Origin of the sequence: Rhizobium sp. Pop5 (assembly GCF_024721175.1) — a bacterium.
Taxonomy (GTDB): domain Bacteria; phylum Pseudomonadota; class Alphaproteobacteria; order Rhizobiales; family Rhizobiaceae; genus Rhizobium.
Map to the genome: position 1 here is coordinate 1 of NZ_CP099398.1, position 57,671 is coordinate 57,671.

At 58.2% G+C, this 57,671-nt stretch carries 38 protein-coding genes and 11 pseudogenes (1 of these 49 running past the window's edge); 24 read left to right on the forward strand and 25 right to left on the reverse strand.

Translation table 11 applies throughout. The annotated features are described in order from the left end of the window. From repA to repC, 3 genes are all read left to right on the forward strand, one after another. Positions 1 to 1,215 (forward strand): plasmid partitioning protein RepA, encoded by a 1,215-nt coding sequence (gene repA, locus NE852_RS00005; protein WP_008534005.1) that lies wholly within the window; start codon positions 1 to 3, stop codon positions 1,213 to 1,215. Further along, positions 1,212 to 2,237, forward strand: coding sequence for a plasmid partitioning protein RepB (repB, locus tag NE852_RS00010; protein ID WP_004672729.1), 1,026 nt, complete (start codon positions 1,212 to 1,214; stop codon positions 2,235 to 2,237). The genes repA and repB overlap by 4 nt, the downstream gene beginning before the upstream one ends. Positions 2,238 to 2,392: 155 nt before the next feature. Further along, positions 2,393 to 3,601, forward strand: coding sequence for a plasmid replication protein RepC (repC, locus tag NE852_RS00015; protein WP_008534009.1), 1,209 nt, complete (start codon positions 2,393 to 2,395; stop codon positions 3,599 to 3,601). 85 nt (positions 3,602 to 3,686) lie between these two features. Here the strand turns inward: repC and NE852_RS00020 are convergent, their stop codons facing one another. Then, entirely contained in the window at positions 3,687 to 4,715 is a 1,029-nt protein-coding gene (locus NE852_RS00020; RefSeq protein ID WP_008534011.1) for an IS4 family transposase, read from the reverse strand. 15 nt (positions 4,716 to 4,730) lie between these two features. Between NE852_RS00020 and NE852_RS00025 the strand changes: the two are divergent. Next, positions 4,731 to 5,286, forward strand: a pseudogene (locus NE852_RS00025) (DDE-type integrase/transposase/recombinase); the annotation flags it as partial. 256 nt (positions 5,287 to 5,542) lie between these two features. On the opposite strand, the gene NE852_RS00030 reads toward NE852_RS00025, so the two are convergent. Further along, a complete protein-coding gene (locus NE852_RS00030; protein WP_037175911.1) occupies positions 5,543 to 6,571 on the reverse strand; it encodes an IS110 family transposase in 1,029 nt (342 codons plus the stop codon). Between the two features lie 70 nt (positions 6,572 to 6,641). Here NE852_RS00030 and NE852_RS00035 point away from each other — a divergent pair. Both NE852_RS00035 and NE852_RS00040 read left to right on the forward strand, forming a co-directional pair. Beyond that, a pseudogene (locus NE852_RS00035) lies at positions 6,642 to 6,875 on the forward strand (integrase core domain-containing protein); the annotation flags it as partial. An 84-nt stretch (positions 6,876 to 6,959) separates the two neighbouring features. Next, positions 6,960 to 7,928: an IS481-like element ISRel2 family transposase gene (locus NE852_RS00040; RefSeq protein ID WP_008534018.1), complete on the forward strand. Its 969-nt coding sequence runs from the start codon at positions 6,960 to 6,962 to the stop codon at positions 7,926 to 7,928. A 1,046-nt stretch (positions 7,929 to 8,974) separates the two neighbouring features. On the opposite strand, the gene NE852_RS00045 is transcribed toward NE852_RS00040, so the two are convergent. The 9 genes and pseudogenes from NE852_RS00045 to NE852_RS00085 all read right to left on the reverse strand — a co-directional run bounded on the left by NE852_RS00045 (position 8,975) and on the right by NE852_RS00085 (position 22,308). Further along, entirely contained in the window at positions 8,975 to 9,892 is a 918-nt protein-coding gene (locus tag NE852_RS00045) for a recombinase family protein (RefSeq protein ID WP_008534020.1), read from the reverse strand. Between the two features lie 992 nt (positions 9,893 to 10,884). After that, positions 10,885 to 11,272, reverse strand: a pseudogene (locus NE852_RS00050) (hypothetical protein); the annotation flags it as partial. A gap of 23 nt (positions 11,273 to 11,295) precedes the next feature. Continuing rightward, on the reverse strand, positions 11,296 to 12,450 hold the full coding sequence (locus tag NE852_RS00055; RefSeq protein ID WP_097603693.1) for a site-specific integrase: 1,155 nt from the start codon (positions 12,448 to 12,450) through the stop codon (positions 11,296 to 11,298). Between the two features lie 384 nt (positions 12,451 to 12,834). Then, positions 12,835 to 15,173, reverse strand: a pseudogene (locus tag NE852_RS00060) (hypothetical protein). Positions 15,174 to 15,306: 133 nt separating this feature from the next. Further along, positions 15,307 to 16,956, reverse strand: a complete 1,650-nt coding sequence (gene rmuC / locus NE852_RS00065) for a DNA recombination protein RmuC (protein WP_258155627.1) — start codon at positions 16,954 to 16,956, stop codon at positions 15,307 to 15,309. A 158-nt stretch (positions 16,957 to 17,114) separates the two neighbouring features. Further along, on the reverse strand, positions 17,115 to 17,513 hold the full coding sequence (locus tag NE852_RS00070; RefSeq protein WP_308821656.1) for a DUF6527 family protein: 399 nt from the start codon (positions 17,511 to 17,513) through the stop codon (positions 17,115 to 17,117). Next, positions 17,500 to 18,693, reverse strand: coding sequence for a ThiF family adenylyltransferase (locus NE852_RS00075; protein WP_008534064.1), 1,194 nt, complete (start codon positions 18,691 to 18,693; stop codon positions 17,500 to 17,502). The genes NE852_RS00070 and NE852_RS00075 overlap by 14 nt, the downstream gene beginning before the upstream one ends. After that, complete coding sequence (locus NE852_RS00080) at positions 18,668 to 18,925, reverse strand: multiubiquitin domain-containing protein (protein ID WP_008534066.1); 258 nt, start codon at positions 18,923 to 18,925, stop codon at positions 18,668 to 18,670. The genes NE852_RS00075 and NE852_RS00080 overlap by 26 nt, the downstream gene beginning before the upstream one ends. A gap of 50 nt (positions 18,926 to 18,975) precedes the next feature. Then, positions 18,976 to 22,308, reverse strand: coding sequence for a TM0106 family RecB-like putative nuclease (locus tag NE852_RS00085; protein ID WP_258155628.1), 3,333 nt, complete (start codon positions 22,306 to 22,308; stop codon positions 18,976 to 18,978). A gap of 61 nt (positions 22,309 to 22,369) precedes the next feature. Between NE852_RS00085 and NE852_RS00090 the strand changes: the two genes are divergently transcribed. Both NE852_RS00090 and dgt read left to right on the forward strand, forming a co-directional pair. Continuing rightward, positions 22,370 to 23,362 (forward strand): YafY family protein, encoded by a 993-nt coding sequence (locus NE852_RS00090; RefSeq protein WP_008534080.1) that lies wholly within the window; start codon positions 22,370 to 22,372, stop codon positions 23,360 to 23,362. Positions 23,363 to 23,541: 179 nt separating this feature from the next. Further along, positions 23,542 to 24,837 (forward strand): dGTP triphosphohydrolase, encoded by a 1,296-nt coding sequence (gene dgt / locus NE852_RS00095; protein WP_258155629.1) that lies wholly within the window; start codon positions 23,542 to 23,544, stop codon positions 24,835 to 24,837. Between the two features lie 350 nt (positions 24,838 to 25,187). Here the strand turns inward: dgt and NE852_RS32555 are convergent, their stop codons facing one another. From NE852_RS32555 to NE852_RS00140, 8 genes are all read right to left on the reverse strand, one after another. After that, positions 25,188 to 26,933, reverse strand: a complete 1,746-nt coding sequence (locus NE852_RS32555; protein ID WP_008534093.1) for a DNA methyltransferase — start codon at positions 26,931 to 26,933, stop codon at positions 25,188 to 25,190. Positions 26,934 to 27,487: 554 nt separating this feature from the next. Then, on the reverse strand, positions 27,488 to 28,687 hold the full coding sequence (locus tag NE852_RS00110; RefSeq protein WP_008536727.1) for an IS256 family transposase: 1,200 nt from the start codon (positions 28,685 to 28,687) through the stop codon (positions 27,488 to 27,490). Between the two features lie 195 nt (positions 28,688 to 28,882). Then, positions 28,883 to 30,190, reverse strand: coding sequence for a hypothetical protein (locus NE852_RS00115; protein WP_008534098.1), 1,308 nt, complete (start codon positions 30,188 to 30,190; stop codon positions 28,883 to 28,885). Further along, positions 30,187 to 30,729 carry a hypothetical protein gene (locus NE852_RS00120; RefSeq protein WP_258155630.1) on the reverse strand — a complete coding sequence of 181 codons (543 nt, stop codon included), beginning with the start codon at positions 30,727 to 30,729 and terminating at the stop codon, positions 30,187 to 30,189. Before NE852_RS00120 ends, NE852_RS00115 begins: the two co-directional genes overlap by 4 nt. Positions 30,730 to 31,210: 481 nt before the next feature. After that, positions 31,211 to 33,523 (reverse strand): ankyrin repeat domain-containing protein, encoded by a 2,313-nt coding sequence (locus NE852_RS00125; RefSeq protein WP_008534108.1) that lies wholly within the window; start codon positions 33,521 to 33,523, stop codon positions 31,211 to 31,213. Further along, on the reverse strand, positions 33,520 to 34,230 hold the full coding sequence (locus NE852_RS00130; protein WP_008534111.1) for a hypothetical protein: 711 nt from the start codon (positions 34,228 to 34,230) through the stop codon (positions 33,520 to 33,522). Before NE852_RS00130 ends, NE852_RS00125 begins: the two co-directional genes overlap by 4 nt. 1,575 nt (positions 34,231 to 35,805) lie before the next feature. Further along, entirely contained in the window at positions 35,806 to 36,717 is a 912-nt protein-coding gene (locus NE852_RS00135) for an SGNH/GDSL hydrolase family protein (RefSeq protein WP_008534114.1), read from the reverse strand. Positions 36,718 to 36,765: 48 nt separating this feature from the next. Further along, positions 36,766 to 37,989 carry a peptidase S8/S53 subtilisin kexin sedolisin gene (locus tag NE852_RS00140; protein ID WP_128623651.1) on the reverse strand — a complete coding sequence of 408 codons (1,224 nt, stop codon included), beginning with the start codon at positions 37,987 to 37,989 and terminating at the stop codon, positions 36,766 to 36,768. Positions 37,990 to 38,576: 587 nt separating this feature from the next. Here NE852_RS00140 and NE852_RS00145 point away from each other — a divergent pair. From NE852_RS00145 to NE852_RS00155, 3 genes are all read left to right on the forward strand, one after another. After that, the gene (locus NE852_RS00145; RefSeq protein WP_008534117.1) at positions 38,577 to 39,662 is read left to right on the forward strand and encodes a DUF2252 family protein; all 1,086 of its coding nucleotides are present in this window, start codon (positions 38,577 to 38,579) and stop codon (positions 39,660 to 39,662) included. A gap of 117 nt (positions 39,663 to 39,779) precedes the next feature. Then, positions 39,780 to 42,239, forward strand: a complete 2,460-nt coding sequence (locus NE852_RS00150; protein ID WP_258155631.1) for a phospholipase D-like domain-containing protein — start codon at positions 39,780 to 39,782, stop codon at positions 42,237 to 42,239. A 90-nt stretch (positions 42,240 to 42,329) separates the two neighbouring features. Then, positions 42,330 to 43,013: a hypothetical protein gene (locus NE852_RS00155; protein WP_008536756.1), complete on the forward strand. Its 684-nt coding sequence runs from the start codon at positions 42,330 to 42,332 to the stop codon at positions 43,011 to 43,013. 321 nt (positions 43,014 to 43,334) lie between these two features. Here NE852_RS00155 and NE852_RS00160 read toward each other — a convergent pair whose 3' ends face one another. Next, a complete protein-coding gene (locus tag NE852_RS00160; protein ID WP_037174841.1) occupies positions 43,335 to 43,790 on the reverse strand; it encodes a hypothetical protein in 456 nt (151 codons plus the stop codon). Between the two features lie 258 nt (positions 43,791 to 44,048). On the opposite strand from NE852_RS00160, the gene NE852_RS00165 reads away from it, so the two are divergent. The 5 genes and pseudogenes from NE852_RS00165 to NE852_RS32560 all read left to right on the forward strand — a co-directional run. After that, on the forward strand, positions 44,049 to 44,366 hold the full coding sequence (locus tag NE852_RS00165; protein ID WP_008534129.1) for a hypothetical protein: 318 nt from the start codon (positions 44,049 to 44,051) through the stop codon (positions 44,364 to 44,366). 465 nt (positions 44,367 to 44,831) lie between these two features. Beyond that, positions 44,832 to 45,506, forward strand: a complete 675-nt coding sequence (locus NE852_RS00170) for a transcriptional regulator (protein WP_008534132.1) — start codon at positions 44,832 to 44,834, stop codon at positions 45,504 to 45,506. Between the two features lie 127 nt (positions 45,507 to 45,633). Next, positions 45,634 to 46,187: pseudogene (locus NE852_RS00175) on the forward strand (hypothetical protein). A gap of 135 nt (positions 46,188 to 46,322) precedes the next feature. Further along, positions 46,323 to 47,417, forward strand: a complete 1,095-nt coding sequence (locus NE852_RS00180) for a GSU2403 family nucleotidyltransferase fold protein (RefSeq protein WP_012489416.1) — start codon at positions 46,323 to 46,325, stop codon at positions 47,415 to 47,417. Positions 47,418 to 47,584: 167 nt separating this feature from the next. Beyond that, positions 47,585 to 48,423 (forward strand): annotated as a pseudogene (locus NE852_RS32560) (HAD-IC family P-type ATPase); the annotation flags it as partial. A 77-nt stretch (positions 48,424 to 48,500) separates the two neighbouring features. On the opposite strand, the gene NE852_RS00195 reads toward NE852_RS32560, so the two are convergent. Then, the gene (locus NE852_RS00195) at positions 48,501 to 49,322 is read right to left on the reverse strand and encodes a universal stress protein (RefSeq protein ID WP_008534144.1); all 822 of its coding nucleotides are present in this window, start codon (positions 49,320 to 49,322) and stop codon (positions 48,501 to 48,503) included. Positions 49,323 to 49,451: 129 nt separating this feature from the next. On the opposite strand from NE852_RS00195, the pseudogene NE852_RS00200 reads away from it, so the two are divergent. Further along, positions 49,452 to 49,907 (forward strand): annotated as a pseudogene (locus tag NE852_RS00200) (pyridoxamine 5'-phosphate oxidase family protein). Between the two features lie 151 nt (positions 49,908 to 50,058). Here NE852_RS00200 and NE852_RS00205 read toward each other — a convergent pair. Then, positions 50,059 to 50,193, reverse strand: a pseudogene (locus NE852_RS00205) (alcohol dehydrogenase); the annotation flags it as partial. Positions 50,194 to 50,215: 22 nt separating this feature from the next. Between NE852_RS00205 and NE852_RS00210 the strand changes: the two are divergent. The 3 genes and pseudogenes from NE852_RS00210 to NE852_RS00220 form a co-directional block, all read left to right on the forward strand. Then, positions 50,216 to 50,458, forward strand: a pseudogene (locus NE852_RS00210) (alcohol dehydrogenase); the annotation flags it as partial. 108 nt (positions 50,459 to 50,566) lie between these two features. Then, on the forward strand, positions 50,567 to 51,922 hold the full coding sequence (locus tag NE852_RS00215; protein ID WP_258155632.1) for a trypsin-like peptidase domain-containing protein: 1,356 nt from the start codon (positions 50,567 to 50,569) through the stop codon (positions 51,920 to 51,922). Positions 51,923 to 52,045: 123 nt separating this feature from the next. Then, a complete protein-coding gene (locus NE852_RS00220) occupies positions 52,046 to 52,693 on the forward strand; it encodes a BON domain-containing protein (protein ID WP_008534151.1) in 648 nt (215 codons plus the stop codon). On the opposite strand, the gene NE852_RS00225 is transcribed toward NE852_RS00220, so the two are convergent. Then, complete coding sequence (locus NE852_RS00225) at positions 52,659 to 53,537, reverse strand: response regulator (RefSeq protein WP_016737392.1); 879 nt, start codon at positions 53,535 to 53,537, stop codon at positions 52,659 to 52,661. The genes NE852_RS00220 and NE852_RS00225 overlap by 35 nt on opposite strands. A 765-nt stretch (positions 53,538 to 54,302) precedes the next feature. On the opposite strand from NE852_RS00225, the pseudogene NE852_RS00230 reads away from it, so the two are divergent. Further along, positions 54,303 to 54,449, forward strand: a pseudogene (locus NE852_RS00230) (hypothetical protein); the annotation flags it as partial. Positions 54,450 to 54,669: 220 nt separating this feature from the next. Here the strand turns inward: NE852_RS00230 and NE852_RS00235 are convergent. Further along, positions 54,670 to 55,722 carry a type III polyketide synthase gene (locus NE852_RS00235; protein ID WP_008534153.1) on the reverse strand — a complete coding sequence of 351 codons (1,053 nt, stop codon included), beginning with the start codon at positions 55,720 to 55,722 and terminating at the stop codon, positions 54,670 to 54,672. A gap of 270 nt (positions 55,723 to 55,992) precedes the next feature. Between NE852_RS00235 and NE852_RS00240 the strand changes: the two genes are divergently transcribed. From NE852_RS00240 to NE852_RS00250, 3 genes are all read left to right on the forward strand, one after another. Next, the gene (locus NE852_RS00240; protein WP_008534154.1) at positions 55,993 to 56,202 is read left to right on the forward strand and encodes a CBS domain-containing protein; all 210 of its coding nucleotides are present in this window, start codon (positions 55,993 to 55,995) and stop codon (positions 56,200 to 56,202) included. A gap of 154 nt (positions 56,203 to 56,356) precedes the next feature. Further along, positions 56,357 to 56,614, forward strand: a complete 258-nt coding sequence (locus NE852_RS00245) for a BON domain-containing protein (protein WP_008534156.1) — start codon at positions 56,357 to 56,359, stop codon at positions 56,612 to 56,614. Positions 56,615 to 56,653: 39 nt separating this feature from the next. Next, complete coding sequence (locus NE852_RS00250; RefSeq protein ID WP_016737394.1) at positions 56,654 to 56,797, forward strand: hypothetical protein; 144 nt, start codon at positions 56,654 to 56,656, stop codon at positions 56,795 to 56,797. Between the two features lie 592 nt (positions 56,798 to 57,389). Here NE852_RS00250 and NE852_RS00255 read toward each other — a convergent pair. Beyond that, positions 57,390 to 57,671, reverse strand: a pseudogene (locus tag NE852_RS00255) (transposase); its annotated part runs 119 nt beyond the window's last position; the annotation flags it as partial.

Genomic DNA, 57,671 nt, shown 5'->3' on the forward strand with positions numbered 1-57,671 from the left:
ATGGCGAAAACCGCAGCAAAAACAGCGCCGGTCGTCGAAGGGTTGACCGCATTGATGGAGCGTCATGCTGACGCTCTCTCCAGCCAACTTCAAGCACATCATCTCAAGGTCTTCCCGCCGACGTCCGAAAAGGGCATTCGATCCTTTGCACCGTCAGAAGCCTCAAAATTGCTTGGCATCGGTGAGTCTTATCTTAGACAAACTGCTTCGGAAATGCCTGAACTGCACGTTAGTATGAGCCCTGGCGGTCGACGCACGTTCACGATCGAAGATATTCATTCAATCCGTAAGCACCTGGACCTGATTGGCCGCGGGAACCGGCGCTACCTGCCCCATCGTCGCACGGGGGAGCAGCTTCAAGTCGTCTCGGTGATGAATTTCAAAGGCGGCTCGGGCAAGACGACGACAGCCGCGCATCTGGCACAGTACCTGGCAATGCGTGGCTACCGGATTCTCGCGATTGATCTTGATCCCCAAGCAAGCCTTTCCGCACTCTTCGGCAGTCAGCCAGAAACTGACGTTGGTCCGAACGAAACACTCTATGGCGCCATCCGGTATGATGACGAGCAGGTCCCAATCGAGCAGGTTGTCCGAGGAACGTACATCCCGGATCTTCATCTAATTCCTGGCAATCTTGAACTGATGGAGTTTGAGCACGATACCCCGCGCGCGCTTATGAACCGGAAGGAAGGTGACACGCTTTTTTACGGTCGGATCAGTCAGGTCATCGAAGACATCGCGGACAACTACGATGTCGTCGTTATCGATTGCCCTCCCCAACTTGGCTATCTCACGCTTTCAGCTCTGACCGCCGCAACCTCGATCCTCGTCACCGTCCATCCCCAGATGTTGGATGTAATGTCGATGAACCAGTTTCTGGCGATGACCTCGAATCTCCTTCGGGAAATCGAGAACGCAGGCGCCCAGTTCAAGTTCAATTGGATGCGCTACCTCGTCACTCGTTTTGAACCGAGCGATGGCCCGCAGAACCAGATGGTGGGCTATCTGCGTTCGATCTTCGGCGAAAATGTCCTCAATTTTCCGATGCTCAAGACGACCGCCGTTTCGGACGCTGGCCTGACGAATCAAACCCTCTTTGAGGTTGAGCGCGGACAGTTCACGCGCTCGACCTATGATCGGGCCTTAGAGGCGATGAACGCCGTCAACGACGAGATCGAAACTCTAATCAAAAAAGCATGGGGTAGAACCACATGAGTCGGAAGCACCTCCTTGACGTCACCACGGACGCGCCCGACAGCTCATCAGCTGCTGAACACAGAGCGGCAAAGACTCGCTCCATGCCGCTTCTCGGCGTGACCAGAAAAGAACGAGATCCAGCGACGAAGCTGACTGCAAACATCGGTAACGCGTTGCGCGAGCAAAATGATCGTCTTGGTCGTGCCGAGGAGATCGAGCGGCGTCTCGCCGAAGGTCAGGCCGTGGTTGAACTGAACGCGTCGTCAATCGAGCCGTCCTTCGTTCAGGATCGCATGCAAGGTGATATCGAAGGACTTCTTGCATCCATCCGCGAGCAAGGACAGCAGGTCCCAATCCTTGTGAGACCTCATCCCGTTAAACCCGCGCACTACCAAGTTGCCTTTGGACACCGCCGGCTGCGCGCCGTTTCGGAGCTAGGACTGCCGGTCAAGGCGGTTGTTCGAGACTTGACGGACGAGCAGTTGGTTGTCGCACAGGGTCAGGAAAACAATGAGCGCGAAGACCTCACCTTCATCGAAAAGGCACGTTTCGCACACAAGCTAAACAAGCAGTTTCCACGAGAAATCGTCATCGCGGCTATGTCAATCGATAAAAGCAACTTGTCGAAGATGCTCCTGCTTGTTGACGCCCTCCCCTCTGAATTGATCGATGCCATCGGCGCCGCTCCAGGCGTTGGACGCCCAAGTTGGCAGCAATTGGCAGAGCTGGTTGAGAAAGCATCGCCTCCGGCAGGCGCTGCGAAATATGCTGCCTCGGAGGAGGTGCAGGCGCTGCCGTCGTCGGAACGGTTCAAGGCAGTGATCGACCATCTGAAACCGCGTCGGACTGCGCGCGGGTTGCCAGACGTCCTGTCGACCCCCGATGGCGACAGGCTTGCGCAGGTCACGCAGAGCAAGAGCAAGCTAGAAATTACCATTGACAGGAAAGCCACGCCGGATTTCGCGGCTTTCGTACTCGAGCATTTGCCGGCGCTTTACCAGGAGCATCGCGCAAAGCATCAACGGAAACAGGGAGTGTAACCCGCAAAAGAAAAGAGCTCCCTCAACGTCGCCGTCGTGGAAGCCCTTCTGTCTCTGTAGCAAGAACAGAATCGCATTTCCTCGAATCCTCGTCAAGAGTCTTTGGCGCCGTTTTGGTGAGCGAATTTCCTTTGCCTGCTGAAAGGTGAGAGACAATGCAGTCGGGGAATGTAGCGACGCCGTTCGGGCGGCGGCCAATGACGCTTGCGCTCGTGCGGCGCCAGGCGGCAATGGAAATCAAGCATGGAAAAGCTGCCGATAAGTGGAAAGTGTTGAGAGACGCTTCCGCCGCGATGGAACTGCTCAAGATCCAGTCGAACAGTCTGGCTGTTCTTGACGCACTTTTGAGTTTTTATCCTGACAATGAGTTGCGTCAGGATGCACAATTGATTGTCTTCCCCTCGAATGCCCAACTGGCGCTTCGGGCGCATGCAATGGCGGGCGCAACGTTGCGGCGGCATATTGCCATTCTGGTGGAGTCGGGGTTGATCGTCCGTAAGGATAGCGCCAATGGCAAGCGCTTCGCCCGCAAGGGCGACGATGGCCAGATCGAGAATGCTTTTGGCTTCGACCTGTCGCCCCTCCTGGCGCGATCGGAAGAGTTGGCGATGTTGGCGCAAAGAGTGGCGGCCGAGAGAGCCTCGCTCAGGAAAGCCAAAGAGAGCCTTACAATTTGCCGGCGGGATGTTCGCAAACTTATTACTGCTGCAATGGTCGAGGGCGCCGACGGCGATTGGAAGACGACCGAGGACATCTACATTGCGCTCGCGAGCAGAATTCCGCGCGTTCCGACCCTTGAAGGGGTCACTAGCGTTCTCAATGAAATGGAGATGCTCCGTGAGGAAGTGCTTAATCGTTTGGAAAACCTCGAGAATGCTGAAAAAATTAGCACCAATGCTGCTCATATCGAGCAGCACATACAGAATTCAAAACCCGAATCCGTAAATGAATCTGAACCACGCTCCGAAAAGGAGCAGGGGGCAAAGGCGAGCTTGAGCCATCAGCCGAAGAATGAATCGCAAAGGGCGTTCCCCTTGGGATTGGTGCTCAAGGCGTGCCCGATGATCAGCGACTATGCACCGCGCGGCGTGGGAAGCTGGCGAGATCTGATGTCTGCCGCTGTGGTGGTTCGATCTATGCTGGGGGTAAGCCCTTCCGCCTACCAGGATGCCTGCGAGGCGCTAGGACCGGAGAATGCTGCGGTGGCAATTGCGTGCATCCTGGAAAGGGCTAACTTCATCAACTCTCCTGGAGGCTATCTGCGGGATCTAACGCGCCGAAGTGAGCGCGGTGAATTCTCGCTTGGCCCGATGATAATGGCGTTGTTGAAGGCCAACGGGCAAGGCGGTTTGAGGGCTGGGTAAGTGCGGCTGATCGTTATTCCTGCCGTTGAGGATTTCGGTTGTGGTCAGCTGACCACCAAGCTAACCTCTTGGAAAACACCAACTTTCAAAGGCGGCTTGTCGCAGGCATTGTGCCGGTTACCGTCTGGCTCCCGAGCCAAATGACGCCTCTTAGGGGAACAGTAGACCGTGATCTCAATACGAACGCGCCCAAGGTCGCGCACGAACAAGACCAGGAGCGAAGTCTTCGCACGAAATGGCAGCCGCCTTTCATCAATTCATTGGCACCGGCGCGGCAAATCGCAAGGCGGCCGGCTGTGCCGGCTAATCGCGAGTGGGCGATGGCGCTATCTCGCAAGGCCCAGCCATCGGCACAGTATTTGAGTCCGTTGAAGAAGGTGATGGGTCCAGGCGGCTTGGAGGAGGCATAGCCGTTCCAGCCGCCGAGTTTGGCGATGATCCAAGCGGCCCAGGCGAGCGAAGCTTTGGGATGGGGATTGGATTGCAGCTTGGTCTTGCCCTTGAAGCGGCTTTCGAGGGCGGCGAGCGTGTTGATCTCGTGGGGACTGACTGCCAGGCTTGCCGGGTGAGGATCGCCGCCACTGCGGTCCTGCACGAGTTGGAGGACGATTGCCGCGGCCTTGGCGGCGATGGCGACGAGCTTTTCCAGCCGCGGCGCTAACTGCAATTGGCTGTCTTCGATCTTGAAGCCCTGCGTCTTCATCACCCGGAAGAACTGCTCGATCATCCAGCGCTGCTTGTACCAAGCGACGATCTGCCAGGCGTCAGTCGCACTGGAGAGCGCATGGGTGGTCAAGAGCAGCCAATGCAAGGGCTCGACACCGTCGGGTGCGTCCGGTTCGACGACCTCGACCCAACTGAGCCTAACCCCGTCGGGCAGCCCTTCTTCGCGCAGGTTTTGCGGTCGCCTGATCGTCGCCTGGCCGAAGCGCAGGCACAACGTTGCCTGCCGCGCCGGACGGTCGGCGCGCTCGCGCAGCTCGATCGTTTGGGTGTCGCAGAACCGAACTGTCTCTACGACATCACGCAGTTTAGAGCCGCCGATGAGTGCATGGTCATGCATGACGCGCGACAAAAGATCGAAGCGTTGGTCGGGCAGGCGCGCCCACATCATAAAGAAGTCGCCCTATTGCGCGACCTCGCCAATGAGCGATGGCGTTTCGGCGACCGGCGACCGGCGACCGGCGACCGGCGACCGGCGACCGGCGACCGGCGACCGGCGACCGGCGACCGGCGGCTTCGGCGGGGGGGAGCGCCGTTGGGGTCGACCGCATCTACGGGCTCTATCGCGAAGAAGGACTTTCCGTTCGCAAGCAGAAAAGCCGGGGCGGCACTGTCGGCACGCGTGGCCCGATCCTGGTCGAAGCGAAGGCCAATGCCCGAAGCTCGCTGAATCTCGTTCACGACCAGTTCGCTTGCGGAAGGCGGTTTCGCGTGCTCAACTTCGTCGAAGACGTGACCCGCGAATGCCTGGCGGCGATCCCGTGCACCTCGATCTTGCGTCGTCGCGTCGCTCGCGAACTGTCGGTCCTCATCGAACGGCGCGGCAAACCGGGGATGATCGTCTCCGACAACGGCACGGAATTCACCTCGAATGCCATCCTTGCCAGGTCGAAGGATCATAGTGTCGAGTCGCACGGCATCACGCCGGGAAGCCGATGCAAAACGCTAATGTCGAGAGCTTCATGTATAGACGGCCCCGCGGGCGCAAGAGGCTTTCTGCAAGTTTAGGTCATCATTCGGGTGCGTTCATGTATTCGGCCTTTGTCTGCGACCGAGACCATGGTCGCTGGCCCTGATGGAGTACGCGGATCGAGGCCTCATCAACGGGTCGCGCTTGAATGCGGCGCCTAAAGCTCTCCGGGTTTGCTCGATCCCCAGCTCCGCTGGATGACCATCTGTTGCTTCTGCACCTTACGCCGGTTCGCTGAGGTTTCCTGTCTATGCTGTCTTGACGCGTGCCTCCCTGAACATCTCTCCACTTGTCATCATCGCCCAGATGATCCGAGCAAGTTTGTTAGCCACGGCGACGGCCACGATCATAGGACGTCGTCGTTGTAGTAAAGCTTCGATCCAAGCTCCCCCGACCTTCGCTCGAGCTTTCGGATACCGAACTATATTCCTGGCGCCGATTACGAGCAGATGACGCAGGTAGGCATCTCCTTGTTTCGTAATCCCTCCCAATCGAGTGGTGCCGCCACTGGAGTTTTGACGCGGCGTCAGGCCCAGCCAAGCTGCAAACTCTCGACCGGAGCGGAACATCCTAGCGTCCGGAATGGTGGCGGCGATGGCCGTAGACGTGATTGGGCCGACCCCTGGGATCGACGAAAGCAGATTTGAGACCGGATCTGAACGACCGATTTCCGCTAGCTTCGTCTCAATCCCGTCGATCTGCTTGTTCAACTCGCCAACAGATCCGATCAAGCTGGTCAACGCATACCGAGCATGTTCTGGCAACGAGGCCGCAACTTCCTCTATCATCGGCATTATGGTCTCGATGCGTTGTCGACCTTGGCCGAAGATGATTCCGAATTCGGCGAGATGAGCGCGGATCGCACATACCGTCATGGTCCGTTGCCGTACCAGCAGACCTCTAGCTCGATGTAGCATCAGGAAGCTCTGGTTAGCCTCAGACTTTACCGGAACGAAGCGCATATCGGGTCGCCGAACAGCCTCACAGATGGCTGCAGCGTCCGCGGCGTCATTCTTCGCGCCGCGCCGTACAAACGGCTTCACATACGAAGGCGGTATCAACCTAACCTCGTGACCGAGCTTCATCAGCTCCCGAGCCCAGTAGTGCGCCGTGGCACAAGCTTCGACACCAACAACGCATGGCCTTGCACGCTGAAAGAACTTGATCATCTCGCTTCGCCGGAGCGCCGCGGTTTTGATCACTGAACCGTCGGCATCCACCGCATGGACGTGAAAGTTATGTTTGGCCAGATCAAGGCCTATCGTGCTGGCGATCATATCAGTGGCTCCTGTTTGAGTTGGCGCATCATCATACGACCAACCGGTTCGGAGCGGGGCCGTCTTCCCCATCAACGGCCGGATGCGGGACGAGATGGTCAACCAAAGCCTGTTCCTCGGCTGCGATTATGCCCGAAGCGCCATTGCTGGGCCGACGATTACAACCACTTCCGGCCGCACTCATCGCTCGGACCAGACCCGGGCACGTGATGCAGATACCATTGCCGCAACCGGCTCCAACGCTGCGCGAGATGAAAGCTTCGCGTTTCCGCCACTTGGCGTACTCGGAGCGCGCAGGCTCTAGTTGTGAGCTTTCGGGAGGTTGTCCATTCAAAGCGGATTTAGGAGACTGGAGCTATCACACCTCGAGTCGGAAGGATCGCCGCGAATGAACATTCATAAGAATGCCCGACTGACGCCGTTGCGCCGGGAACAAATGGCGCTTGCTGTTATCGAAGGGCATCTGACCCAGGCTCAGGCAGCACAGGCCTATGGCGTCGCGGCCAAGATCGTCGCCCGTTGGGTCGAGCGTTTCAAGGCCGGTGGTCGAGAGGCGATGCTCGATCGTTCCTCCCGACCTCATGCCATGCCCCGGCAGACCAGTCAGGCGCTGGCGGAGCGCATCATCACGCTTCGCCGCCAGCGCCTGACTGGCAAGCACATCGCGATCGAAACCGGTGTATCTGCAGCGACGGTGAGCCGGGTTCTCAAGCGCGCAGGCCTCTCCCGCCTCAAGGATATCGAGCCGGCCGAGCCTGTGCGTCGTCATGAACGCCAGGCTCCCGGCGAGATGATTCATATCGACATCAAGAAGCTCGGCCGGTTTCATGAGGTCGGCCACCGCATCACCGGCGATCGCACTCGCCAGAGTTCGCGCAGAGGCAAGAGTTGGGGCGCCGGTTGGGAATGCGTTCATGTGGCCATCGACGATGCCTCTCGCATCGCTTTCTCACAGATATCGCCGGACGAGACGAAAGAAAGCGCCGTGGCCTTCTTGAAGGCGGCATTGGCCTATTATGCCAGCCTCGGGATCGCGGTCGAGCGCGTCATGACCGACAATGGTCCCTGCTACACATCAAAGCCATTCGGCCAAGCTTGTCGCGACAACGGCCTCAAGCACGTTCGCACCAGACCATATACGCCTAAAACCAACGGAAAGGCCGAACGCTTCATCCAGACCGCCCTCAGAGAGTGGGCCTACGCCGTCGCCTATCCCAACTCGGACATGCCCGCCGCCGAACTGCCACGATGGCTTCATCGCTACAATTGGCACAGGCCTCACGGAAGTCTAAACTCAAAACCACCAATCACTAGGCTCGCTCTTACCCAGGACAACCTGTTGAGGCTCCACATCTAGTCGCTGCCGGAGAGGATTGAGTGCTAGGTCAGCGGGTCCACTGATCGAGGTTTTTCGCCAGACTCTGCTGTCGTGGGCCAGCAAGTCTTTTGGGGTGGGACGCACTGCCAACAGCTGCTTTTCCGGTGGTCAGCTGACCACAGCTACAACACTCTGAAAAGAAACGACATTTTCGGGCGCTACTATGGACGGCGCATGACCCGCTCCTCGCGCCACCTCTCACAAGATCGGTTGTGTAGAGATAGGTACCGTCCTGTCGCCGCCATGGGTCGCGGGGTCTTGGCGGTCATTTTTGATCGTACATGACGTTCTAAGGGCATTGGTCATGGTTGCCCGGGTAGAATGGCCGACAGCCCTTCTATGCGGCTGGTGTAGTAAGGTCAGTTGATGCACGGAGCCGATTGAGCGGCTTCGTGTTCGAACGAACAATCGCGGTGTTTGTCACGACTGAAAGGAGACATTGCTTTGTAATCTTAACGGCGGTCTCCGCAGGATGCTTCAGGACGAAGACCTCCCAGGCTTCGAGGACAGTCGAAATTTGCTGGTCGTAAAACGAATGTTTGCAGATCTTCGGCCGTAATCATTCTTGTAGGAAATATAGCTGGCGGCGCGGACAAATGGCTCAATCAAATTGTCGAGCATCCTTGAAAGAACGCCGAAACGCGGACGGATTGTAAAAGAAACAAATACTGTCTGACTGAGTTCCGGCTCGCGCCCGAATTCGTCGTGCAGCCGAGACGGCTTTTTGGTAGCGAGGGGAGCGGCTGTCCTCTGCTTTTACCCGCGCCGCCGAGGGTCATGGCCCGCGCGCCTCTGCGGATCATAATCACCGCGGCTGAAGCCTTCAGCACGTTCCGGGGGAGGGGGCGAGCAGGCGGAGGAAGCCGGCTCCGCGGCGAGGATGTAGGCGCTGAGCTGAAACCGCGGAGCGATAGCGACTAGCGGTCCTGGCGCTACAGATCCCCAAAGGCCGGACCTGACGGCTATGCAGTCGAATAGCGACAAGAAAAGACTCTCTGCCATCGGGCGTCGGATGAACCATGCCCTCAACGGCGAATGAGGCCAAATCGGTGGGCTTCGTCCAGCAGGACCCGCACCGAGGACGGTTGCCAGTTCTTGCCGCTGCGCACAGGCCGTTCTCCCATCTGGTCCAGTTGCGCGGCAATGTCGCGCAGCGACAGGTTGGGATCGGCAATGGCAATTGCCGCCACCAGCTTCATCAGATAGTCTTCGGGAGCCCGGCGAGGGGATCGAGCAAGGAGTTCCTTCTCCGCGAGCTTTTCGCGTACCATGCGATGAACAGCGCGACGAAGGCGTTCGACGGTCCAGTCGTGGCCACGGCGATTGAGAACCCGCACGACATTGTCCCAACTGTGCTGCGGCCGGAGTTGACGCACCATCGGCAGCCACGTCTGCGCCGATGCAATGAGTTCATCGAGATAGAGCTTCTCCCGTGCCTGCGAGATTGCCTTGATCGCCTCCGGCCGTCGTTCTCGCAGACCGGGATTTCCAGGAAGCTTGCCGCGTGCCTTCGCCGCCTTAATGCCGGCTTTGGTACGCTCAGCGATTAGCGCCCGCTCGAGCTGCGCGACGGCGCCGAGGACCTGAAGGGAAAACATGCCCTGCGGGGTCGACGTATCGATTGGATCGCGGATCGACCGGAAATGCACGCCGCGGGCCTCGAGGTCCTCGATCACCGACAAGAGATGACTGACGGATCGGGCCAGTCGATCGAGGCGCACGACAATGAGGACGTCGCCGGCGCTAAGTTCAGCGAGTAATCGCGTCAGCACCGGTCGAGCCCGCGATGCTCCGGAACCATGCTCCTGATGGATCCGATCGCAGCCGGCTGCACGCAGCTCGTCCAACTGGGCATCGTGGACCTGTTCATCCGTCGACACCCGGGCATAACCGATCAGCCGCTTGGGAGATTGTTGGTTGTCAAATGTTTGTGGCTTTGCCATCGCGCTTGTAACGGCCCTGTCTCGAAGTAGTTTGTACAGATAAGGCATGCGTTTGAAATCGAACAGTTGCAAGCGTGTTTTAAGTGTCAAATAGCGGCCCACCAGACTCAAATCGCCACCCGAGATAAGCAACGGAGCGTCCGCACTGACAAACCCGCGCCAGCGGGCTCCTGTGGCGGAAAGGCCGGAAAACAACGGTTTTGGAGATGTCGCGAGAGCAGGGGGCCGCAGGAGGACGCCGGCGCATCATGCGGCAAGAAGGGGTCGGGATCATGCGGGCCAACTGGGGCGGCCGAATTCTGTCTCGGGGAGTCCGGTCATCCAGGACGGCCGACCACTGATTTGCGCGCTGAAATCAATCGCTGCCGAGGTGGCTTTTACTTCCCGTTTTCAGTTGAAGCGCTAAGCTGAAAAACTGGCGCCGAACTTTGACCTAATGGCTTCACACGGAGCAGGGGAGGGGAGAGCGATGTTCGAAATCATTCGAGTTGGTGGAAGGGTGTTGGAAGAACGCGCTCACGGTTGTAAAAACCGGCTAACGATAACGATAGGAATTTCGGATGAGCTGGAAACTGAGGCGAGTTAAGCAGTGTGCCAAGTGCCCTTGGAAGGTGTCCACGAACCCTCATGATATTCCGAATGGCTATAGTCAAGAACTGCATCAGGCTCTTGTCCGCACCATCGCCGAGCCGGAATCGCTGAAAGGCACCGGCCAGGTGATGGCTTGCCATGAGCATGCGCCAGGGGAGGAAGCCCACTGTGTCGGCTGGCTCATGAACCAGATCGGGCCGGCAACAACATCCCTTTGCGTCTTCAAGTCATGTCTTGCGACAATATCGAGGCGGTCATCTTGGAAGGCCCGCAGCACGAACGGTTTGAAGATACGCTGCCGAAAGGCAACGACGTCGCAGTTGGGTAGGGGTCAACTTGCTGCGATCGCCAAAAGGCAGATCAGCGGCCGCTGCCCCTTGGCACAGCTCTGATTGTTGCCATTAAAGGCCCGATGCCTTGGTGAGTTTGATCCGGAAACGGTCACGGCGCAGGTGATACTTGCGGGTCATTTCCGCGCTGGTATGACCGAGCTGTTTTTGGACATACCGCAAGTCGACCTCAGCCGAGCAGGGTGACGAGCAGGCCCTTGGCAAGCGTCTCGACCCAGCCGCAGCCGCCTTCGGTCTGGTCGCGGCCGCAATCCAGCCCGACGATCTCGGAGCGGCGCAGGCCGCCGGCAAAGCCGATCAGCAGTATCGCCCGATCCCGCATGCCGCGCGGAGTTCCCCTATCGAGCGTTTCGAGTATGGCGATCATGTGCTCGGGGAGCACGGCTTCTTTTTGGCGAAGAGGGGCTACATGGGTGTTGCGGATGCCGGCCAGAACGGTGGTGGACGTTTAGCGGCATCTAATTATAGCATCCGAGAGGCCCGGCCGCTTCGACGGGTTGCACTATTGTAATAGCTTGATGCCTGCTGAACCGAACGATGACGTGACTGCTCCATGGCTTCGGGCAGGGGAATGCCGCGATTGGCGGCCTCAGTCAGATAGCCGGACCTCAACCCGTGCACCGAAAACTCCCCGGGCTCGAGCCCGGCCATTTTCACCCGCCGCTTGACGATATCATTGACCGCCTTCGGATCGAGCGCCCGGCGCGAAACATGGCCCCAGCGATCGATTGCCCGAAACACGCTGCCCTTGTTGATCCTCGCGGCCGCCAGCCAGGCATTCAGCGCCTCCACCGGCCGGCCGGTCAGATAGACGATCTCGTCCTGGCCGGCGCCGGAGTTCTTGGTACAGCCGAGATGGATCGACAGCGAGGGCAGGGGGCTTCCATCGTCGCCAGAGACCGGCGGCTCGACCGTCAGCTGCTCCTTGCGCAGGCCGGCCACTTCGCTGCGCCGGCGGCCGCCGGAGGCAAAGGCGACCATCAGGATGGCGCGGTCGCGCAGATCGCGCAGATTGTTGCCGCCGCAGGTCGCCAGCAGTTTGGCCAAAACATCTGATGTCACCGCCTTGGCGCTCTTGCGAAGACGTTGTCTTGGCGCGGCTCGGATCGCCAGCCGGATCGCGGATTTGAGGGCAGGGGAGGCGAAGGCGCCGTCGAGACCGCGCCATTTGGTCAGCGTCGACCAGTTGGCCAGCCGTCGTCCGACGGTCGCCGGCGCGTGCGGCCCGGTCGATCGAAGAAAGCCGCCGTCGCGCAACGCCTGGCCGACTGCGGCCGGCATGCCGTGCTCGGGATCGGTCTCGCGCCGGGCCGGATCCCACAGATGATGGGCGACGAATTTCAACAGCAGCGCCTCGGGCGCCGGCCATGGGAGGGGGCTACCGGTCGCGGCCATCGCCCAGGCCTCGAGGTAGCCGAGGTCGGAGGCGAGCGCCCGAAGCGTGTTGTCGCCCATGCCTTCGTTGACCAGGTGCCGCAGCGTCTCGACGTCCTGGTCGGACAGAATCTCGGCGAGCTTGTCGCGCCGGTCGATCGGCAGCACGGCGGCGATGGTGTCGAGGGTTTCGGCCCGGCGGGCGATGGCGTCGGGCGCTGATTTCGGGGCGATGATGTCCATGGGCCTCCTGAAGCGGCGAAATCCGGCTGCCGGAATGGCGCCGGCGGCCGTGCTTTGCCCCGTTTTCGCTGATTTGCGGGCTTCTGGCAATCACTTCCGATAAGCATTACTTATCGGAAGTGAGACGTCAGCACTCATTCGGTAATGAATGACGGAAGTGTATGCTGTATTCGCTTCCGTTTTGGAAAAGAACAGCGTTAATTCCGATAGTTAATGAGGTATGAAGATCTGTGGCTTCGGTGGAGTTATTGGTGGCGCACGCGGCGAAATGAGCCCATAGGCAAGTGAGGGAGGCCGAACCTGCCCGCGCCTCGGCGGCAAGCTCGGCCGAACCAATGAGCGGACGGGTTCGTGGGCGAAATTCCGCCAATCGCCCGTTCCCGCCTAGGCCGCTTCCCAGACCTGGTTCAGGATTTTTGCAGCGAGCGCCGCCTTGTCCTGTGGCAGGAAACGGCCGTAGTGCTGCTGCACCACATCCGGGGTATCCTGAATCGCGTAGCTCGCCTGCTCGTAGGATCCGGTCTGCTTGAGGATGTGGGTCGCCAGAATATCACGGACATTGTGTGGGCCATGCGGCAAAAGGCCTTTAATAGCGCCGCGACCGGTATAAGGGTTGTAGATCCCATATCTTTGAATGACGGTTCTCCAGGCCTCATAGAAGGTCGTCGAGTCGTATGCTGCGTCGATGCTGGTGGTCTTGACCGTCTTCACGAAGAGCGTGCCGGGATCCTTCGCACCGGCGAGCAGCACACCGCGATGCCGGTCGATATAGGCATCCAGGTATTTGGAAAGATCGAGCAGATCGGGAAGGATCAGCCGGAACGGTTTTTGCCCAAAGAAGGACGAGCCGGAATTCTTGAACGCGACGGACGGGATAAGCACTTCCCAGCCACGCTCGCGGTCGCTCCAGCGCAGCTCCCCACACTTCATGTCTTCTAGCCGGCGCTCCGCCGTCGGAAAATGACCGCGCGGGCACACGCGCAGCTGGCGAAGGTTTTTCTGCCGCAATCCCAGATGCAACCCAAGCCGAAGCATCAGGAAGGAGCGGATCGCTTCAGCCGCTGGCCGCGGATAGAGACGCTCGTCCGGCATCCGCTTCAGGATCTCGTCGGTGATTTTACGATACTCTGCCAAAGGGCTGTCCGCTTCGAGGATCACCATGATCGGCTCGAACGGATCGCGATGCACCCGCATGACCCGTTGAACCTCCTTGGAGCGATTGGCAGCATGCCGATGAAACGCATCGCAGGCGCCATGCCAGTCGCGCGAAGCAAATTCGATTTCCTCCGGGGCGATCAGGCCTTCGATCGGCCGGACATTTTTCAGAAGCTCCGGATGCTGCCGGATCCAGCCGACCTCGGCACGGGTGAGGGCCTGTGCGACCATCAGCATGTCTTCTTCCCACTTGGTGTAGAAGCCGCGCCGCTGCTCGCGCCATTGCAGATACCAGTCCCAGACGCCTGGGAAAATCAATAAGCCGAAGGTCAATTGGCTGAGCGGGACGCCGCAGCCCTTGACGACGCCGGCGGGTGAGGCGGCCAGCGCCCCGAACATCAGCCCGAGATGCTCGATCTTTTGCGATGCAGTTTCCTCGCCCCACACTCCATTGCGCTGGAAGCCGATCGCCGTCAGCGTCGCGGTCTTGAAGCGGATCAGGTCGGCCGTCTCCATCGCCAGCCGCGGCGGCGCATCGACCACGCCGGAACGAAGATCCGGATCCTCGAAGGATTCGTCCGCACTGTGACTGGCGCAGCTGGATAGCACCGGAGGCCGGGGAGACAGGGATCCTCCGCCATAGGTGATGCCGGGAAACCGGATGGCATAGCGTTGCTTGCTGGCCGCCGCCTGGTAGCGGCGATAATCGGCGGAGCCGGAGATGATGACACGCCGCACCCAGTCGATGATCTCCTCGCGCTTGGAGAACGGCAGGCTGCCAAAGTCATCCGGTAGATGCCACGCCAGTCGTCGCCGCTCGGCAGGGCTGATATCGCCGAGGTCGTGATCATTGAGCGAGCGAGCCTGATGCGGGAGCTTGGCCTTGAAATATCCCTCCGCCAGTCGGTAGCGTCGCTCGATGCGGGCGAGGATTTCGAAGCTGGCAATGGACCTCGGCGCGCGTTCGCCTTGGATCCATGACAACAGGGTCTTGTGGTCGAAATTCTCGCCGAGACGAATGATCGCGCGATAGAGTTGCCAGTAACTGTCACCGAAGCGGCGCATCTGGTAGATGAGGGCGTCCTGAAAGCTCTCGGATCCTCCGCCGCCTCGAACAGTGGTTCGGGAAATTCGTGGATCGGTTTCGGCTGCGGAACTCGCGGCGCAGAGGCGGATTGGGGCGGAGTGTGGGGCTTGCGGGTCGTGGATGCCGTTGGTGCTGGCGCGCGACGAACGGGTTTGGGCGATCTGGTTTTCGGGTTTGGTGGCCGAACCTCTTCCGCCGCGGGCGGCATGCGGAGCCAGCGGAGGATGGCGTCGAGGCCGGGGCGCAGGTGGTTTTTCAGCTCCGGCGTCAACTCGTCTTCGATCCCGCAGGCTTCACCGATCGCCGTCCAGTCGAGGCGGCCGTTTAGCAAAGGTGGTGACTTGCGGTAGACGATCAGGCTGATGAGGTAGGGCCGGATATTTTCCAGGACCCGTTTCGATGCGATCGGCGCAATGCGCAGCTCGCAGAAGTCTGAGATTTTTCGTTGAAAATGGCGTGAGGAAACGTCTTGTTTTGGCATGCTCGCATTCCATAGCTTTCGGCCCCAATGCCGAGGGCGAGCGGAAATAAAAGCTGTCCTTTAAAAAACCATGTATCCCCGGTCGGCCCTCCTCAAGCAGCGCAGCCGGATGCGCGTTGACAAGCGTCGAAATTCAGGCCGACAGTTTTCCGTCAGCCTCGGCATCACCATCGTCGAAACCAAGGTCCTCTTCCAGCGTCTCGATCAAGACCTGGGCATCGTTTGCAGGCAGGATTTCAACGTTGCGTAGCTTACGGTTGATGGCGCGGCCTCGCACCTCGACATTGTCGATCTGGTTGGACGCTTCCTGTAACTTCTTTTTAACCTTCTCCAGCACTGGGCCGAATTTACCAAACTCCTCCTTGACCGCGGAAAGAACCTGCCACACTTCGCTGGAACGTTCTTGGATTGCAAGTGTGCGGAAGCCCATCTGCAGACTGCTAAGGATGGCAGTGAGGGTTGTCGGTCCGGCCACTGTAACGCGATAGGATCGCTGGAGGTCGTCGCATAGTCCCGGACGGCGGATGATTTCGGCATAAAGGCCTTCCGTGGGCAGGAACAGAATCGCAAAATCCGTCGTCTTCGGTGGACGAATGTACTTACTTGAGATGTCCTTGGCCGAGTTTTTGATGCGTGTCTCCAAAGCCTTCGAGGCTTCCTCGACTGCGGCAATGTCCCCGATTTCGGAGGCCGCCTGCAGCCGTTCATAATCCTCAATCGGAAATTTCGCGTCGATCGGCAGCAGGCACTCCTCTGTCTCGCCCGCGCCGGGAAGCCGGATTGCGTATTCGACGCGTTCGTTGCCGAATTCGGACATGGTGGCATTCGCCACATATTGTGCAGGCGTCAATATTTGTTCCAGCAGAGCTCCAAGCTGGACCTCGCCCCACGACCCGCGCGACTTGACGTTCGTAAGCACGCGTTTCAAATCGCCGACGCCCGTCGCCAAGTTCTGCATTTCACCGAGGCCCTGATGAACTGCTTCGAGGCGTTCGCTGACGATCTTGAAGGAGTCTCCGAGCCGCTTGTCGAGCGTACCCTGCAGCTTCTCGTCGACGGTGACGCGCATCTGTTCGAGTTTCTCACCATTCTCCCTGCGCAACACGCCGAGCTGGTTTTCCACACTGAGCTTTAGTGCTTCGCCCGTCTGCGTGTTCTTCTCGCTCAACGCTTCCAGGCGCTTGCCAAAATCCTCGTGTTGGGCGCGCTGGATATCAAACATCTGCTGGTTCTGTTCGATCGAGTTCTTGGCAAAGCGGTCCAGGCTAGTTGTCACCGTTTCCGTCAGCGCCTTTGTCCGCTCGCCGGCATCGGCTTTCATTGCATCGAGATTCTGGATGACCTGATCACGAAGTTCGCGGAACGTGGTGAGGAGAGCTTCCTGGTTTTTGGAGAACTGGGCTGCGCTGTCGCTCGCCATCTGGCGAAGCGTCTGGGAAACCTGGTCCAGGTTTTCCTTCTGGTGTTTCGCCGCCTCGGCGGACTGCGTCCGCAAGGTTTCGGCGAGTGCCGCAATGCTCTTTGTGACCTCCTCACGCAAATCCTTACCGGATGCCGTGCCTTCCTCGCGAGCAGCCCGAAGATCGTCGCGTACATTGCGCTCAATGCGCTCCTGGGCCATTTCCAGGGCGCTCAGTTTTGCCGCTGCGGGATCGGCGTCAAGCTTTCCGGCCAACCTTGAAAGGCGGCTTGTGACTACGATGACAACAAGGAGCGATACGAAAGAGCTGAAGGCGGCGGCGCCCCACAGGCTCCATTGAATGTATTCCTGATCCACGAGCATGGTCCTGCCTGATCCTTAATTAATCCGGCGGCTATGAGAATCAGTAGCCGACATCTTTGGGAAGAAGGCACGTATTTTGGGCAAGCCTCAAGAAGTGGCGCGCGCAATGCTGTGCCTTGTGCATAAATGTTCCTCCAAACGTTCGACGCGATCCTATGTTAGCTGCTCATCATAGACTTGAGCCAACGCCAAACGCGTGCCCACCAGCGGTCAGGATAGAGTTCAGCGTAATAGTGTTCCCGCCGACGTTCCTCGGCGGCGCGGCCGGCGGCGATTTCCTCGGGAGTCCACTCAGTGGACCATTCGATCTTGCCCCGATCAATCCAATAATGCGACTTGCAAGGACGCTGCCAATTGCCGATCGACGGTCGAAGCGATGGTCCTTGGGGGTGATCCGTGAAACACCATTCGGTCGGCCCCAGAGGTGTCCGGACCTTTGAGCCGCAGCCGCATGCGCACAAGTGCGCGGCAGTCTCGAACTCCTCCGACACATAAAGAACGCCCGGCTCAAGCTGAGCCGGCATGGTGCGCACGCGTTCTAGCTTAATCCTTATCATAAGTATCCCCGGTGAGACTAAGGTCGTCGATTCCGAAGAGCACGTGTCGATACCCCTCGGTGTCTCGATAGAAGCCCCGCACTTGCTTGTAGCGGATCACCGCGAGGCAGGCATTGAGCGCGTTCAGTTCGCCGATCTGGATGTTTGAACGATAGATGTCGTCAGCCGCATCGGACAAGTCGGCGAGTTTCCGGTCGCGCATCGTTGCGCCCTCATCGAGGGGATAATAGGTGGCGCGAACCATGCCACCAATCGTGCCATGCTTGCGATTGAGACCCATGCCAACGTCGATGAAGGGGATGTTGCGCGAGATGAGCGCGTCGAAGATTCCTGCGCGCGACGAGCCTTTATCAACACAGATGAAGGCGAAGGTGACGCCGTCGAGGCGATCGGCAGTGTCTGGGTCGATGTAGGTGGCTTCTACTGTCAGCCCGTGCCGGAAATTGTCGTAGCGAGCGCCGTAGACGGTGGCTTTCGCCGTCCGCAGTTCCTCAGTGGCGAAGCGACCCGGGGAGCGAAACGCCGTATGGACATGGTAGGTGTCGCCAACGAACGCGCGGATACTCGGCACTGGCGTCTTGACTAGAAGATCGAGTAGATAGGCGCCGGTGCCGCCAAGCCCAATGATGGCCACCGTCTCGCCGGCAAACTCGGTGTTCAAGTCGCCGATCTGTGCGCGTGATGTGAGCGTGTCCTGAAGCTTGAATATTGGGTCGGGTTCAAAGGTCTCGACCACTCGGTAGGTGAAGGGTGTCGCTGCGGGATGCCGCTCGATCGCGGGTCCCGAGATAATTGATACGTAGCTTTCAATCTTGGCATAAAAATCAAGGAAACTACCTTGGGGTATCGGTTTGTTGGAGAACGAGCGCTGAACGACAACATCGGCGCACGCATTACTCAATTGAATCCTCGTTTCACCGCCGCCAAGGTTGAGGATCGGCGAGCCATCAAGCTGATGGGGATGGCCCCCTGCGAAGTAGATTTGATGATCGTCCTGCTGAACGTGCTCCTGGTCTATGAATACGAGCTTCGCAACGATCGCGCCGCTCTGCAGTGCGCCCTGGCGATCGAGATAGGGGATGTCACGCACGACGAGGCAATTGCTGTCGAACGCGACCGCATAGCCGCGCTCGACGAGCCGAGCGAGGTCGGGGTTACGACTGACCAGTTTCCGAAACACTGAAGATCATCCCTTCTTTGACTTTGACCGAGGCGCCCGGCGCGAGCGTACCTTCGGGCTTATTGCCCTGGCCGCGCTTATAGCGTACCGAGTAGGTGACCTCAGGGTGCTGGGCGTAATCCGGAACCTCAAGCGTCACCACCTCCGCATAGCTGATGTCGCCCTTGGGCCAATCGTGTTCGGTACCCTCGACGACGATAGTGACCGTCTTGTTGGGCTGTTCGTTAACCATCCGTGCGAATCTCCATATTCCGATTTAGGCAGTATCGCACTGGGTAGGTGTCAGAAACTGTCACCCCCGTATTCGCGCAGAATGCAAAGTGCATTCACCAACGACATTTCTTCGATCGTTCGGCAGGATGTTTCAAGCAGCAGCGGGCTGGCGAACACCATCGCTGCGGCCTGAGCGCGCGAGACAGCGACGTTGATTCGGTTCAGCGAGAATAGAAAAGAGATGTCGCGCGGTAGTTCCTCGCCGCTCGATGTCGTCATAGATACGAGACAGATTGGCGCCTCCTGACCTTGGAACCGGTCGACAGTGCCGACCCGCACCGCGCCCGGAAGTGCAGCACGGAGGGCGTTCACCTGCGCATTGTAAGGAGCAACGACAAGGATGTCGCCGTTTCCGATGATACGCTCGCGGCCTTCGCGATCACGATAAGTCGCGCCCTCGACCTCCGCTATCCGGGCCACAATCGCTTGGATTTCCTCGGGGCTCACCTGAGACCGACCGGCATGTGTGACGGCGCGCATGCTGGCACCCAGGAGATCGATACCAGCGCGCGAGACAAGCGTCTGACTGCGCGCCGCGTCGTCGCTGCGGAGCCGCCCCTCGTAGACGGCCGTCGAAATGAAACCGCAGACCTGCGGGTGCATTCGGCGGCTGACGGGAATGAAAATGCCGCGGTCAGGTGGTACTACTCGGTGCCCATCGATCAGATATTCGAGGCACGAACGTCCACTGTCGCCGGGATGGGTGCCCTGCAGAGGTTGGGGCAGTTGCATGGGATCGCCGACTAGCACGATGTTGCGGCTGGACCTTGCCATGGCGAGGATGTTGGCAAGGGAGACTTGGCCAGCCTCGTCGACTACCAAATAGTCAAATGCTGCGTCGCTGTATCGGGCGAAATGCCATGCAGTTGCGCCGACAACATGTGCGGATGCGATCTCAGGCGCGTCATTATCGCTCACAAAAACAATGCCAGGATAGGCCTCTTCGTCGCCGTCGTCAGACGTCTTCTGAACGAGTCGGCAGTTCATGCCCTCCACCCGTGCTCGGTCTGCCACCGCCTTCAGCAAATTGCTAATCGCCTTATGGCTGTTCGAGGACACGGCGACACGCTTGCCTGCCCGGACAAGGTCCACGATCGAGAGCGCACTAACATACGTTTTGCCGCTCCCCGGCGGTCCCTGGATTGCCAGCGTAGAATCGGCCATTGCAGCGATTGCACGGCTTGTTTCGACGGACAGGTCGTCCCCTGAAATCACACCAGGGGACCGCAAACCGTCCACGAACCGGGGCCGGGAGCGGGTGAGTATGTCCTCGATGGCAGGGACGCGCCCAGTATTGGCAATGATTTCCTCGGTTACTGCCGCGATCGCGTCCTTCAGGACGTTATTGCGCAGAGGCCTCGGCGGCAAGAGGTCAAGGCGATCGGGTAGAGGGCCTTTCGCCGTTGAGCGACGCAATACCAGCGTGTTCGTATCGTGGTCGATCGACCGCAGGTTAACGTCTTCTGGCATTGCTGCCGGCTTCAAGCACGGACTCTTGCCAGCACGCAGCTTCGTCTCCTGTTGTGGGAACCGATATGTCCGTTCGAAGGACTGCTTCGTGACCTGCACAGGCTCGCTTACGGCCTCCAGGCCCTGGATACATTCGAGGTCGTCGAGTAGTTCCTCGCTTTCCTGCGCGAGGCGGTCGAAGATCGCCCAATAAGCCGGCTTGTCCTCGCGCTTGTGGAATTGGCTGAGGTCAAGCAGCAAATCGGCCACTTGGTCGCCGAGACGCTCTCGCACTGGCTGCAGTTTGGCGCGTAGGACTCTGATCTCCTCATCCTCTGCCTCGATATTTGAGAGTGATCCGCCTTCGGGCACCTCGCCAAGGACTGGCCAAGCCATTCCCGTCGGGCGGACATCGCGGACAAGCCAATCGCGAAGCAATTGTGTCGAGATGCAGTCTGTACGATTGTAGTCGTGGATTTCGTCGAGCAGGCGCTGCTCGCCGGTGTGGCGCCACTCCTCGTAGAAGACGACACTGCTCCCGGCGGTCGCGACGTCACCCGCACGCTTCTTCATGTAGAAGGCCTCGAGATCTTTGATAGAGTAGCCCTTCTCCGATGCGATCATGCCGCCGGAAACGACCTTGAATAGATCGACAAAGCGACGCTCGCGCTGGAGTTGATCAACCGCGGCCTCGCAGGTGCGATGCTGCGCGGTCAGCCGCCGTAGTGCAGCAATCTCGTAGTTGGCATAGTGATATACGTGGGCGTTTGGGTGCCGCCGCATATGCTCGACGAGGAAAGTCAGCAGGTCGGCCACGGAGCGGCCTTCGTCCTCGCGGGTATGAGCCCAAAATGCCCGAAACGCCCACTCATTCTTTTCGCGGTACCAGACGCCATGTAGGTACTCAAGCCCGCCCGGGAAGTACGGATCGCCCTCGATATCGTAGAATACGTCTCCGTCATCAGGGGCCGGCAGCAGGCCGAACCCTTTTCCAGGCTCCGTATTTCGGAGCTCGAAGGCCGGCGGCCCACCAGCTCGGCGCGCCGACTGCAGCTGAGCCTGAGATACCAACTTGCGTTGAGTTTCGGCCGCCATTTTCGGCACGCGATCTTTGGATACAGCAAGAGCGGCCATCGTGGTAATGCCGACTGCCTCGAGCCTCTGACGCTGAGACCTGCTGATGCCTGCAACCAGCGCCAGACTGTCGTCGGCCTCCCACTGCTCGGCACAATGGCTACTCCAACGACAGAGGGTGCACGCCGACACGGGTTCGGACCGGGTCTCGGGACGCTCCATGAGAAACACCTCCAGCATCCGCCGAGCGTGGCGTGCATAGGCCGATACTTCCGAAAGCCGGACAGTGAAGCGGCTACCGTCGCCCAACTGGAGGTGGGCGGCCTCTGGCGCCACGCCCTGTACTTTTTCGATGAGATCACTGTACAAACAGAGTTGGAGGACATGCTTCGGATCAGGCTTCCGCTTCAGCTTGGTGTCGACAACCTCGTACGACCACGCGCCGAGGTCGGAGGGTCTTTCGACGCGTTCAAGGAAGTCGCTGTAACCGCCCCATGCGCCATCGAGCAACGCGCCCTGGTAAATGATGTCGGGGCCAGTCCTCATCGCCTCGAGCGTCAGGCGTACCGACTCTTCCAGTGAAATTTTGTCCTTCGGAATCTCGATGACACTATGGCCATCCGCCTTCAACCTATCCAGGAACGCAAGTTCGTGATCATCGCCCTGCTTCTGGAGTAGCTCGGCTTCAGGGCCGTCTTCATCGGGCTTAAGGTCGCCAACTTCGATCAAACGTAAATCCAAAGCCGTCGCATGGCGGCAGCCTTTGAACCGCATGAGATCCGACGCACTCAGTCGTAACAAGTCCCCAATCAATCGCATGCGCAATCTCCTTTCTTCCGCTATAGCTGAAAAGGGCGACAAAAGCTGTCATGGTGATTCTATGTCTTTCGCGAAGGCTCAGGACCTTCTCAAGCTAGCGATGATGGCGACCCGCCGAGGGGGCGTGTCACTTGAGGAAATCATCGAAGAGTTCGGTTGCGTGCATCGATCAGCGCAGCGCATGACGGTCGCATTGGAGACTGCATTTCCCCAGACGCAGTCTGATGATGGCGACGATCGCAAACGCCGTTGGCGAATCCCAGCACGGGCGATCGCACCACTCTTGACCCCCTCGGCTGAAGAGCTCGCGGCGTTAAGCGCGGCAATTGCGGAACTTGACACGGCTGGAATGAAGCCTGAAGCAGGTATGGTTCGCGAACTCGAGCGAAAAATACGGGCGCTTATTCCACCTGAGGCCGGGACGAGGCTCGCAGTCGATGAGGAAGCGCTGCTCGAAGCCTTAGGACACGCGGCGCGACCGGGGCCGCGCCCCGCTGTCAGCAGTGAGGTCGACGCGGCGATCTCTGAAGCGCTCAAGGGGCCGTTCCTGTTGCGGATATCTTACCGCAAGCGCAAACAGGATAAGCCGACCGAACGGGTGATTGCGCCGCACGGCCTGCTTCTTGGTGTGCGTCGCTACTTGGTCGCGAGGGACACGACAAAGAAGCCCGAAGCACCGTTGCAGCATTACCGCGTCGAGGAAATCTACTCGGCCGAGGTACTCGACGAGAGCTTCGATCTCGATCCCGGTTTCAACATCCGCAAGCACGCAGAGAAGGGCTTTGGGTCGTACGAAAGCGCCGCCGAGCACGGCGACGTCGTATGGCGGTTCTCGCCGGACGCCGCGCCCCATGCGCGCCGCTTCGTATTCCATCCGACCCAGACCGTCGAGGAGGAGCCTGACGGTTCGCTGCTTGTGCGCTTCAAGGCGTCCGGCCTCCTTGAGATGTGTTGGCATCTCTACTCTTGGGGAAACTCGGTAGAAGTGCTCCAGCCCGCACGACTGCGCGAGATGGTGAAGGGGCACCAGCGCACATTCGACGCGCTGCCGTGAGACGATACGAGAAAAAAGGAATTTGCACATCGCACTCGGTCCATCTGCTGACGAAGTGTGAAACGGAAGCGGCATGTGGAGGGCGCCCGTCTGCAGTATGAATTTGGATATAAGCTTGGCGGGCATTGCTGCAGAGGCTATTGATCGGTATCGGAAATCGATAGAATTGGGGCGTAAGAATGGATTGGGAGAAACTGCTCTGTAGTGAACGGCTTGGCGACAAGCACTATGAGCCCAGGCCGAACCGGTCGATCTTCATTCAGGATCATGACCGCATTGTATTCTCTGCGCCATTCCGGCGACTGGCCAACAAGACCCAGGTCCAACCTCTGTACGAGCATGATCACGTCCACCACCGCCTAATCCACTCTGTCGAGGTCAGTAGCGTCGGGCGATCGCTGGCCATGCGAATTGGGAATTGGCTTGAGGAAACACATAGGATCGCCAGCGGCGAGTCCAACAGTTTGGCAAATATTGTTCAGGCAGCTTGCGTCGCCCACGATATCGGCAATCCCCCCTTCGGCCATTCAGGCGAAGCGGCGATGGGCGACTGGTTCGCGGAGAAGTTCGATGATGCCAAAGGGATCATGGCGGAGGTCGAGGATCAACACCGCTCAGAATTCGTGAGGTTTGAAGGCAACGCACAGGGATTTCGAATTATTTCGCGGCTTGAGATGTACCGCAATGATGGTGGCATGCGCTTGTCCAAGGCAACTTTGGGGGCGTTCACGAAATATCCGACCACTTCTGCCGTCCGCGAAAGCATTGTCGGCAACGGAAATGTGGAATATGTCGGCCTCAAGAAGTTCGGCATCTTCAGTTCCGAAATAGAGCTGTTCAAGGAAGCGGCCAATTCGTTGGGGCTTCCTGAGGAAGTGGACCGCATTGGGAATTGGTGGCGTCGGCATCCGCTGGTGTTCATCGTCGAAGCCGCAGACGATATCTGCTACAACATCGTCGATCTTGAGGACGCCTTCACGACAGGTGAGCTACCATTTGATACGGTCAGAGGGCTGTTGCACGAGGCAGCGAACAACCCGAACCGCGATGTGAGTAGACTCAGCCCTGCCGAACATATCGCATTATTGCGGGCACTGAGCATTGGGGCCGCAGTCGAGAGTTGCGTCGAGGCCTTCAAGACCAACTACAATGCCATTATGGCCGGAACGTTCTCTAATTCTCTAGCTGATACAGGGCCAATGGCCTCTGTCTTCGCAAAAATGAAGACCCTGTCTCGGGACCAGGTCTTCACCGCCCGAAGAAAGACAGAATTGGAAGTGTCTGGGCGGCGTGTGATAGGCAATGTGATGTCAGGTGTACTTCCTGTCTTCGACGATCTTTTTAAGGTCAAGTGGGATCAGGATGGGCTTTCCGACCACACACGGCAGCTCGCTAGGGCGCTCGACTTGGACTTGCGGGACGTTACCGATGCCGAGCGTGCTTTGCACGCTCTTGCCGACTTCGGGTATGACTGATCGATACGCTGTGAGGATCGCGAGGATGCTCAGCGGTATCTAGTGAACGGCGCGCGCCGCATCTCGGCCATGGAGGTGATTTTACCCTTCGCCCGGAAGCAGACAAAGCGGCGACCAACTTCCCTAGAGTTCACAGTCGCGCCACAACCGGCAATTCCCGGAGGTCTGTATGCGTCACGCCACCGATCATGAGGCTTTTTGATGCGCCGACCTATCTCGCTGACGATACAGCCGGCGTCTCTGAGTGCGACTTCATGGCAGACTCGCGCCAGTACGTCCTAGAGGAAGTTGCGAGACGCTGCGTACTTTATTCTCGTGGGTTGCTTACTCGTAGCATGGGCGAGAACACACTAGGCGCCGCGGCGTTTGGGGCGATTTGGAGCATGCTCCTGCGGCGGTGTTAGGAGTGGTTCGTCAAGCGACAATGAGGCTTGGGACTTGGTTGATTTTCCACCTGAAATTGGAAGGCGAAGAGATGGGGATTCCCGTATTTCCGCTGGCGTAGGTTTTGCCGGGGGGCGCTTTCGCTGCAATACGCGCGCCTCCTGAGCGGCTCTTACCGTATTCAGCTCGGTCAGAATGCCAAGGTTTGGTCCCGCGATCAGATCCTTCACGGTTATGATTTGAATTCGCGCTCGTTCTCCGCCCGGGAGTGATATTCTCCCGCCTGTTGCTGCTTCGGTACGCATGTCTTGAGTAGGGTCGTTTAGGCAGATAAGGACTCCCATGTCGGCGGCTTCCCGTTGGACAACGCTTTTCAATACCCGAACCGCGTCTGGGCCGATGTGTTTTCCGCCTTTTACAGAAACTATCGCGTGACCATATTTACCCGGGCCGGTCACAAAGGCGATTTCACCATCAATGCCCTTGTCAGGTCCACGACCCTTAGCCTGACCACCAATTCGTCCGACTGCCCATTCCTGAAATGTATACGGCTCAGTGGCCGCAAGCTGACGCGCTCCGTATTCGTCCTTTGGAATTCCCTCAATTGAATAGGTGGCGAGAGGAAGCCAGGTCTTCATTCTATCCTGAATTACCTGGATCGCCAGATAGGTAATATCAATTCCAACCCATGCTCTTCCCAGCCGCTCCGCAGCATGCAGTGCCGTCCCGCAGCCACAGAAGGGATCCAGCACAACGTCGCCTGGCGCCGTTGAAGATAAGATGACACGCTCTAGCAGAGCGAGGGGTTTCTGTGTGGGGTAACCGATGCGCTCCTCAGCCTGCGAGTTGAGAGGAGGTATGTCGCCCCAAAAGCTGCCGATAGGGTTTCCCCGATCATCAGTCGGCCGGAGTTTACGGCGCGGCGCGCCTGATCTGCTCCACGACAGATTGCCCTCCGCGTCAATCTCACGGAGTTTCTCCAACTCTACGCGCCATCCGTATGGTGGCGGTGTGAAGCCCTTATATTCGTAGACGAGATTTGGGCGAACACCCATGCTCGCCGATCGAAGAATTGGGCCGTCTGCATAGGGGCCAAGTTCGTCCGACCTATCATATTTTTCCAGGAGTTCGGCCTGGGACAGAGGTACACGTATCGCGTCTTCATAAAAGGGCGCCGCGTCTGACTTCGCATAATAGAGAATAGTATCAGTGCTCGGGCTGAACTTCTTGCTTGCGTGTTGTGATCCCTTCGGATTTCGAGACCTGAGCCAGATAATTTCGTTCCGAAAGTTCGAGGCGCCAAATATCGAGTCCATGACGGTTTTCAGATAGTGGCTGGCCGTGGGATCGCAGTGAAGGAATATGCTGCCTGTTGGGTTCAAGACACGCTTCAAATGTATCAGGCGAACAGTCATCATGGCGAGGTAAGCCATAAGATCGCTCTGACCCAGAAAACCTTGGAGAGCTTGCAACATTCGGAAGATTGAGACATCGGATCGGCGCACCGATTCCATCGCAGCTTCCGCCCCGTCTTCCCAGCGCCAAGTGTCTTCGAACGCCATCCGCTGCGCATCAGCCCCGACAGGTGATTTATAAAGGATGTTGTACGACGCTTTGGAGTTGAATGGCGGATCTAAGTAAACCAGATCGACGGAGTTTGCCGCCATCTTCTCCAGCCAATCGAGATTGTCCCCGAAGTAGAGTTTGTTCACGCAATGTCCCCGATGAACGCGACAGATACTTTTTCATCTTCTACAATCTTGGTTGAATTTTCGTTTATACTAACGGAGCAGTTTCCGGCCTCAGTTCCAGTCCGGAAGGCACCGCCCAATCGGCACATAGGGAAGGCCTAGCTGTCGGAATCTTCTTCGGCGGCTGGCGCCGCGCCCGTCATCGCTGAAACACATCCACCCATCCTCCATACTTTCTGGCCGGCTTGCGAAAAGCCGCCAGTTCGCTCCCGGCCCAAATCAGCCACCGCGAGCAGGCCAACCACTGGGCTTGCCGAGCAATTCTATTTCAGAGGGAATTCGGAATAACGCGGTCGTCGGTTTCAATCCTTGCAACTGCAAAAAACTCATCGGGACGGCTTTCGGGCCAGGGCATCGCGCCCCTTGACCTAAAGCATGATTGAGGTTGCAAGTTCTGCTTCTTGCCTAGGAAAGGTCGGCCCCTGACGCTTCCAAAATAGGAAGTTGATCATGTCCCAGGGAGTGGTGTAGGTGGCGGCTTTGGTCGCCGCGTTCTCCGGCATGGGCCGGGACGATCAGCGCGCCACGGCTGGCAGGCTGATGAGCGGATCATCGCTCATCTGGCTGATGGTTTCCAGCGTCATGTATCTGGCGCGTTGGACAGCCCATTCGTCGTTTTGCTCGAGCAGGATCGCGCCGACGAGGCGGACGATGGCGTCGTCATTGGGGAAGATGCCGACGACCTCGGTCCTGCGCTTGATTTCGCCATTGAGGCGCTCGATCGGGTTGGTGCTGTGCAGCTTGGCGCGGTGCTCCTTCGGGAAGGTCATGTAGGCGAGAACGTCTTCTTCGGCATCATCCATGATGGCGGCGAGCTTCGGGACCTTCGGGCGGATTTGGTCGGCGACGGCGCGCCATTGGGTGCTTGCGGCTTCCGGCGTCTCCTGGGCGAAGGCGGTGGCGATAAAGGCGGAGACGACACGCCGACCGCTCTTGCCGGCGTGGGCGAGAACGTTGCGCATGAAGTGGACCCGGCAGCGCTGCCAGGTTGCGTTTAGCACCTTGGTGACGGCGGCCTTGAGGCCCTCGTGGGCGTCGGAGACGACCAGCTTGACGCCTCTGAGGCCACGGCGAGTCAGCTTGCGTAGGAACTCGGTCCAGATCGGCTCGGCTTCGGAGGTGCCGACCTCCATGCCCAGCACCTCGCGGCGACCGTCGTTGTTGACACCAACGGCGATGATCACGGCAACGGAGACGATGCGGCCGCCCCGGCGGACCTTTAGGTAGGTGGCATCGATCCACAGATATGGCCAGTCGCCCTCGATCGGCCGCTCGAGGAAGGCCTTGACCTTTCCGTCGATCTCCTCGCACAGCCGGCTGACCTGGCTCTTGGAGATGCCGCTCATACCCATGGCCTTGACCAGATCGTCGACCGAGCGGGTCGAGATTCCCTGCACATAGGCCTCTTGAATGACCGCCGTCAGCGCCTTCTCGGCCATGCGCCGCGGCTCCAGGAAGCCCGGAAAGTAAGAGCCCTTCCTGAGCTTTGGAATGCGCAGCTCGACGGTTCCGGCGCGCGTCTCCCAATCCCGCTCGCGGTAGCCGTTGCGCTGGGCCGTCCGCAGCGGGTTCTTCTCGCCATAGCCGGCACCGGTGGCAGCGCCCACCTCCAGCTCCATCAGCCGCTCGGCGGCAAAGCCGATCATCTCGCGCAAAAGATCGGCGTCGGGGGACTTCTCCACGAGCGCACGCAGGTTCATCATGTCGTCGGTCATCGGTGGTTCCTTCGAATCAGGTTGGTGTCAGCAACCCAACCCTACTGAAGAACATCGATGACCACCGCTTCGCCGCCCGCTCACTACCGCGCTGTTGAGGGCGCGCTCGCGAGCGGCTTCGCTACCGCCGAGCTACACCATCTGTAGGGACACGACCAGGAAGTTTCGCCCATGCAAGGCGATCATACCGCTTATTTACGCTGCCTCAGCTTCCTCGGTCGCGTTTTCAAAGGGCAAAAACCCTTTGTAAACGAGCTGGTTCCTTACTACCGACTCGTGAACGAAAAACGTCTCTGCGGCAGCTTCGATGCTTTCTGGCGTGGGATTGTTGACGTCGAGCTCATGTCGCAGGTCATCGAACGGGCATAAAAGGCTTCGCGCAAAGGCCCGCTGGAATTTTTGTCTATCTGTGTTCGAACGGCTGACAACGCCGAACTCAGCCCCAGATTTCCAGACGGCATCGCCAAAGATTCTCGCTAGCTCGTAACGACGGTCCTTCGGACGCAAAGTCTGAAGCGACAGACGGGTCCGGTCAGAATCGTCAGACATCCGCACGCCATAGGGAAGTTGACGTGCAGTCGCCGTCGCTTTCTTCAAGTCGGCCCAACGCGCTCCAAGGATATCAGCAAGACTACCGCTCCGCAGTTGCCCAGGTCGCGCGCCGATCATCGCGCGCAAGTTTGCCGCCGCGCTTTCCGCAAATCGCCACGGGGCCGCCGTAGCGGGAAGTTCTGGATCCTTCTCGATCTTGGTTGCGAGACTGAGGTCGACCTTCGCATCCGACAGCCGCGTTGCTTCGATCGCCTGCCCAAGTATTGTTGCTGATTCTGCACCAGGCCTGGCGCGAGCTGCCTCTTCCACGCCCTCTTCACCGGCCAACCCCTCGAAATCGATCAGTGCGGTGACGACATCGTCCGGCGCTTCGTCGGCATCATATCCGAGACAGGCTTCAAGCCTTCTCCACCCCGCCAGTTCTGGGTCTCTCCGTTCTGCTAAGACCTGACCGAAAAGTGCCTCAAGCGCTTTGCCATCTACTGAGCTCGCACAGTGCTCGATGACGACCTGGAGAAAGGCGTCGAGCTCCTTCTCATATTCGTCAGCCATGACCATCCCGACACCATTGATGTCGACATATTGTTGTGGGCCGCCTGCCGAGCGCTTCCCGAGGCTTGGTGCAAAAACGATCCGATCCGCCGAACTGTAGATCATAACCGGCGGCCATAGTGCGCCGCCCATCGCAGAGTTCAACTCGTGTCGCAGGCGCCAGTCCGCTGACACGGAATGAGAGCCGTTGATAGTCTCCCACCGCAGGCGCCACCAATTATCAACGAACCACAAGGCCAGTCCGGTGGCAGAAGCTCTGAAATAGTCCCGAATGGCTTTTTTTTCCGTATCAGCGATACGGGACAATACCCGGTCGCCCAACCGAAGCGAAATCTCTGCAACTTCGCTACCGGCTGCAGACCAGTTGGCGGATAGTTCGAAGAAACGACTGTCGGTCATCGATAAAAAGCCTCTGCGGCCTCGATAGCGGCCCTAAAATTCTCATCGTCTGTTATTGTAAATCCTCCTTGCGCGAAAGCAACCGTTCGCGAACGAGCGAGAATTTGTCGAGCGAAAGCATCATTCTGCAGGATCGGGTATCCATGATATTCCGCCTGGCCCGCATTTGTTATGCGCAGTTCGTAAATCCAACCAGTGTCATCGATTGTCCAGAGCATCGCTGGAACATCTCCCGCGGCTCGCTCCGACTGCAGGCCAAGATGGAGTCCTCGCCTCAGCAGCTGCGGAATCCTCGAAATATCCGCCTGAGCGAACTTTGCATGTTCGTCGCAATAGGTGCGCTCGACATCAGGACCAACATAAGGCTTCAATCCATAAGCAATCGGATTGTACTTGTGCTTGGAGTAGGGGCTATATCTAACAGCGTTGCACAGATCATCGCGCTCCGCATCCCCCGGTATCGATGAGCAAAGTCGGCGCTTGGGATTGTCGCGAGAGCGCTCCACAACGAGCCGCTTTGGAGGGCGAATTCTACCCATTGAGCTCAATCACATTCTGAAAAAACATTGCCGTCGTTACAGCGTCTTTGCCTTGGATTTGCAAGCTATTTTGTGGTCGCTCATATGATATGGTGTGCTGGGCCAGAGGTACACCGATGAGATATCGCGACAACGGCGCGCGGAAGGAAGCAGCGCAATTCCGATGTCGGTGATGGAAGTCCGGACAGATCAGGATCTTCGTCGATCAACTCTCAGGGTCCGCAAGCTGCCGTGCTGCGCCTTCGTATTCGTTCTCGCAGTCGAGCTGATCCTGCTTGCGTTTTCAAACTACGTGCAACTTCCACCGAACTTGATTTCGTCGAGCCACTTCGTGCGATGGCACGCGGCGGACTGGAAGCGGAAGCCCGAGCATTTCCATACATATCAATAGTTTGCCGACCAAACCGCTGTGTTTCCGGTTCGATTCCGATCAAGGCGCGCCATATAATCTCAGCCGTGCGGTCTATGCGTCCCAGCGGAGTCAGTGTGCCACTGTACTTAGCATTTGTTGAAAACATCGCTGAATTCCCGGAGTGCCTCCGGTGGAGGCTCTTGTCTGGAGAGCTTTCCTCGCTGTTGGACCGTATTCTCGATCCGGTAACGGCAAGTCCAAATTCGATGAAGCGACCAACAACTTGAATTTCTGAACTGGGATATTCTCCCCTGTATCGCAACTGCCGGCCGATGATGGCCAAGTCGGATCGTTGGTAATTATAGCCATTATCGGCGTCTTGCCCCAGTTGTCAGCAACGTTTGAGTCTGCACCGAACGCAAGCAATAGCCGAACAGCATCAACAGAGCCCTCCTCTACGGCTGAATGCAGAACCGTATGGAAGCGGTCACCGTCTCTATAGATTTGATTTGGATTAGCGTTGTTGCGCAGCAGGAATTCAATCATTGCTCGATTGCCGCAATGTGAGTCTTCATCCCACACGGCGTTAATGAGGGGCGTCCAAGAGTTACCGCCGCTTCCGTCGACACGGCCGCCGCGCTTGAGTATTTCGTCCGCAATTCGTACGCGAGAATTCGTTCGGGAAATACAATTGGGTTTGTTCGCGACAAACGAGCCAGGTTCATTAGCAGCCGCCACAGCGAGCAACGGAGAATGTCCGGAACCGTCAATGGTGTTTGGATCTCCGATTGTATCCAGGAGCCGAATAAATTGAGATTCGTCAGCTAGATACGCGGCCCGTACAAGCTCGTCTGAGCGAGAGTGTATTGGCATTTGGATCCGCGCTTGGGTCTGCAGAGCGTCGTTGATCGCGTCAATCGGTACGACTAGACCAGTACAATCGCTTGTATCAGTGAGAAAACCTAGGATCTTGCTGCCCTGCAAAACCACCAGCGAGCCACTTCTCCCTTGCTTGAAAAGGCACTTTCCGAAATCCCGGATCACAAGTCGGGCGTTGTTTGAATCAGTTACCTTAACGGGTATATAGTCGTATGCGCCAGACTCACGAGCAAATATGAGCTCATCTTCCTTTGGAATGTCATTGAGTATACGGGGCGAGACAATTTTACAAGGACTGCTGGTTTCGTCTCCAATATCAACGAGCGCTATGTCAATGTCTTGATAGCGCCAAGGTTTTATCCATTGCGGCGGCAAGTTCGATGGGGGATTGACCGGTGCATCAATTTTGGTTTCCCCAAATTCGATACGTATGGTGGCGGATATGCGTTGATGGTCTTTCGATTCCACGACGTGAAGCGCCGTGATTACATAACATCGCCCGTTGGAATTGAATATGTATCCTTGACCGTCGTCTAGACCTTTCACGTATACCGACTGGCTGTGGGATAGAGCGGGGAAAAACAGAACGAAAACAGCCAATATGCTGGCGAAGAAACAGAGGTACCGCAAATTGGACCTACGTTGCCCTTTCCGCGAACTCATATACTTCACCAATTTAGAAATCCTCCCCATCCAGTCTGGAACAGACATCGCGAAACCCAGGAGGGCGAGGAGTAGGAGCAAAACCGGATCCGTTTTCACGCGGTCTAGCCACGAAACAGATAACGGAATGCCAGTCCCAGCGAACGATCGCACGACAGTCTCCTTGGTCGGAAAGTGCGCGCTGACCTCTATCGCGCCGTCCGACCCGGCCCGCGCAAAAACACTTGCGTAACCTTTTGTGTCCATCCAGTTGATCATGTCACCAGCGCTTAGCGGAACTGGGGATCCTCGGACAACATGGGCACCGAAGATAGTGTTAGACAAAGGGGTCGCTATTCCGCCCAGTAAGAACAGCCCGCGATGGCTTCCGAATGTTCTGCCATCTCCGCCAATCATCAGGCGAGACGCCGTTGTAGCGAATGAAAAAATGTTGCCGGTGTCAAAATAGGATTTCGTGAGAACGATGACTGCATGGTCCACTGCAATCGATTTGCCCTCAGAGGACCGAAGTACGATCGACTTTAGATTCGGAGTCCCGATCAAAGAAATCTCAAGCTCAGTCTGACGTACGCGACGCATCACGATTCTTACCGAGCCACTGAGCTCTGCAACGCCGGAAAAACTTCCTTCAAAAGACGGTTCAAGCTGTCCCAGACAACCGCCCGATTTCGCCCCACGGGTCAGGTTGTCGGGGGGTGAGCTACCCTCAATACAAACCAGGGCCGAGTCCAGGGCCAAGACATTGGGCTGATTGAGAAGCGTTGCAGAGGTTTGAAAATCCACGATATCCGTCTGCGCATTTACATCGACGGTCGAAGCGGCCGGGCTAAGCGAGAAAAGCCCCAGTGCCGCCGAGAGGGCGACTAAAAATAAGAGAAATGCAACTCGACGAAAGATCATTCGACAACCTTTATCTGGATGCTCTTTTCGGGAGAGCCGAATGGATCGATAATGTTTATCTCGATCTGTTGCGCTGCGTCGGGTTCGGAAACCTTTAGCTCGCAGGCAGTGTCGAATGCTGCGGCGGACTTGATAGTCTGCGGTGACACCTGGGCGCATTTCAGCACCTTGCTCGGTTGTGCTGGGTCCGTCACAAGATAAGCATCGTCATCAAGCGCTTGAAACAGAAGGGTGGTCACCTGTTCGGGCCTGTTTGATCCGAACCAAATCGTAACATGCGCAGCTTTATCTCGGTCGTCCGAACAGTTCTGGCCATATGAGAGATCGACCGCGAATTCGCGTTCGAGGAGGCTGGTAACAAACTGTTTGCGGTCGCCAACGATCGGGAGGCTGATCGACTGTACACCTTCTGACGCGTCTGCCATGTCAATTTCGCCCGAGGCGTTATAACGCCCATCCTGGCTGGTCATTGCGAGGCATAGTTTAGTGCCAAGTGCAGCTTTGTGATTGAACGAGACGACCTCTGAGGCTTGAGCTTCCGGAACTTTCAACAGTTGGACCCCAACGAATGCTGGAAGCCCGACCGGGACGTTCGTGTCAAATTTGTCTTGAAAGCTGATCAGCCGTGGTCCTGCTAGGGATGAAGCTGCTGACATTGCCAATATCGTGAACGCGACAGAGAGTTCGTGCCGAGCGTCGAGCCGCATGACCTTTCTCCTAAAGAGATCGTCTACTGAAGCTCAGTACCGGAGGCTGAAAACAAAGAGCTTCGTTCACATTTGGAGTGTATCATTCCGCAAGCCAAGGACAAATGATATAGTTTTGTGTAATGCGAATGTCCTGCAGATCATTAGGTCAATGATATAATTTATTATTCAATTCCTATTGGAATGCCTACTCCATGTGGAGGCGGCTACGAGGATGAATCGGCATAGCCGATCGCTTTACTCTGACGAGACTGTAGCGCTGGTATCGCCTGTCTTCGTCGGAATCGACATCTACTCGTTTGTGAGTGGTAGAGCTAACGAAACCACGATTTGAGCAGAGGAAGACCAGCGGTGTCAACATGAAGATTGGGTTCGGTGTAGCCTGTGATCTGAACAACGATCCTTTCGCGCCGCGCCAAGACGCGATCGATATCGTGCGCTCATTGGTGCTCGCGCAGTGAGGGAGAAGGTCGGATGGAATTGGTGGCGAGGTCCTTGAGCGATGGCAAGCTCGATTGTGCATCAGAACGCAACCAGTGTTCTGGTCCCACGTTGTCCTCGCTGTCATAGCGGGTGAATTTATTCCCCAGCTTTAGCAGAAATGCGGCCAGAGACACCACCGACCGACTGCAAATGCTGCCGGGCGGCTTTGCGCCTCCATCCCGGTCATAGCGCCCACAGAAGGGGCGGCTCGAAAGCGGACACTGCAGTGGACTGGCGAGGCAGCGTGCTTGCGCCAACAGCGGGCAATTGGGAGCTTTGGCAGGGAGGACTTTCTCAGCTTGCCCGCGCCATGACAGGTGGGATTCCAAGGCACGGCTGAAGGCGGCCTCGGAATCATAACCGATGCGGCGGGGGCACCTCGCTCACCCGCGCATCGGAGCGCTTGAGCATGTCGCTCGCCAACAGCAGGCGCCAGCGGGTCTGGTAGTGCAGCAGCCTGCCCCGACCAGTGTCGAGAAGCGTTCGGCGAAATTTGAGCGCGACATCCCGGCCACAGCGGCCAGTTCTGCGACGCTTCTGCGACGGAAGGCTCGTCGTGAATGGCTTTCAGCGCCCGGCTGATGCGGGTATCCGCGAGCGCTGCGAGCCAGCCCTTCTCCTCCGGTGGCGCCGTGCAGACCCAGATGTGCGTGGCCCGGATGACCATCACGTCGATGAGGCGCGAGATCATGATGGCCGCGCCCGGTCTCGCGAGGAGAAGGCGGGGCTGGTAACGGCCTGCCTTGAGCCCGATGCGGTGACCTCCGGGATTGACCACCGGCCGGTACACATGTCAGTGAGCTCTTCCGCTGGCGCAAGGAGTTGGGCCGGACCGAGGAGCCCGAGTGCCGACGCGACGGCCACTTGCTGCCGATGATCGTATCCGAGACCGCCACGGTAGGCTCGCCCGCACCGGACCGCCCACAACATCTCTTCTCGACGGAAGCGCAGCGATGTAACGATCGAACTTGGTCGAGGCCGACGCGTCCGCGTAGATAGCGACATCGAGACGGACGCGACGATAATGTTCGCAAGATCACATGCATGACTTCGAAAGATGTAGCACGCTGCCGTCGAAGTCCTCTATTCAAATCAAACCGTTGGCGCAGTCGCAACAGTTTCAGCCGTGAGGACGTTGTAGAATTTCTGGGCCAGTTTTCCGAAGCCGAGAACGCCGGGGTGGAGTTCATTGGCCCAATCTTCCGGTTTCAGCGTGCCTTGGGTCTGGATGAGATGATAGTTGTTCTTGGGCTCCACAGCGAGCCGTTCCAGCATTTGCCGGAAGGCGCTAAGTGCTTCTTTGGCTATCCTGGTTCCGTCTTCAAGACCCCAATTGCAGAAATCCAACGACGGCTTCAGCCAAGGTCCGGCGCAGGATGGATGTTTCCCATTCGGTATTGGAAAGTCATAGGAATGTCCGTAGATCGGGACACCCGGAGCGTGCCTGTTCCTCATTTCAAACAATGCCAAATAGCAGGCCTCGACAGCACCCAGCGCCTTTCCGAACCGATCAGCATTCAGCCCCGTGACCTTTCCGTCGTTGAAATCCAGGAAGATGCAAAACTGGTCGCCGGCTATGTCATTTCCCCCTGCGGAAATCAGAATGGCGTCGGGTTTGCCGTCGACCCAGTTCCCTTTATCCCGCAGAGCGGTGATCATCCTTTCTTGCTTTGGCAGCGACAATTCGTCGATTGCCGCATCCCCGTGATGCGCGAGGTTCAAGATCGTCGGTGGGTGTGCACCATAGTGGCGAAGCTGGGCAATGATGTCAGTATCCTGAAAGGGGAGTCCATTGCCGGTGAGAGGGTAGTCGAACCAGGAGTCGCCCTCGGCCAGCATGACCAGCGATCTCCCGGCTGCGGTCGCCGCAGCGCCGATCGTCATCGCAGCTTCGCGTGCTGCTGCCAGCCGCGCAACGTTTGCCTTGTGAATTCTCGTCCGTTCGGCAATGTCATTTTCGATGTCATCGTTGTGCTGCTTGGGGGTCAGTGCCTGTTGTTCCATGGAAGGTACTCGCTTGGCTGGTGGCTTCGGTCGATTGAGCAGTGTCGACTAATCCCCGGTGACGGGAGCGCAGTAGTCGGCGAACGCTTTCACATTCTGCATATATTGCTGCGCGGCAGCTCCGGTCCCGTTGTAGGCCCGGATCGCTTTCCAAAGGTCGTTGCCGTTATGCTTCAGCTTATCGTCGAGTTCTTCGCAGCATTTTTCGAGACAAAGATCGAAGTCGGCCCATTGCCTTTCGCGGAAGAAGGCCTCATCGGTCTTGATGTTTTGCAGGTCGTATTGGAAGAGGCCGTACCCCTTGTAGACCCAGCTTTCGTCAGGGTAGTTCTGAAGCCGGCGGGTCTTGTTGGCTTCTTCGATCAGGATATCGGTGAACGGGTCGCCATATTTCGCGCGAAAGGCTGCAGTGTTTTTCGGAAACGCGCTTCTGGAGGTGCCGGGGTAATCTCCGCTCGCGTCGAATACGCTGCGTGCAAGTATGTCCTGCACTGAGAGCTTCCCGAGCCAGAGCAGCCATTTGTAGGCCGTCTCCTGGCAAACGATCGCGCAAAGATGCTTCTTTTGATAGGCTTTGCCGTGAACAGCCGCCTGCAGCTTTTGGGCAAAATTGTCCATCATCCACTGCGCACATTTTACGGCCGAAGATTTGGAAATTGGCAGCGATGCGGGTTCTGTTTCAGCGCTTGCCGCAAATGCCAGTGCGAACGCGGAACGAGCAATCTCGCTCGGCTCACCGTCTATGACGACACTCGCGCCTTTGATTTCGGTGCTTACTTCATGCTCGAAAGCGGATGGAGCGAAGCGTTTGAGGCTTTCGATGAGCGCAATGACGCGGCCTCGCGAGTCCCAGAAGTCCATGGTTTCCGTTTCGGTCAGCGCCTTGCTGGGATTGAGGCATCCTATGCTGGATAGGTAGAGTTTCGGAGGATGCCCGGGATGAATCAATATCCCGACACGCTTGCCTGTCGGATAAAGCAGAAGTCCCGGCATCGCGTTGGCGCCCGGATGCTGTGTGTCTTCCGAATATCCAATCGTCCGGTAACGCCCGAACTGCGTATGAAGCGGATAAGTGCCGGCTTCGACCCGCTTGTTGTTGCCAGCTTGCTTGTTGTTGCCGGGTCCGATGCTCTCGCACATGAAGCCGGAGAGCCCGTCTAACGGTGAGCCGTCTCTGAATGCTTGATATCGTCCGTAGGTGCGCCTGAGTTGACCGCTTTGGTGGACGGCAAGACGCTCGACATGCAGTTCCCAGCCCTTACCTGAAATCATTTCGCCCTCCATCAGTCGTGTAATTCGCCATGCCTCCCCCGAAGGAACGGCAGAGGTATGGTCAAGGGTTAAGACCTTACCGCCGAGTTGGCATAAGTATATCTACGCCACGTCGCAGTATCGACAGGGGCGTCTCTGGCGTGATGGTAAATGACTGCGTATGGTATCGATATTATTTCCGTCGTGAAACGTAATACGGAGCTATTGCAAAGTACAGTCATAAATTGTGTTTGATAGAATCGCGAAATGGAATTGCTCATAGATTGCTTACGACGATGTGGCGCTTTGTCGCATCGTAGTCGTAAAATTGCTTGTCCTCGTTAAATGACAATGATTTGGAAAATAAGAGCACTCGTTGAAAGTGTAAAAAATCATTGATAAAAACAAAAGAAGATAATATCATGCCCTCTAATATCTGGACAAAATTCATCAGAATTACTTGAAATATGCAAGTTTTGTCACCGAACGAGCAAGCGTTGTTCGGTGTTTACTTCTGCGTAACGTCTACACAGCAAAGTCCAGGCACTGTGACATTTGCGTTGGCCAGAGGAGAAGTGCGTCTGCCGCAGTTGGGAGGGAGGTCTCGCATGTCGGTGATTGACGTCGTTAAAAGCTACGAGCACTGGCTCCGGCAGCACTGCGACGTTGTCGAACAGGGGCTCGTCAAGAAGCATGAGCGCATGGCCAGTGACCCGCTGATGTTTTTCCGTGCGACCTGTTTCCGGTTCGCCACTCAGATCGAAAGCATCCTACCGAAGGATCCAAAAGCGCCGAGGGTTTTGTCGGTCGGCGACGCCCATTTCGAAAATTGGGGTACGTGGCGCGACGCTGAGGGCAGGCTCGTGTGGGGTGTCAACGATTTCGATGAGGCTGCCGAACTGCCCTACACCTACGATCTCGTTCGGCTCGCGACCAGTTTCGTGCTGGCTAAAGGTCTGCCGAGTAGCTTAACCGATAATATCGACGCCCTACTCAGGGGATATCGAAAAGGCCTCGAAAAGCCCAAGGCCTTGATCATTACAGACAAGATGCCATGGATGCAGGCTCTGCTCGAGAGACCTGCGGCAAAGCAAGGCCATTTTGAGGATAGTCTCGACAAGCTGAAGGTTCTCGAGCCCGAAACCGTTCCCATCCAGGTTCGCGCCGGTCTACTGGCCGAGATGCCCGCAACGATCACCGATGTTAAGTTTGCGGCCCGGCAACGCGGCGGAGGCTCGCTTGGACGTCCTCGTTTTGTCGCCTTCGGCGAGTGGCATGGCTGTTTGGTGGTCCGGGAGAGCAAGGCGATCGTGCCTTCGGCATGGGCGTGGGCTGGTATTGCCAAAGAATACGAGCGCCTTCTTCTTGTCCTGGCCGCGGGGCGCTTCCGCTCCCCCGACCCCTTCCTGACCGCGCACGACGGTTTCATCGTCAGGCGGATCGCTGCAGACTCCAGCAAGATCGATCTGTCCTCGGTCAATGCCCGGACTTACAACCCCGATCTTATTATGGCCATGGGGCGGGATCTCGCTTCCATTCATGTCGCCTCAGGCAACGTCTCCGCTGCCATCGCCGAAAACCTTCAAGACAAACCGGATAACTTTGTGCTCGCCAAAGCCAAGCTTTCTGCGGACGTCGTAAAGCGCGATTTCGAGCAGTGGTGCGAGTTCTACGATCGCCATAAGGGCGAATAGCCCAGCGGCCACATTCCGATCGGCGCGAAGCCGATCATGACATTCAAGTGCTTCTGCAAATTCCGTGAAGTTTCAGCGTGTCGTCTAGCGGTTTGTCGCGATCAAAGGGAAAACATCATGCTGCCGATCAGACTTGGACTTGCGTCCCGATCGTCGTCCGTCCAGCTTCGGGACCTGGTCAGTGTTGCCGCTGCCATTGGCGTGCAAATCGAGCGTGACCTGAAACCCATATGGAATGTCAGCGCCACGATATCAGCGATCTCCGATCCCGACGCAATTCCGCTTGGCGTCTGGCCGGTCTATGTGGTGGACGACACCGGCTTCGATGGAGCAGAAGGCCTCCATTTGACGGACGACAAGCAGCCCTACGCCTTGGTTACGGGTGGGCGGACCTGGTCGTTGACCGCAAGTCACGAATGCATCGAGATGCTCGTCGACCCCAGCGGAAATAGACTGGTTTCTTCCGCCGCCGTAGCGGTGAAGGGCGGTGTGATCATCGATCTGCCGGATGAAAAATTCGAGTACCTCGTCGAACCCGCCGACCCCTCCGAAGATCAGGACAATGCCTATATGATCGATGGCGTAGTGGTCAGTGATTTCTACACGCCACGATATTACGACCCCAGCGTTTCATCCGGCGCGCGTTACAGTTTCAGTGGAAAGATAACGGCGCCAAGGCAAGTTTTGCCCGGTGGATATCTCAGTTGGAGAAACCCTGTCCTCGGTCGCATGCAGCAACTGAACTGGCTGGACCAAGTCGCCGGACCGAGAATCGCAAACATACCCGGCCGGCCGTCTGCTCGCGGCAGATCGACACTGCGAGGCTTTGTCGATCAGCACATGAAAACCTATGAGCGGCTATCGGATCTGCCGCCTGAAGCGCCGACGTCCACGCGGCAGCAATCCCGCTCGTTGTGGCTTGCCCGTGCAACGGCTCTGCGCAGCAGTGCCTTTACGATGGCTCGAATCCCGTCTGGTCTGGCGGCCGCGACCCCGATAGCCGCGCAGGCAGCACTCGATGCCAACCTCGATACACTAAAGGCGTCCGGTGGAACGAAGGCCTATGTCGGATGGCACTTCCAGAATGACTGGATCACCACGCGCCGCGCGGTCATCGTATTGGCGCCTGTTTCCGAGGTGCAGGTCGTAAGAAGCCGCCTTCCAACCTCATTCGGAGACGTACCGGTGGATGTCAGGCCCGATCCTCGTCCCCAGCTCAGCGCGCCCGGGACAGCGTTTCTGTTTGCCAGCGCGGCTTCGGGGACGGTGCGCGAGGAGCTTGCCGTGCCCGACTTTCCTGGAGAGGTATTGCTCCAAGGTGATGCCGGATCGCCAGGGTTGCTCGCAGCGAGGCGACAGAAACCTATCGTCCAATATACTCCGCCTCCCGGTTACAGTCTGGAAGCAAGGGAGTATGACGTCACTCTGACGCTTCATATCAGCCCGGAGCAAGGATGGGCCGAGCTCGGCCCGTTTATCCGCGCGACGCAGTCAAGCCTGGTAATCGGCATGTACGAGTTCACCGCTCCGCATATCGACCGGGCAGTTACGGAAACGCTCGGCTCAACGGGCAATTTGACGTTGACATTGGATTCGCCTGGCGAACAGCCCGGCAAGCGGGAGCAGACCGTCGAGGATACCGAAACCGATCTGGAAAATGGCCTTCAAACGAGGCTGCAGTTTGCCTGGGCGCTTTCCGGGCTCGGGAAGGAATCGGTGGCGAAGGCCTTTCCGAGCGCCTACCATATCAAAGTGGCGGTTCGCGACAGTTCCGCCTTCTGGCTGTCATCCGGCAATTTCAACTCCTCGAACCAGCCCAATCTCGATCCGACCGATCAGAAAGCGCTTGCGCAGGCCTTCGAGCGTGCGGACCGCGACTGGCATGTCATATGCGAATGTCCGGAACTCGCGACGATCTTCGAGGCCTATCTGAGGAACGACTATGCCGAAGCGGCACGCGCCGCGCAAAACGCCACCGCTGCGGCGGGGCTCGCGGCGGGGACACCCTCGGTCGCCCCTCAATCGCCCCTTGATGCCATACAGATGGCGGTGAGGTCCCCGAAACGGTTTTTCCCGCCGAAGGTTGTGGCGGGCAAGATCAGGATCAAGCCATTGTTGACGCCCGACGACTACCGACGGCCGATCCTCGATCTTATCAAAAGCACTGAAAACCGCTTTTACATGCAGACGCAGTATATTCATACGATCGCGGCCGATGATGACACCGGCGACATAAAGCACATGGAGCTCATCACGGCGGTCGCCGACCTGATCAAGCGGGGGATCGATGTGCGCCTGATCACGAGCGAATACCAGACCAGGCCATGGATTGAAAAGCTGCAGGACGCGGGGATCGACGCCGCTAACTTCCTGCGCATTCAAAAGAATGTCCACAACAAAGGGATGATCGTCGACTCCAAGACCTGTGTGATCAGCAGCCAGAACTGGTCGGGCGAAGGCACCGGAACGAACCGCGATGCCGGTCTCATTATCTATAGCGCGGAGGCTTCGAGATATTTCGAGGAGATCTTCCTGCATGACTGGGTGAATTTGGCGCGGCCGCAATCACTGCTGTGAGCAATCTGCTGTGTACCCGATCAGTAACGGCGGGCATCGTAAAATCAAACGGTTCAGCTGGCTCAGCAAGGCGATACAAAGGAGGGGTGTATGGGTGATGTCGTTGAAAAAGTGGTGCTTCCGACATCACTGGGGCTCCTGGGAGGTCTAGTGGCATGGGGGGCGACGACATTCTTAGACTTGCGCAAGGATTTACGGGAACAAGCGATATTTGCCCATCAAGTCGATATCGACAAGATCAAGATTTTTGATCTTATTGATGAAAAGAAAATAGATTTGTCCCTCGCGGTGATCGACTATTACAAGGCCAAGTATACCGACGAAGAGTCATTTTCTATCCTTCTTGGAGCAGCTGAAAATTACATTGATACATTTGAGGGCGCGATCACAAACCCGCAAGGAGTTCAGAGTTCCGATCAGGCTTCGAGCTCGTTGCTGAGCCTCGATCCAGCGACCATGCGTGATCAGTTTTTCAGCCCGTCCAGACGAACATACGCTGAAGGCTTGGCAGCGTTTTATAGAAGTGCCGATCCCGGAAGGCGTGCGGCCCTCGTGAAATCACTGATTTCAGCAATCATCAGATCGACTGAAAATGACCCGAAGAGAGAATACCGCGTTAATCTCTACATCGCGCTTACCTTCACTTTATTGCCGAAAGTCGACGCTTCTGTTGCCGGTTCAGTGAGAGAGGTGTTGGCCGAACTGCAAACGACAAACAAATCAGATCCGACATTCCAAAAGAACGTCAACGCCGCCATCGCAAAGCAGTCATAGAAGTGATGTGCGGGACACCTTATAAATCATAGCGAGATAAGGTTGTGGCTGCGACCGCTGCTTACTCCCACTCACTACCGACACGGATCGCTTTGACTTAAAAAAATCGATTTTCGAACATTTACATTTTTTTTGTGCACAAGGTCCGCAGTTCGAACCCGTTCAAGGCAATAAGGAATGAACGCTGGCCCTCGCTACTTGCGGACTGTTCGGTTACGGCTCGGGCTTGCGGCAAGACGACCCGGTCGTGATAGGGCGGTCATTAGCAAGCAAAAGGCCGCTTGCGGCGGCCTTCCGCGTTCTTGAACGCTAGTGCTTCATTCAGCCAGCGGCCTTGATGCTCGTATTGCAAAGGCTCCAATAGCCGCCACCCTTCTGAATCCACTTCAGATCTCCGAGGGAGCCGGCATCTTTCGCGGCATGGTAGGCGTCGACGCAAGTGTGCAGCCGGCCCTTGGCCGGCGCCTCGCTCGAATATTTCTTGTCGATCGCCTTCGGGAACTTGACACTCTTCGGCGCCGCGGTCGTAGCCTTTTCAGGTTCTTTGTCGGTCGTCTTTGCGACGTCCGCCTCGTCTTCCTTATCGGCGGCGGCAGCGTCCGCGCCACAGAATTTGGCGCGGAAATCGTTCCACTTCATGTCTTTGGCGGAGCCGTCAGCTTTGGCCGCCTGATATTTTGTGCTGCATTCTTTCATCGTTAGCGCGTCGGCCGGCGACGACATGATGAAAGCGGCAAGCAACGAGCCGGCAGCGGAGAGAAGCAATTTGTGCGACATGTGATTGGCCTCGGTCAATGATGTTGACGTTTCAGTCTTCTCTTCCGCCTGAGCTTTGACGCCGATGACGGAACGGGTCCATTGAGGCTTCTGGTCAATGAACCTTCAATGAACAGTGGTGCTGACAAATTATCGCAGGCACACCCGCGCTCGCGCGGCGGCCCAGCAAGGTCTGAGCGTCGACATAAGTCTTTTGGATAGATAGTCGCCGCGCTCCAGCGCAGTTACAATCTTCGCGCGAATGATGAGGATGGGGGCATGCGTTGCAGTTATCGCAATCCGCAGAAGAGATCTGTTCTGTTCGAGGCGCCGGGCTTGCTCATGGGTGCGCTCGCGTTCGGTGCAGCCGGCGGAATGACTGCCAGCGACTTGCTCGTTTCATGGAATGCTTCCGGTGCCGCCGGACAATCGTGCAAGATCAAGGGCAATATCAGCATCGAAACAGGCGAACGCATTTTTCACGTGCCGGGGCAGCGATACTACGTACAAACGAAGATTAGTCCCGAGTATGGAGAACGTTGGTTCTGCTCAGAATTTGAAGCCTGGGCGGCCGGCTGGCGGAAATCGAAAACGTAATAAAGCGGGGTTCGCAACCGACGGATCCTTTGTGGCACCACGAGCTTTCAAGGCCGCTGCCTGGCTGGTTGCCACGGTGTTCACGTTCTGGGCTAAAAAGATCGCATAATGGATCGAAGGGAACTGGCCCGGCAGGCGAGCAAAGAAAGACAAGGTTGACAGGCGCATTGCTTCTTCGATTGAGGGTTCGGCAGTTAAAATCTTTTAAGACTCCGGCGATGCACAACAAGGAAGCTCGCCGATAAGTTGCCCACGTGCAACTTTTGAATCAGTACGGTTTGACTTCGTTCAGGGCCAATGTAGCCTCACCCGTCTCATCCCCCATTCGACTGGCCACGAATTCTGCTCCTGGAAAGGTGAGGTGGACATTCGAGCGTGGCTATAGACGGGCAGTCCGGTAATCGTTATTTCGGATACACCACCCCATCACCAAATCATCCCGTGAATTTTTCAAGGGCTTTTATATTGAAAAAAGTGCAACGCAGTTTTGCCGTCGAGTACAAAAGCGGCAGACGAAAACTCGATACTAGGTCGAACTCGATCTGGGGCAACGTGGACCTAAAATCCGTCGCTCGCGACCTAGACAAAGAGGCAATGCCGTTTCTGTCGGATAGCTCTCAGAGTGGCAAATCCAACAGCGAAATTTCTCTACCAAAACCAGATCAGGCTGAGTCGTTGTTGACACCGCCTCTTGAGCCGTCGACAACTGCATCAGATACACAGGAGACGAGCATGGCCGACGAGACTGATACTGCAACCAGTGCCGATGTGCCGGCCGTTGTCGAAACGCCAATTACGCCGAAGAAACAGCGCAAACCCAGGGCCAAGAAAGCCGCGGCACTCGAAACCGCGTCAGCTGACACTACGGCAGAGCCAGCAGCTGCTCTGGCCGGCGCCGGTGGTGTGAAGAGGAGAGGGCGCAAGACAAAGGTGGTCGAAGCTGCGGCGAGTGCCAAACGCGCACCGGTGCGCCGCGCTCCAAAGGCTGTGCAGCCGGCGCCTGCCGCGCCGATGACAGCGATCGATGAAATGGCGGACCTCCTGCAGTTAGAAGAGGAAAATCAGCGGCTGCGCAAGCTTCTGGCTGAAAAACTTCGCGCTGAAAATGCCGATCTGCGCAAACGGCTCAAGCTCGATTGATAAAAGCAGCTGGTCAATCGCCGGCCGCATTTCCATGCTTATCAAGAGATAAAATTTGGCGACGGTGAGCTGTTGCCGGAATGAAGACTTACTGCCTGCTTGCGGGATAAAACGCGAGGTCGGATAGATGGCGTCTCCCTGGAAATTTCTTGCCCGACTGGTCTCACCGGGACGCGAACAAAAGCGAGAAAGCGGCTCGACCGAGAAGGTTTCGCCGGAGGCGTTGCCTAGTTCTGGTCCGACTGAAACGCCTGCCGAGGACAGCCTGAATAGCGATGGTCGGCCGGCAGGCGCGGAGCTACCTCGTCACGGTCAACCCGGTGCAATTTCCCTCAAGCCTGTGCATTCCGAAGAAGCCGAAAGCGATGTCCACGACAAGGTCGACGGCGAAGTTGCCGAAATCGTGGAGGTCGCTGATCCCGCTATATCAGGTGGTACTGGTTTCGACGTCACCGCTGCGAATGATGCCGCTAGGCTCAAGCGAATTGCCGAGTCGCACCGCGCGAGCAAAGGAGCCGCAGCAAGGAAGCGGTGGCGATTGCAGACGATCCCCAATTTATCCAAACTGCAAACGGGATGAGCCTCGATGACGAGATCAGGATGCTCAGGGATCAGCTGGCCAGAAAGCTAACGTTGCAAAACGCGCAGTTGAGAAAAATGCTGGAGCGGTTTGAACGATGAGCGTGACGCGCTGCCTGCCTTTTAAGCTTGTTGCAGGTGTCCTTTCAAGGCGATAGAGGCGGCATCCTATCTTGCGACCTATCCTCACGACCGTTATACTGTTTTTGAAAAACAGTATAACCCTGGAGTCGAGCTATGAAGTCCATCGACCTCATGTATCAGACGATGCTCGCTGAGCTCGGTCAGCGCTCGCTCGACGCCGCTTGGACGGCCGATTTCCCTCCGGAGGGTCGGTTCACCCCGGCAAACATCAAGGGGCGCAAGTACTGGTATTTCGACATCCCGGATGGACATGGTGGTACGAAACGTCGTTACGTCGGTTCCGCTGATGATCCGGTTATCGCACAGCGCGTAGCTGATCATAAGCGGGACAAGGACGATCTACGCGCTCGCAGGCGCTTGGTAAATACCCTGACCCGCGAAGGCGGGATGATCGCCCCTGACGCCATGTCGGGCGATATCGTCGAGGCTCTTGCCGATGGCGGTCTCTTTCGGCTCCGGGGTATTCTCATAGGCACGGTGGCCTTTCAGTGCTATTCAGGACTGCTCGGTGTCCGTCTTCCCATGGCTGCGATCCTGACCGGCGATGCTGACATCGCCCAGGACTATGCCATCAGTCGGGAGGTCGAAGATAGTCTGCCTCCGATCCTTGAGTTGCTGCAGGGCGTCGACGCCAGCTTTCGTCCAGTTCCACATCGATCGGGAGCCGCGGTATCGTCAGCGTTTCAGAATGCCGACGGCTACAGGGTTGAGTTCCTGACGTCGAACCGTGGTTCGGATGACTACATCGATCAGCCGGCGAAGATGCCCGCTCTTGGTGGCGCCAGCGCGGATCCACTGCGCTTTCTCGACTTCCTCATAAGGGAACCCGTCAGGACAATGCTGCTCCACCGAAGCGGTGTTCCGGTCGTCGTCCCTGATCCGTCCCGGTATGCCGTCCACAAGCTAATAGTCGCCAGCCGCCGAAACACGGACGGGCAGGGGCCGGCGAAGCGTGAGAAGGACATCCGACAAGCTGCGCTGCTCTTCGAAGCGCTGCAGCAGACAAGGCGATCTACCGACTTGGCGCTCGTCTACAACGAAGCATGGAGGCGCGGGCCTACATGGCGAGAAGGTATTCGAACCGGGGCGGGAATGCTGCCAGCACAAGATGCCGAGCGGCTCAACACGGTCCTGACCGAGGGCGGAAAAAGAAACGGCGAAGAAATTGAACTTCCGTTTGGAGAATAGGCCGTCTTTCAAGGCTAAGCAGTTGATTTGATTCGAAGTCGTGAAGACAATGAAGATGAATATGGTCCTGCGGGGTCCTGTGCCGAATATCTGCATCGCACGGTCTCAGATCTGGCCCCGGCCAGCGCCGGGCAGGCGAAGCGCTGATCTACATAGCAAGGGGGTCAATCGAGAAGATCGCGGTCGGCGACGTGCTCCTGATACGCAAGGGCGACGTCGTACCGGCCGACGGGGCTCTCGTCAGCGAAGTCGCGACGATCGACCAGGCGGTCCTGACCGGAGAGCCTTTAAGGGTGCGCATCGCGAGGGATGGCAACATTTCAAGTGGCGCTACGAACGAGGGGGACGTGATCGAAATCCGCGTTCTAAGTCGCGCCGAGACAGCACCTATGCCGGAATACCGGAATAGTGAGGCTCGTGGAAGCATCGAGGCGCTCCAAGGCGAAGCTGATGCGACTGGCCGACCGGTTCTCGGTGTGGTTCTTGTTCGCCACGGTAGCGATTGCAGGCGTCTCGGCGTTCATGTCCGGAGACCTGTCAAGGATCGTGGCCGTGCTGGTCGTCGCCACGCCCTGTCCGTTGATCCTGGCCGTACCCGTCGCACTTGCGAAGGAGGGCGTTCTGGTGAAGGGTGCGGGACCTCTCGAGGCACTCGTCCAGGCCACCGTGGCGGTGTTCGACAAGACGGGGACGCTCACCGCGGGACAGCCCGAAGTCGGCCACATCGAGGGATCGGAGCATCCTAACAGGATCCTGCGGCTGGCCGCCTCGCTGGACCAGGCGTCGGGCCATGTGGTCGGACGCGCGCTGGTGGACGAGGCGCATAGACGTGGGTTGGGAGTGAGCCGCCCATCGGAGGTGACCGAGACCGCGGGATCCGGAATCGTCGATGGCGTGCGCGTCGGCGTCGGAGGAGACGCCTAACGGGTCAGGCAGCGCAATGCGTGTCAAGGTAGTGTTTGACGGCACGCCGGCTGGCACGATCACGCTCGAAGACCGGCTTCAATACCTTCCGCCAGTCGGCGGGGCATTGCTTTAGGAGGCCATCGACGTCGCGGTCATTCTAAACGCCCTTCGCGCCCTCTAATGGGCGAGAAGCACTAGTAGCTCGGCCTTGACGAGAAGTTCTCGAGTGACGCCGCCGAGGATGAACTCACGAAGCCGCGAATGGCCAAATCCGCCCGCGACCAGAAGGTCCGCCTTTCGTTCCAGCGCGGCCGATTGGATGGCGCCTGTCGCGGTCTCGCCGCCTGCCTGGATCGATACGTCATCCACGTCGAGTCCCGAATGCTTCAACGAAGAGATCAGGAGGGCGCGGTTCGCCTCGTCGATCTCCTTGTCGTCGGTGATCGAGATGACCTGCACCTTGATCGCGCGTTCGATGAAGACCCGTGCGCTGGAAAGGGCGCGCGCTGCGGTGGCGCTGCCGTCCCAGGCGACGGCGATCGTGTCCACACGAGAGTAGACGCTGGTGGCTGGAAATAGCACGAGCGGACGGCCGCTTCCGAATAGCAGCGTTTCGGAGAGTTGCCGGGAGAGCTCCGAGGCTTCGACGATGGAAAGGTCGTAGCACTTGGCAATTTCAGAAAAGCGTTCATAGACGAACGGTTCCCTGACCTCGAATCCGTGGATTCGCACCTCGAAGCCAGTTTCCGAAATAGCGTCGGCGATGTGTCCCCGCAGCGAAGTCCCGCTGTCCCGGCTATACCGTTCTGCTTGTCCCCGCCATGTCTCGACATCGATAACGGTGGGAAAGGGCGGATGGACCTGGGGGATCCGGACTTGTGGGATACTGGCGACGAGATGGGCGTCATTCTGCCTAGCGAGGCCGATAGCATTGTCGATTATGGCGAAGGAACTCGCGTCGGGATAGGTCGACAACGGGAGATGGAACTGCGGCTTCATGCTTGCCTCCTGAGGTTAAACTTCCGTCATGATGCATGCCGCTGAGAGAGTTCGCATTGCGCTTGGTCAAGGCCGCGGCGCAATGAAGCTCCTATAATCGCGCCTTCATCGAAGCTGGAGGACACGGCCATGACGATCAATCTGACGGAGATCAACCCCGGTGAGTGCTACCGCATCCTGGAGAACGAGCGTTTCGGTCATCTGGCATGCTGCAAGGATGGGCAGCTCTACGTGGCGGCGATCTATTTCGCCTTTTCCAACGGCGTCGCCTATAGCTTCACCATGCCCGGCAAGAAGCTCGACTGGATGCGGGGAACGACAAGGTCTGCCTACACATCGAGCAGCGTTCGAGCGCCGGCGGGTGGACGAGCATCGTCGTCGAAGGCAGGTTCGAGGAATTTCCTGACAGCGAGGCGCGACAAAGCGAACGGCTCCACGCGTGGTCTTCTCCAAAAGTATTCGGACTGGTGGGAAATCGGCTCTATAAAGCCCCAGGAGTTCCCCATGCCCGATGGCTCTCCTCATGTCTTCTACGGCATTGCCGTCACGGCCGTGTCGGGACGCAGTGCAGTCAGAACGGAATGACCGTCGATGCTCGAGCCGAACCCGCATCCCACAATCGGAGCACCACATGCCATATCTACGCGGCCTATATCCAAGCGCCACATCTAATTTCACCTCGCACCCGCGTTTCGCGCGGGCGCTCTGATTCAAGACGAGATCTTTGCCGGTCGGCAACCGTTCCGCCCTTCCGCACCACGTCGAGCGCCATTGGCACGAGCTCGCCGGCCGGCGCGAAGATGATGGCGGCGTCGAGCGGCACCGGCGGCCTTTCACCGGAAAACCCGGTCCAGACGGCGCCAAGATCAAGCGTGAACTTCCGTCCGGCCTCGTTGGTCTGCGGCGGCATCGACATGTCAGACATTCCGAGCATGCCCTATCGTCTGCTCTGGGGCGAGCGGCGGGTCGTCTCGGTGGCGAACCTGACGCGGAGCGACGGGGCGGAATTCTTCTCGATCGGGAAGGCGGCAGGGGTCAGATGCTTCACCAGCGTCTACCCCCTCGAGCATGCGAACGAGGCTCTCGACGATCTGCGCGCAGGCCGTGTCTCTGGAGCCGCCGTGATCGTTCCGTAGCCGATGTTCCCCTTGACAAGGATCAATGCGCTTTGCTTGCGCTACACAAAAGCTTCTTCGTCAAGACGTCCGCCGACAACCGGCGGCGCTTCCGCAAGGAGATCAGAGATGTCGCGTTCGTTGCTCGCCTTGGCGGCGCTCTTCATCGCAGGTGAGAGCCTATTGTCGGCTCCAGCCGTTGCAGACAGCCTGTCGCTCGCGCCGATGCTCCAGCGTGTCGTGCCGAGCGTCGTCAGCATCTCGGTGCAGGGCAGGGAACTCGACGACGCGGATGCAACGCTTGCTGATCCCTTCTACAGAAAGTTCTTCGGACTACCTGACGACGCTGCGCCGGCAGAGCACAGCTTCCAATCGGCCGGATCGGGTGTCGTCATCGACGAGGTCCACGGCTACATCGTCACCAACCAGCATGTCATAGCAAGCGCCTCAAAAATCGAGGTGGCGCTCTCCGACGGCCGACGCTTCCAAGCGAAACTTGTCGGCGCCGATCCCGAGACGGATGTCGCTGTCGTTCAAATTCCACCTGATCATCTTGTTCAAGCCGAGTTTGGAAGCGCGTCCTCGCTTCACGTCGGCGACGTCGTCGTGGCGATCGGGAATCCCTTCGGCCTGGGCCAGACCGCGACGATGGGCATCGTAAGCGCGCTTGGGCGCCGTGCCGTGGGATCGGAGGGGTACGAAGGATTCATTCAGACGGACGCGTCGACCAATCCCGGCAATTCGGGCGGCGCGCTTGTAAGCGTGGACGGCGTCGTGGTCGGGATCAATAGCGCGATCATCGGCCCCGCCGGAGGAAGCATCGGCATCGGTTTTGCGGTCCCAGCCGAGACTGTCGGCATCGTGATGCGGCAGCTCATCCTGACCGGCAAGTTGGTACGCGGCGAGGTGGGAATTTTAACGCAGGACCTGACGCCCGGTCTCGCAAAGGCGTTCGGCGTCGATGAAGGGGCGGGCGCGCTGGTCAGCGAAGTCCTTCCGGGTTCACCGGCGGCAAATGCAGGAATTCAGCCGGGCGACGTCATTCGGATGGTCGACGGAAGGACGGTGCGCGGCGCGTCCGACGTTCGAAGGCTTGTGGGATCGCTACCGTTGCAGTCCAAGCCGTCCTTCCAGATCGACCGCGCGAGCCGAAGGATAGAAGCATTTCCCGTGGTGTCCGACGCACCGGTTGCCGAACCGGCTGCTTCGCGTACCATTCATATCGCCCGCGGCCCTCTCGCCGACGCCGAGATGGCGAACTCTCCCGATGGTCCCGGCGCCCGCGTCGTCGTCGTCGCCGAGGGTTCGGTCGCGGCACAGGCCGGCCTGCAGCCGGACGACGTTATCGTCGCTCTCGACCAGCAGCCGGTGACGGACGTCGGGCAACTCCTCTCAATACTCGTGAAGGAGCATGCCCGTGCTCTCATCACCGTCGTGAGGAACGGCCACCGCCTCTTCGTGGCCGCTGACGTGCAGACCCAGTAGCAGCCCGCAGACCGTGTTCTGTCCGCTGAAATTCCAAGGTCGCTCTCCTGCTTGATGAAGATCAACGACGAAAATCTGCGGCGCTGTCACGATCGGCACGTCGCAAACCTGAAGGAGGTTGTCATGAACGACATTCAACTCAGACAGAACATTCTCGACGAAATGGAATTCGAGCCCAGCATCGACGCGGCTGATATCGGCGTCGCGGTCGATAGCGGGATCGTCACACTGACTGGTCACGTGCGCTCCTACGCGGAGAAAGAAGCCGCAGAGCGCGTGGTTAGTCGCGTCAAGGGCGTGCGCGGAATAGCTGCCGATATCGAGGTCCGGATTTTCGGGCCGAAGGAAACAGACGACGACGACATCGCCCGGCGAGCTGTCAAAATGCTCGACTGGAACGTTTCCGTGCCAAAGGATTCGGTGCAGGTGCGGGTCCTCAAAGGGTGGATCACCTTGCGGGGAGAGGTCGAGTGGCAATATCAAAAGAACGCGGCCTACGACGCCGTGCGGGATCTCGCCGGCGTAGTAGGGGTGTCCAACCTAGTGGAGCTGAAGCCGCATATTACGGCGGTGGATGTCAAGAAACGCATCGAGGATGCTTTCCAGCGCGACGCCGCTCTTGAGGCCGATGCAATCAGAATCGACGTCCAAGGCAGAAAGGTAATCCTCTCCGGCAAGGTGAAGACCTGGTCGGAACGGCAGGCGGCGGAGCGCGCTGCATGGTCCGCTCCAGGGATCAGCACTCTCGACGACCGACTGACGGTCGGGTGATCGAATATCGGGATTGGCTAGACATTACTGCTCTGCCCACACTCAGCAGCAAGGGCGCCGCTGAGCGCCCTTCGCATAGAGCCCAATTTCCTTGATCGACTTGCGCGCAGATCTCGTCTTCGGAACGAAATTCCGCACCACCCGTTGCAGAGCCTCCGTCGCGAGCACAAGGCGACCATTGATGTTCTTGGAGAGCGACCTTGGGTGGCGACGTAGGCTGGGATCTTCCGCGAAGAAAGATATGAGTCCCCGCAACGGCAGCGCGATTGAGGTTTGGGTTTGATTTTTCTAAATTGAAATCCTGCTGTCGAGCAGAATCGCTATTAGGCCTCGTGGCGAGCAGCAGCCTGAGACGGGTCGACATCTCCGATGCAGTGTACGGCTTCTTCAGCCAGCCGGCGCCCGCTTCGATCTCCTTGTCCGCGGCATGGGGTTCAGAAAAGCCCGACGTCAGGAGAATTTTCACCCTCGGCCAGCGCTCCCGGACATTCCGGGCCAGTTCGTCGTCGTTCATTCCCGGCATGGCCACATCACTGAACAGGAGCGCTACGTCATGCCCCGCCTCCAGCTCCTTCACCGCGTCGATCCCGTTCGTAGCTTCGATCACGAAGTAGGCAAGCGTCTGCAGGCGGCTGACCGTCACTCGGCGAACTCTCGCGTCGTCCTCGACCACCAGGATAGTTTCCGTGCCCCGAGGCGGGGCTTCCTCAGCCCGCTGCTCGTTCGGATGAGAATCCTTTCCGGCGTCGGCGCGTGGAAGAAAGAGGCGCACCGTCGTCCCTTCGCCAAGTTCGCTGTAGAGCTGCAGGTGCCCTGCGGATTGCTTTGCGAAACCGTAGACCATGCTCAGCCCAAGCCCCGTTCCCGAGCCCGTCGGTTTCGCGGTGAAGAACGGTCGAAAGCCCTCTCCATCACATCGGACGTCATTCCGGTGCCGGTGTCGGTCACGGAAATGAGGACGTAGCTGCCGGGGCGGATCGCCGGGTACATCAGGACATAGTCGGAGTCGATCTTGCAACAGAGCCCTTGCAGGCGGGCACCTCAAAGCAGACAGGAGCTGCGATGGAGGACAAGGCTTCGCAGGTTCTATCGAGCACGAAATACAGCACTGCTACCAAGCAGTTGGCAGGATCCGTGCTCTCACAATCCAACAAAAAGCGCTGATGAACGAACAAGAACTTTCGAACCAGTTTCTGTTGTTTTTCCCGGGCTTCTCGTCAACCAGTCTTATTCCGTTTCCTGCCACCTTAACTCATCATCTTCCGGAAAAGCGGCAGTTGGTTGCGAACATCCAGTGCCTCGGTCGGTGGACTCCGCTGAAGCGCCTATTTGAAGTCACTCTGCCCCAGATACGCTTCAATGCAGCTAGGAATGGGAAGCGATGAGCAAAGTGCGTAGGAGATCAAAGTTTCCCACTCCTTGTGGCCTGCCGAGGTCGGCGATCGATGACAGGCGTAATCGAGAGACACTGGCCCCCGAGACATCAATCCCGCTTGGGGGAGACGTATCTGACAACGTTGGTTGTAAATCCGCTTTTGTTTGCCGATGCACATTCAGTGCCATGGCTGGATCGCATGGTTCAGATACACGCAGATAGACATCGCGACCGATCGCGCGCGTGCCCGGCCTCGCCGAAAAGGTGCCAGATGTGACGGCAGCCTTGCATGCAAAGCTCGACGAGCACCGGGCGTTCGTGCGGGAGCGTGGAGAAGACTTGCCGGAAATCCAGAATTGGCGCTGGGCACGCTCCTCCTAGTGCGACAGAGGACCGGATTGGGTAGCGACTACCACCAGCCATACTGCCGCAGCTACGCCGGCACGCAAGAGAAAGGATTCGAGTGCGAGGTGGCAACCTCGCCTTCGACTTGGGGTGTCCCACGGCAATCGCAGCCTTTGCAGCGTCAGCTACGTGTTTCGAGTCCTGTTCGTTCTGCAAACGATGCGATCTTAAAACGTCCTGGAGAATGATCGCCGGGTCATGCTGCAGCCGTCAACGAGAGGCAGCTAAGGGTGAAGCCCGGTCCCATCGCCGTCAGGACAGTTCTCCTGGGTAGTCCTTGCGCAAGAAGCTTCTCGAGTACGAACAGCGCGGTTGGCGAGGACATGTTCCCATAGTCCGAGAGAACCTCACGTTCCTGGTCGAGGGTTCCCTGGCTTAGTTTAAGCGCCGATTCCAAGGCGGTGATAACCTTTGATCCACCGGGGTGGCACGCAAACCGGTCAACGTCGGCAGGAGCAAGATCTGATCGGGCGAGTATGGACGTTACGCCCTTCAGCACATGAGTTTCGGCGAACGGTGGTATCGCACGATCGAAGATCACGCCCAGACCCTCCGGATCGACGCTCCATCCCATGATGTCTAGCGTGTCGGGCCACGTATGCTGGCCTGCAAGTTCGACCTCGGCCAGACCGGTCTCACTAGCACGCACCACGCAGGCGGCGGCCCCGTCGCCGAAGAGGGCGGTCGCCACGATGTTCGCCTTCGTAAGCTTGTCCATGCGAAATGCCAACGTGCAGGTCTCGACGGCGACCACCAGCACGACTGAGCCTGGCCGGGATGCCGCCAGCCGTGACCCGATTGAAAGCCCAGAGACTCCGCCGGCACAGCCGAGGCCAAACACGGGAACCCGTTCGACATCGTCCCGGAAGCCCAGTTCTCGGCTTACCCTCGCTTCCAGACTAGGTGTCGCAATACCAGTCGAGGAGACGGTTACGATCGTGTCGACATCGCCTGCTGCAATGCCCGCCGACACGAGAGCCTTGCTGGCGGCGGCGACGAACATTGCACCAGCGCCCTCGATATGAGCGAGGTTTCGTTCGGGCCATCCCGACGTCTCGAGATACCACTCGATCGGCCGGACGGCATAGCGGCGCCGAATTCCCGAGGTTTCGAACACCCTTGCCAGCTTTTCGAAATCGCCAAATCGCGATGAGAACGCGGTGTGCGAGGCTCGCGCCGCGTCACGCTGGTCGATGACATGTGGCGGAACGGCGGTGCCGACGGATACCAGCTTGACGGGTTGCTGCATAAGACTCCTTGCGACGGCGCGGGAAGAATTTGGTACGCCGCGCGAGGACGAGACCGAACCGTAACGCCTCGATCCTCAATAAGTTGCAATGCGGGCGAGCCTGACGCCGCACTTCGTCGGAAGGCTTCAGAGACGACGACGCGTGAAGGATGCCTCCCGCGGCTTCGTGTCTGCCTTGATCCACGTCAATGCGCTCAACAAGTTGGCTCCGTAATTGTCCGATCGAAAAGGAGACAGCGCGATGCTTGCTAGAGACATCATGACGACCCCGTGACGACGCTCGACGAGGGACACAACGTCAGGGAAGCCGTCGAGATCGTCAACGCCAGCAAGATCGGCGCGGTGCCCGTCATCGATGGCGAAGGGCGGCTCACCGGCATCGTCACCGGGGAGACCTGCTGCGCCGGGTGGCGTCATCCTGGGCGAGACGGGCGGTACCGCATACGCGCGACCGCGAAGATGCACTGGCGGACTATGTGAAGGCCCGAAGCTGGCGCGTCAAGGACGTGATGTCGACGCCCGTCGTCAGCGCCGCCCCGAGCGCAACCGCGAGCCAGCTCGCAGAACTCCTGCAGGCCCACGACATCAAACACCGAACGGCAGACTCGCCGGCATAATCAGCCGTCACGACTCGATGCGAGCGCTTCTCGATGTTCGACGGCAGTGTACTGCTTCCGGCGACGAGGCCCTAGGGACGGCCGTTCGTGGCCGCCTGGAAACCGAGTTCGAAATAAGGTTCCCCATCGTCAATGCGACCGTCTCCGACGGGGCAGTGACCCTGAGGGGAGAGGTCGAGACGGAGCTGGAATGCTCGGCGGCCAGGGTGGCGGCGGAAAGCATCCGCGGCGTCGGCGGCGTGGTAAACAACATCACCCTGGATACCGCATGGTGAGCTCTCTCAAACTATGAAATCGTCCCTGGAGTTTCCGTCATGTTTGTCAGGGTCATCGCAGACGCCGTCGTGTCGAGGCTTCTCCTCGTCATCCTGATCCTCATGGTGGGGACGGTCGTGAGCGTCCTACTGGTGAGGCCATCCGACGACTCCCGAACCGGGCGCGTCGAGCGCTCTCTCTGACCCGTGAGTGCGCGATGAACATCTGGCCCTCCAGGATTTAATTGTCCGGCCGCGTCCCGCAAATGGCGCGACGGATTCGATGCTCTCCGAACTATTCGGCTTCATCTGGCTGATGGGAAGGCGTCATCAGGCGTTGGTCGCAGGGCTGTCCCTGGCTCTTTTCGTTATCGGCGCGGCGCCTCTCGAACTCCAGCGCCGGATCGTCAATGAGGCGACCGAGCAAGCGTCATACCGGTCTCTTCTCTTTCTCGTCTCCCTCTATCTCGCGGTCGCAGTGTTGAAGGGCGCGATAAATTCACCTCCAACCTCTAAAGAAGCTGGGTGGGCGAAAAAAGCACGCTTTGGCTCGGGGCGCGCGTTCTGCATCGGGCCGAGACGCCGCCATCGGAATCCACGCTCGAGGGGGTTGAGCTGTCGATCGTCTTTGCGGAAGCGGAACCGGTGGGCAGTTTCGTTGGGACCAGCATCTCCGAGCCGCTACTCCAGATCGGCATCCTTGTCACCGTGGGCGGTTATCTGATCTATCTCCAGCCGCTGATGAGGATGGCCGTCGCAGCCACCTTCGCCCCGCAGATTGCGTTCGTCCCGATGTTAGGCTGCTCACCTGGCTTTTGGAGATGCCGCTCATACCCATGGCCTTGACCAAGTCGTCGACAGAACGAGTCGAGATTCCCTGGATATGCGCTTCCTGGATAACGGCCGTCAGAGCTTTCTCTGCCATGCGGCGCGGTTCAAGGAAGCTCGGAAAGTAGCTGCCTTTGCGCAGCTTCGGAATGCGAAGCTCGACGGTGCCAGCCCGCGTCTCCCGATGTCACGGTAGCCATTGCGTTGTGCGAGCCGCATCGAGTTCTTCACACCGAAGTCTGCACCCGTA

What these genes read in the sequence shown, in the direction of transcription:
- repA (WP_008534005.1), top strand. Translation starts at nt 1, where the DNA reads ATGGCGAAAACCGCAGCAAAAACAGCGCCGGTCGTCGAAGGGTTGACC.
- repB (WP_004672729.1), top strand. Translation starts at nt 1,212, where the DNA reads ATGAGTCGGAAGCACCTCCTTGACGTCACCACGGACGCGCCCGACAGC.
- repC (WP_008534009.1), top strand. Translation starts at nt 2,393, where the DNA reads ATGCAGTCGGGGAATGTAGCGACGCCGTTCGGGCGGCGGCCAATGACG.
- NE852_RS00020 (WP_008534011.1), bottom strand. Translation starts at nt 4,715, where the DNA reads ATGATGTGGGCGCGCCTGCCCGACCAACGCTTCGATCTTTTGTCGCGC.
- NE852_RS00030 (WP_037175911.1), bottom strand. Translation starts at nt 6,571, where the DNA reads ATGATCGCCAGCACGATAGGCCTTGATCTGGCCAAACATAACTTTCAC.
- NE852_RS00040 (WP_008534018.1), top strand. Translation starts at nt 6,960, where the DNA reads ATGAACATTCATAAGAATGCCCGACTGACGCCGTTGCGCCGGGAACAA.
- NE852_RS00045 (WP_008534020.1), bottom strand. Translation starts at nt 9,892, where the DNA reads ATGGCAAAGCCACAAACATTTGACAACCAACAATCTCCCAAGCGGCTG.
- NE852_RS00055 (WP_097603693.1), bottom strand. Translation starts at nt 12,450, where the DNA reads ATGGACATCATCGCCCCGAAATCAGCGCCCGACGCCATCGCCCGCCGG.
- rmuC (WP_258155627.1), bottom strand. Translation starts at nt 16,956, where the DNA reads ATGCTCGTGGATCAGGAATACATTCAATGGAGCCTGTGGGGCGCCGCC.
- NE852_RS00070 (WP_308821656.1), bottom strand. Translation starts at nt 17,513, where the DNA reads ATGATAAGGATTAAGCTAGAACGCGTGCGCACCATGCCGGCTCAGCTT.
- NE852_RS00080 (WP_008534066.1), bottom strand. Translation starts at nt 18,925, where the DNA reads ATGGTTAACGAACAGCCCAACAAGACGGTCACTATCGTCGTCGAGGGT.
- NE852_RS00085 (WP_258155628.1), bottom strand. Translation starts at nt 22,308, where the DNA reads ATGCGATTGATTGGGGACTTGTTACGACTGAGTGCGTCGGATCTCATG.
- NE852_RS00090 (WP_008534080.1), top strand. Translation starts at nt 22,370, where the DNA reads ATGTCTTTCGCGAAGGCTCAGGACCTTCTCAAGCTAGCGATGATGGCG.
- dgt (WP_258155629.1), top strand. Translation starts at nt 23,542, where the DNA reads ATGGATTGGGAGAAACTGCTCTGTAGTGAACGGCTTGGCGACAAGCAC.
- NE852_RS00110 (WP_008536727.1), bottom strand. Translation starts at nt 28,687, where the DNA reads ATGACCGACGACATGATGAACCTGCGTGCGCTCGTGGAGAAGTCCCCC.
- NE852_RS00115 (WP_008534098.1), bottom strand. Translation starts at nt 30,190, where the DNA reads ATGACCGACAGTCGTTTCTTCGAACTATCCGCCAACTGGTCTGCAGCC.
- NE852_RS00120 (WP_258155630.1), bottom strand. Translation starts at nt 30,729, where the DNA reads ATGGGTAGAATTCGCCCTCCAAAGCGGCTCGTTGTGGAGCGCTCTCGC.
- NE852_RS00125 (WP_008534108.1), bottom strand. Translation starts at nt 33,523, where the DNA reads ATGATCTTTCGTCGAGTTGCATTTCTCTTATTTTTAGTCGCCCTCTCG.
- NE852_RS00130 (WP_008534111.1), bottom strand. Translation starts at nt 34,230, where the DNA reads ATGCGGCTCGACGCTCGGCACGAACTCTCTGTCGCGTTCACGATATTG.
- NE852_RS00135 (WP_008534114.1), bottom strand. Translation starts at nt 36,717, where the DNA reads ATGGAACAACAGGCACTGACCCCCAAGCAGCACAACGATGACATCGAA.
- NE852_RS00140 (WP_128623651.1), bottom strand. Translation starts at nt 37,989, where the DNA reads ATGATTTCAGGTAAGGGCTGGGAACTGCATGTCGAGCGTCTTGCCGTC.
- NE852_RS00145 (WP_008534117.1), top strand. Translation starts at nt 38,577, where the DNA reads ATGTCGGTGATTGACGTCGTTAAAAGCTACGAGCACTGGCTCCGGCAG.
- NE852_RS00150 (WP_258155631.1), top strand. Translation starts at nt 39,780, where the DNA reads ATGCTGCCGATCAGACTTGGACTTGCGTCCCGATCGTCGTCCGTCCAG.
- NE852_RS00155 (WP_008536756.1), top strand. Translation starts at nt 42,330, where the DNA reads ATGGGTGATGTCGTTGAAAAAGTGGTGCTTCCGACATCACTGGGGCTC.
- NE852_RS00160 (WP_037174841.1), bottom strand. Translation starts at nt 43,790, where the DNA reads ATGTCGCACAAATTGCTTCTCTCCGCTGCCGGCTCGTTGCTTGCCGCT.
- NE852_RS00165 (WP_008534129.1), top strand. Translation starts at nt 44,049, where the DNA reads ATGCGTTGCAGTTATCGCAATCCGCAGAAGAGATCTGTTCTGTTCGAG.
- NE852_RS00180 (WP_012489416.1), top strand. Translation starts at nt 46,323, where the DNA reads ATGAAGTCCATCGACCTCATGTATCAGACGATGCTCGCTGAGCTCGGT.
- NE852_RS00195 (WP_008534144.1), bottom strand. Translation starts at nt 49,322, where the DNA reads ATGAAGCCGCAGTTCCATCTCCCGTTGTCGACCTATCCCGACGCGAGT.
- NE852_RS00215 (WP_258155632.1), top strand. Translation starts at nt 50,567, where the DNA reads ATGTCGCGTTCGTTGCTCGCCTTGGCGGCGCTCTTCATCGCAGGTGAG.
- NE852_RS00220 (WP_008534151.1), top strand. Translation starts at nt 52,046, where the DNA reads ATGAACGACATTCAACTCAGACAGAACATTCTCGACGAAATGGAATTC.
- NE852_RS00225 (WP_016737392.1), bottom strand. Translation starts at nt 53,537, where the DNA reads ATGGTCTACGGTTTCGCAAAGCAATCCGCAGGGCACCTGCAGCTCTAC.
- NE852_RS00235 (WP_008534153.1), bottom strand. Translation starts at nt 55,722, where the DNA reads ATGCAGCAACCCGTCAAGCTGGTATCCGTCGGCACCGCCGTTCCGCCA.
- NE852_RS00245 (WP_008534156.1), top strand. Translation starts at nt 56,357, where the DNA reads ATGCGAGCGCTTCTCGATGTTCGACGGCAGTGTACTGCTTCCGGCGAC.
- NE852_RS00250 (WP_016737394.1), top strand. Translation starts at nt 56,654, where the DNA reads ATGTTTGTCAGGGTCATCGCAGACGCCGTCGTGTCGAGGCTTCTCCTC.